Genomic DNA, 54368 nt, shown 5'->3' on the forward strand with positions numbered 1-54368 from the left:
AGCCAGTCACCGAAGCTGCGGACGCGTGCGTTCCTTTAAGTGCACCAAGCTTGTCGATGCGCAGCATCGACAAAGCACCCAACAATGATCGTTGTGGTGTGAATGCTAGTGGATTTAAAGGAGCGCACGCGTGGTAGGAGAGCGTTCCGTAAGCCTGTGAAGGTGTCTTGTAAAGGATGCTGGAGGTATCGGAAGTGCGAATGCTGACATGAGTAGCGATAAAGGGGGTGAAAGGCCCCCTCGCCGTAAGCCCAAGGTTTCCTACGCAACGTTCATCGGCGTAGGGTGAGTCGGCCCCTAAGGCGAGGCAGAGATGCGTAGCTGATGGGAAGCAGGTTAATATTCCTGCACCGTCGTATGATGCGATGGGGGGGACGGATCGCGGAAGGTTGTCCGGGTGTTGGAAGTCCCGGTCCCTGCATTGGAGAAGGCGCTTTGGCAAATCCGGGCGCGGAATTCAAGGATGTGGGGCGAGCGGCCTAGTGCTGCGAAGCAATCGGAAGGGGTCCCAAGAAAAGCCTCTAAGCTTCAGTCATACGAGACCGTACCGCAAACCGACACAGGTGGGCGAGATGAGTATTCTAAGGCGCTTGAGAGAACTCGGGAGAAGGAACTCGGCAAATTGGTACCGTAACTTCGGGATAAGGTACGCCCTGGTAGCTTGACTGGCCTGCGCCAGAAGGGTGACGGGGTTGCAATAAAATGGTGGCTGCGACTGTTTAATAAAAACACAGCACTCTGCAAACACGAAAGTGGACGTATAGGGTGTGACGCCTGCCCGGTGCCGGAAGATTAAATGATGGGGTGCAAGCTCTTGATTGAAGTCCCGGTAAACGGCGGCCGTAACTATAACGGTCCTAAGGTAGCGAAATTCCTTGTCGGGTAAGTTCCGACCTGCACGAATGGCGTAACGATGGCCACACTGTCTCCTCCCGAGACTCAGCGAAGTTGAAGTGTTTGTGATGATGCAATCTCCCCGCGGCTAGACGGAAAGACCCCATGAACCTTTACTGCAGCTTTGCATTGGACTTTGAACCGATCTGTGTAGGATAGGTGGGAGGCTTTGAAGCGAGGACGCCAGTTCTCGTGGAGCCGTCCTTGAAATACCACCCTGGTTTGTTTGAGGTTCTAACCTAGGCCCGTGAATCCGGGTCGGGGACAGTGCATGGTAGGCAGTTTGACTGGGGCGGTCTCCTCCCAAAGTGTAACGGAGGAGTTCGAAGGTACGCTTGGTACGGTCGGACATCGTACCTAAAGTGCAATGGCAAAAGCGTGCTTAACTGCGAGACCGACAAGTCGAGCAGGTGCGAAAGCAGGACATAGTGATCCGGTGGTTCTGAATGGAAGGGCCATCGCTCAACGGATAAAAGGTACTCTGGGGATAACAGGCTGATACCGCCCAAGAGTTCATATCGACGGCGGTGTTTGGCACCTCGATGTCGGCTCATCTCATCCTGGGGCTGTAGCCGGTCCCAAGGGTATGGCTGTTCGCCATTTAAAGAGGTACGTGAGCTGGGTTTAAAACGTCGTGAGACAGTTTGGTCCCTATCTGCCGTGGGCGTTGGAATCTTGACGGGGGCTGCTCCTAGTACGAGAGGACCGGAGTGGACGTACCGCTGGTGTACCTGTTGTCTCGCCAGAGGCATCGCAGGGTAGCTATGTACGGAAGAGATAACCGCTGAAAGCATCTAAGCGGGAAACTCGCCTGAAGATGAGGATTCCCTGGAGCCTCGAGCTCCTTGAAGGGTCGTTCAAGACCAGGACGTTGATAGGCTGGGTGTGGAAGCGCAGTAATGCGTTAAGCTAACCAGTACTAATTGCCCGTAAGGCTTGATCCTATAACCAGTGCGTTTAGATCCGCTGGTGTTGCCGCACACGTGCCATACAGCACAACCCGACGCTACATCCCAATACGCCAGATTGGCCCAGCCAGTCCGGCAACCCTTTATGCCTGGTGACCATAGCAAGTCGGAACCACCCCTTCCCATCCCGAACAGGACCGTGAAACGACTTCGCGCCGATGATAGTGCGGACTACCCGTGTGAAAGTAGGTCATCGCCAGGCTCTCCATCCCCAAGACACCCCAGATCTCCCAAGGTCTGGGGTGTTTTGCTTTGTGGCGGCGGGAAAGAAGACGACAATTCGCTCCGCACCGACGTAACACCATAAAAAAAAGCGGCCACACGGGCCGCTTTCCTGCCATCTACCGCCTGATCAAGCGCCGCAGCCATGCTCCGCGGCCTTGGCCAGTTCTTCCGGCGGTACGTCGCGCACGTGCGTGGCCACCGACCAGCGATGCCCGTACGGATCCTCCAGCTGGCCGTAGCGGTCGCCCCAGAACATGTCCTGCACCGGCATCGTGACCTTCGCGCCGGCATCGACCGCGCGCGCCACCGCGGCGTCGACGTCCTCGACGTACAGATGCAGCACCACCGGCGTTCCCTTCAATGCCTTCGGGCCCAGGCTCTGCCATTCGGGCATTTCGTCGGCCATCATCACCGGCGAATTGCCGATGCGGAGCATCGCGTGCATCAGCTGGCCCTGCGGCGTAGTGAGTCGGAATTCCTCGACCGCGCCAAACGCGCGCTTGTAGAACTCGATTGCTTCCAGCGCGTTGCCGCAGACGATATGCGGCGTCAGCGTGGGCATCCCATCGGGAATCGGCTTGACTTGCGTTTGTGCCATCTTGGTTCTCCTGTGTAATCGTACTGTTCGACGTGTTCGAACTGTATTGGACCGTCTGTCTTGCGCGTGATCGCGTCGTTATTGCGATTGCGATTGCGATTGCTGTCGTTGCTGGATCGGTTCCAATTCGCGGAAGCGCTCGATGCCCTCGCTCGGCGGGAAGTCCTCGAGGTCGTACAGCTGCCGCACCTCGATCTCGCAGTGGTTGTCGTCGGTTTGCGGATTCGGAAAGCGCCGGGTCCATTCGAGCGCTTCCTCGCGCGACTTGACCTGGATGATCGTATAACCGGCGATCAGCTCCTTGGTCTCGGCGAACGGTCCGTCGGTGACGGTCCGTTGCTGGCCCTGATAGCGGATGCGCCAGCCCTTGGCGCTCGGTTGCAGGCCGGACGCATCGACCAGTACGCCGGCCTTGACCAGTTCCTCGTGATAGGCGGCCATCTCGCTGATGAGCGCCTCCTCCGGCATCACGCCGCTCTCGGTCTTTTGCGTGGCTCGGACCAGAATCATGAAGCGCATTGCGGTATCTCCTGTCGGTAGATCAGTCTAGGCGTTGCGACGCCGTTCAGGGCTGCAGTTCGAACAGCGCCTTGCCGCTCTCCACGTCGAAGGGCGCCGAGAAATGTTCGTGAGCGATCTTCCATCCGTCGCTGGTATGGCGCAGGCCGACGGTAACGCGCATCCACGAGCTCTTTTCGGTGCCGTTTTCTTCATGCCCGCAGCGCAGCAGATAGTGGCCGTAGCCAAATTGCTGATCGACGAACAGTTGCAACTGGTTCATCTCGAACACCATCGGTCCGGGACACATCTCCATGCAGGCAGCCCAGTGCTTGCCATAGGCGTCGATGCCCTTGAATTGCAGCTGCATCACGGCATCGAAGGCGACGATGTCCGCCGTGTAGTGCGACACGATGCGAGGCACGTCGCGAGCCACAGCGGCGTCTCGCCAGGCCGACAGCATGGCGCGGATCTCGTTTTCGGCGGCGGTCTGGGATTGCGGGGCGTTGCTCATCTTGAGTCTCCTGAAAGGAAAGGGCGGATAGCGGGTTGGAAATGCGAGGTCGTGGCCGAGTCCGGTCGTCACAGCGTGGGCGGCGTACTGCCCACCGCCAGCGACATCACCGGGCGCACTTCGATGCTGCCCAGCCGTGCGGCGGGAATGCCCGCCGCCGCGTGCAGCGCCTCGTGCAGGCCTTCAGCCTCGATCAGATAGAAGCCCGCCAGCTGTTCCTTGGTTTCCGCGAACGGCCCGTCGGTGAACGATACCTTGCCGGCGCGAACCCGCAGCGTGGTGGCCGTCGTCGCGCTTTCCAGCGCTTCGCCGGCCAGGTACATGCCGTCGCGCTCGAGCGTGGCGCGCAAGCGCAGGCACTGTTCCACCAGGCTGCGCCATTCCGGCTCGGGCATCGCTTGCAGGACACGCTCGTCGGTATAGATCAGGCACAGGTATTTCATCGTCGCCGCTCCTCGGAATTCGGTGGCTGTTCGGACTTCCTGTTACCTAGTCGTTCGGCGAGCGCGCCAATCGACAATGCCGCGCAAAAAAATTTACGTCCCGCTTGCGCCGGGCAATTCGCGGATCGGCCGGATCTCCACGCTGCCATGCCGCGCCGGCGGAATCTTCGAGGCGACCTGGATCGCCTCGTTCAGGTCAGCCGCCTCCATCAGATAGAAGCCGGCCAGCTGCTCCTTGGTCTCGGCGAACGGCCCGTCGGTGACGGTCACCTTGCCGTCGCGCACGCGCAGCGTCTTGGCGGTCTCGACCGGCTGCAGCGCCTCGCCGCCGATGTAGTGGCCGCTGCTGCGCACCTTGTCGCCGAAGCGCAGGCATTCGCCGACCAGCGAATCCCATTCGTCGGGCGGCATGCTGTAGACCTGCTTCTCCTGGTAATAGATCAGGCAGAGATATTTCATCTGAGGCTCCTCGGTAGTGGTGGCGTTGGCGGGTCGGAAAGCGACGCGGCAACAAAACGGCAACGAGACGGCACGGAAAATCAGCATAGACGGCGCTGGCGACGTGGCCATGACGCCGGCAGGGCCATGGCCCTGTCATTGGATAGTCGTTCGGGATCGGGCGAAATCGACAAAGGCGATCGGCAAAGGCATCGATAGAAGGATCGGCAGGGGCGATCGACGGCAGACGAGCCCGCCACCGCGGCCTTCGTACCCCGCTATTGCGGCAGCGCAGCAAGGCGGCGTTCGATAAAACGCCGCTCCGGGCCCTGCCGGACCAGTTCGAGCACGGTCCGATACGCGTCACGCGCGTCGGCGTAGCGGCCCAGCCGCCGGCACAGATCCGCCCGGGCGGCATGGGCCAGGTGGTAGTCGCCCAGATCGCCACGGGCCAGGATCGCGTCGACCAGCTGCAGTCCCGCCTCGGCACCGTCCCGCATCGCCACGGCCACCGCGCGGTTCAGTTCGACCACGGGCGAGGGTTGCAGCGCCAGCAACACGTCATAGAGCGCGACGATCTGCGGCCAGTCGGTCGAGGCGGCGCTGTCCGCTTCGGCGTGCACCGCCGAAATCGCGGCCTGCAGCGAATACGGCCCGAAGCGGCGCGACGACAGCGCCCGCTCGACCAGCGCGGTGCCCTCGGCGATCAGCGCGCGATCCCAGCGGCTGCGGTCCTGCTCGTCGAGCAGCACCAGGTCGCCGTCGGGCGAGGTGCGCGCGGCCCGGCGCGACTCGTGCAGCAGCATCAGCGCCAGCAGTCCCATGACCTCGGGCTCGGGCAGCAGCTCGAGCAGCAGCCGCGCCAGCCGGATCGCCTCGCCGGAGAGGTCGTGGCGGGTCAGCTGATCGCCGGAGCTGGCCGAATAGCCCTCGTTGAAGACCAGGTAGACCACGCGCAGCACGCTGTCGAGCCGCTCCGGCAGGTCCTTGCGGTCGGGTACCTGATAGGGAATGCGCGCATCGCGGATCTTGGCCTTGGCGCGCACGATGCGCTGGGCCAGCGTCGACGGCGCGGTCAGGAAGGCGTGGGCGATATCCTCGGTGGTCAGGCCGCAGACCTCGCGCAGCGTCAGCGCGACCTGGGCATCGGGCGCCAGCGCCGGGTGGCAGCAGGTAAAGATCAGGCGCAGCCGGTCGTCTTCCAGACAGGCGTCGTCGAAGAGTTCGTCGAAGGCGCGCGTCGCGCTCTCGTCGACGATCGCTTCCACCTGTTCGGTGACGTCGTCGAGCGGGCGGAAGCGCGCATGGCGGCGGATGCCGTCGATCGCCTTGAAGCGGCCCGCCGAGATCAGCCATGCGCAGGGGTTGGCCGGCACGCCGTCGCGCGGCCATTGCTCGAGGGCGGCTTTGAAGGCGTCGTGCAGGGCCTCCTCAGCCAGGTCGAAGTCGCCCAGCAGGCGGATCAGCGTGGCCAGCACGCGGCGCGATTCGGCGCGATAGATCGCGCCGACGGTGGCCTCCGACGCCGCGGGGGCGTATTTTTCGGACGGTGCGGCGGGAGTGTCGGACGGTGCGGCGATGGGATCTGGCATCGGTCGTTGTCGGCGAAGCCGCCGCGGACCGCGGCTGGCGGGCGTGCGCTGGCGCACGGGCATGCCGATTCTGCGGCGGATGAGTGCCGATGGCAAGGCGAGCGGGGCCGTTGTAACAAAGTGCCAGAGGCAGGGCGGCGCGCCCGGGAAGCACCAGTCGAACAAGGTGTGCCGGTGACCCGGATGGAACGGCAATCCGGCTCCATTCGGACACCTATCGTGTTCAAACCGCGCGGGCATGGCTCGTGCTTGATATGGCGGCCGCGCGCCGAGCCGAGCGCGCGCGAAAACGAGGAGACGCGAAGCCATGGAACGAATCCGGCGCGATTGGCGCGACCATCCTGTCCGGCTGCTGCTCGGCCTGACCATCAACGGCGGCGGCCTGGCGGTGCTGCTGACCCGGCTGATTGCCGATGTCTGAACGGCGGCTCCGGCGCGGCCGGCATGGGAGGCGCCATGCCGCCTGACACGACCCCGCCGCCGGACGCCGGCGCGCAGGCCGCGGCGCCGCTCGGCACCTGGCGCCGCCCGCCGGGCGGCAAGCTGCATTGGCGCCGTCTGCTGGCCTTCCTCGGGCCCGGCTATCTCGTCGCGGTCGGCTATATGGACCCCGGCAACTGGGCCACCGACCTCGCCGCCGGCTCGGGCTACGGCTACGCGCTGCTGTGGATCGTGCTGATGTCCAGCCTGATCGCGATGCTGCTGCAGACGCTGGCGGCGCGGCTCGGCGTGGTGTCCGGCATGGATCTGGCGCAGGCCTGCCGGCAGCATTCGAGCAAGCGCTCGGCGCTGGCGCAATGGCTGCTGTGCGAGCTGGCGATCTGCGCCACCGACCTGGCCGAGGTCATCGGCACCGCGATCGCGCTGAACCTGCTGTTCGGCATTCCGTTGACCTGGGGCGTGGCCGCGACGGTGCTCGACGTGCTGCTGATCCTCGCGCTGCAGCAGCGCGGCTACCGGCAACTGGAGGCGGTGGTCATCGCGCTGCTCGCCGTGGTCTTTCTCTGTTTCGCGATCAACCTGGTACTTGTGCAGCCGCAATGGGGCGAGGTCGCGCGCGGCTTCGTGCCGAGCACGCGGGTGCTGACCGACAACAACATGCTGTACATCGCGATCGGCATCGTTGGCGCGACCGTGATGCCGCATAACCTGTATCTGCATTCGTCGATGGTGGGGCCGCAGCGGATCCGGCGCGGACACGAGAGTATCGGCACCACGCTCGCGTATTACACCGTCGACATCATGCTGGCGCTGGTGATCGCCTTCTTCATCAACGCGGCCATCCTGGTGACCGCCGGCGCGGTGTTCCATACCGGCGGCATGCACGAGGTCAACGATCTGCGCGCCGCCTACCAGCTGCTCGGGCCGCTGACCGGCACCGCGGTCGCCAGCGTGCTGTTCGGCGTCGCGCTGCTCGCGTCGGGACAAAGCTCCGCGGTGACGGCGACGCTCGCCGGGCAGATCGTGATGGAGGGCTTCGTCAAGCTGCGGCTGCCGGCGTGGGCGCGGCGGCTGCTGACGCGCGGCATCGCGGTGGTGCCGGCGATGTTCGTCGCGCTGGCTTACGGCGAAGCGGGCATCGGCCAGTTACTGGTGCTCAGTCAGGTCATCCTGAGCCTGCAATTGCCGTTCGCGGTGGTGCCGCTGATCTGGCTGACCAGCCGCCGCTCCGTGATGGGGGCCTATGTCAACAAGCCCTGGGTCACGGTGCTCGCGGTGATCGCGGTGACGCTGATCATCGGCATGAACGTGACGCTGCTGGCGACGACCGTGTTGCCGTAGCCGGCGGGACAAGACGCGCCGCAGTCGCGCGCGCCGCAGCCTTCATAAAAAGAGGCGGCCATTGCGGCCGCCTCGTCCTTCATCGTTAAGCCTCCCGGCGAACCGGCGCTCAAGCCTTGCCCGGCGGCACCTTGGGCGACCCCGGTGCCGCGCCGCCGCTCGCGCCCGGCGCGCCAGTGTCGGTCGGCAGCTCGGCCTCATCGACGCTGCCCAAATCCGCGCCCGTCACCGGATCGCTGTTGACGTCCGACTCGGTGCGCATCGCTGCCGCTTCCACCGCGCTGGCCTGGGTGGGCTCGAGCTGGACTTCCGGCATGCCGCTGCCGCCGTCCACCGCCGGCGGCGGATTTTCGACGAACTCGAAGGTCGAATCGGCATTCCACGGACCGCGCAGCGCATCGCCCTGCGACATCTTGTAGTAGACGCTGGCGAACTCCGGCATCGGCGGCGCCTTGCCCGGCGGGAAGCTGGGCTGGATCGAATACAGCGCCTTCTCGAACGACTTCTGGTGCGACACCTCGCGGGTCATCAGAAAGCCCAGGGCTTCCTGCACGCCCGGGTCGTCGGTGACGTTGATCAGCCGCTCGTAGATGATCTTGGCGCGCGCCTCGGCCGCGATATTGGAGCGCAGGTCCGCGGTCGGCTCGCCGATCGTGTCGATATAGGCCGCGGTCCAGGGCACGCCGGCGGAATTGGTCAGCGGCGGGCCGCCGCCGTACAGCAGCTGGGTCACGTGGCTGTCGTTGCCGGGGCCGGACAGCGAGCGATAGAGCTCCGCTTCCTGCTCGACGCCCTCGGCAAGCTGGCCCTTGGCTCCCTTGTTGAGCATCGCGACGATCGAGCCGATGACCTCCAGATGGCTCAGTTCTTCGGTCGCGATATCCAGCAGCATGTCCTTGCGGCCCGGATCGTCCTCGGCCAGGGCCTGCGTGAAATAGCGAATTGCGGCCGCCAACTCGCCCTGCGGACCGCCGAACTGCTCCAGCAACAGATTGGCCAGACCGGGATCGGGCCGTGATACGCGTACGGTGTACTGCAATCGTTTGTTGTGCATGAACATGGGGATCCTCCGATCTCGGTCAACGGAACTCAAGCAGGGACTCAAGCGGTACTTCATGCCGCATGGGCGTGGGTTGCGCTGCAATGCCCATGCCCGGCGTAGCGATCGGCGGGGAACCAACGCGCTCGTGGTGTCTGCCGCCGGACGCGCCGGCGCGAAATCGGAGAAGGAGCGGCGCCTATCGTAGTTGGCGTGCGGTGAAATTAGGCAAACGTGTAAAACTTTCGCTCATCGGGCGAAGCCGTCGGAAGGTTGTCGCAAGCGTGCAACGCGCCTCGCGCAGGGCCAACCACGTTCAACGCCAACCCGTTCAGCGCGCGGCCTGCGTCACCGGCAATGCCTTCAGATGGAGATAGAGCGCGGTCAGGTCGGTGTCGCTCATCTTGTTCAGGCTTTCGAACGGCATCACCTTGCTGACCTCGGTGCCGTCCGGCCGCACCCCGCTGCGCATCATCTCGATAAAGCGCTCCGGCGTGCGGTAGCGCAGCATCACGGCGCCCGGGCGCAGGTCGGCAGCCGGGGGCCAGTCCGGCGGCGCGCCGGGAATCTTGCCGCCGGCCAGGTCGGCCCCATGGCAGCCGATGCAGGCATTGGCGACATAGGCGCCATACGCGGCGGTCGGCGCCGGCTGCAGCGGCGGCGACGGCGGGCGGGTGTGGTCGATCTTGGCGGCGGCATCCTGGATCATGCCGAAGCCGTACAGCACGCGTGCCATCAGCGGCAGGCGGATCTCGGTCATCCCGCTGAGCAGCGGCGGCAGGCTGCGCATATAGGCGACCAGCGCTGACAGGTCTTCGTCGCTGAGCTGGTTGTAGTCCTCGCTCGGCATGATCAGCAGCGGCCGGCCCGATGGCGCGACGCCGTGACGGATCGCCAGGACCCAGTCGCGTTCGCGGTAGCGGGCGATATCGGGATTGCCGGCGGTCACGTTGGGCGTGCGCACGAACATGCCGGACGGGTCGTTGATCATCACGCGGCCGCGGCCGTCGGCGCCGTGGCATTCCATGCAGCCGCGCGACTCGTAGAGATACTTGCCGCGCGCCAGCGCTTGCGCGTCATCGCGATAGGCGACGGGGACCGCGGGCACGTGCACCTGCCGTTCGGCCTTGCGTTCACCGAGCAGAATGCCGGCCGCCAGGACCAGGCCCGCGGCGACTATCAGCCCGGCGATCGTCCAACCCGCAATACGGATCACGCGCTTCATCGTCGCCCCTGTCGATGCGGAAAAGGCGATTTTGCAGCGATGCCGATGGTCCCGGTATGTGCGTGAGCGCACCGAGAGCGATGCGGGCGCGATAGGCCGTGCGGCGCGTGACGTGATGCAAAAGCGAAAACCAGTTGGTTTCAGCGGTAGCGGCTTTGCGGTCAGCGGGCAAAGATGGCAACCCCCATGTCCTGAAGGAGTTGCCATGCCGTTTGTTTCATTCATCCCCGCCCAGCGGCCCATCGACATCCAGCCGCCCCTGCCGCAGGCGAAGTCCCCCGACCAGCGCTACTCGATGTCCCCGCAGGATGCCGCCGATGTGCTGCTGATGAACCTGCTGTTCGCCAACCTGAATGCCAACGCGTTCGCGCCGCGGGCAGCCGCACCGCTCCAGATCAATGCGATTGTGCTCGTGGACAATGCCGGCAGGCTGTCGGCGGCCATCGTGGTCCTGTGGCCGGCGCGTGATGCCGAACCCGAACCGCAGCGCCGCGACGACCGGCAAAGCGAGCGCGTGAGGCAGCAGCGTCATCGCCCGGAACCCGCCCACAACGCGCCGCCGCCGCATGGCCCGGAATCCGCGTACAGCGAGCCGCCGCCGCATGGACCGGAATTCACGCACAGCGCGCCGCCGCCGCAGAAGCCCGCCGCTCCCGCCAACCCTTACGCGCCCGACGGATGGAGCTATGACCGTCTGCCGCACGAAATCCTTGGGTTGGCTGCCGGCGAGACCGATCTGGCGAAAATCGGCAAGGCCTTCCGGGCGGCATCGCTGAAGGCGCATCCCGACAAGGGCGGTAGTCAGGAGGCGATGCAGGCCGTCGCCGCGGCGCGGGAGTTCATGCAGGCCCGGGCCGAAGAGGCCGCCGCCGGCTCGGCTGCCCAGTAAAGCTGCCCACCGGGCTGCACAGCAAGCTACCCGATAAGCTGCCCGATAAGCTCCCCACCAAGCGGTAGAGAGCCCAGGCGCCCACCGGCGCCAACAACTGGCCCGTCCGGCGCAATACGCGGACGGGCCAGTTTCCCTTTCAGGTCACCTGCGTTCAATCCACCTGCGTTCAATCCACCTGCGCACCGGATGCCTTGACGATGCGCGCCCACTTGTCGATATCGCCCTTGAGCTGCGTGGCGAACTGCTGCGGCGTGGCCGACAGCGCTTCGGCGCCTTGCGCACCGAGCTTCTCGCGCAGCGCCGGGTCGGCCAGCGCGGCCTGCATGGTCTGGGCAAGCTTCTGCGTGATCTCCTTCGGCGTTCCCTTGACGGCGAACAGGCCGACCCACAGATCGCCGCTATAACCGGGCACCGTCTCGCCGATGGCCGGGATGTCCGGCGCGAACGGAGAGCGCTTGGCCGAGCTGACCCCCAGCGCGCGGACCTTGCCCGCCTTGATGTGCGGCAACACCGAGGGCAGGCTGGCGAACGCCATCGGTACCTGGTTGCCCAGCACATCGTTGAGGGCCGGCGCCACGCCCTTGTAGGGAACATGTTCCAGCTGGATGCCGGCCATGCTGTTCAGCATTTCGCCGAGCAGATGGTTCAGCGTGCCGTTGCCGGCCGACGCAAAACGATACTGGCCGGGCCTGGCCTTCGCCATCGCGAGCAATTCGGGCAGCGTCTTCGCCGGGAAGGCGGGATTGACCACCAGCACGTTCGGCACGGTCGCGACCAGCGCGATCGGCTCGAAGTCCTTGATCGGATCGAATGGAACCTGGCGGTACAGCGACGGGTTGATCGCCTGCGTGCTGCTGATGGTCATCAGCAGCGTGTAGCCGTTCGGCGTCGCGCGGGCCGCGAACTGCGTGCCGATATTGCCGCCGGCGCCGGGCCGGTTCTCGACCACGACCTGCTGGCCGAGCCGTTGCGACAGGTCGGCCGCCACCAGCCGGGCCACGATATCGTTGGTCCCGCCCGGTGCCTGCGGCACGATCATCTGAATCGGCTTGCTGGGCCAGTTGTCGGCCTTGGCCGGCGTCGCGCCGAGCAATGCCACCGCGGATACGACGCAGGCCAGCGCCTGGCGAATGCCTTGCATGAGATCTCCTCCTTGTTGTCGCGCTACTTGTCGCGCTGCTTGTCGCGCTGCTTGTCGCGGTGTTCGCGCGTTGTTGTCACGTAGGCGGGTCGCGGCGGCGAATGCCATCGACCCATTCAATGCGCGAGCGACTTTACCGAAGGAGGGCCCCGGCGGGAAATTCAATCTGCGACTACGGCCATAAGCGCGGCTTATCGCGGCTTATCGCGGCTCATCGCGGCTCATCGCCGCGGATGGTCGGCCTGGCGGCGGACCCTATTTCTCCAGGAAGGGCAACGCACGTTCCAGCAGGGCAACGGGCGCTTCCTCGGCAATGTAGTGCCCGCACGGCAACGGTCCGCCGTCGACATCCTCCGCCACTCGTTGCCATTCCTGCAGCGGCTGGAAGCAGCGATGGACCACGCCCTGTTCGCCCCACAGCACCAGCAGCGGCATCGTCATCCGCTTGCCGGCCTCGCGGTCGGCGCGGTCGTGCTCGAGATCGATGCCGGCCGCGGCGCGATAGTCCTCGCAGACGCCATGCGCGGCGCCGGGCAGGGCCGCGCAGCGCTCGTATTCGCGCAGCGCGCGGGGGATCGAAGGGACTCAGCCCGGCGCTGCGGCCGCCCATCAGGTCGCGGATATAGCGCGACGGATCGGCCTCGATCAGCCTCTCGGGCAGGGGCGCCGGCTGGATCAGGAAGAACCAGTGCCAGTACGCGCGGGCGAAGGCTTCGGTGGTCTGCTCGTACATCGCCAGCGTCGGCGCGATATCGAGCAGCACCATGCGCTCGACCGCGTCGGGATGGTCCATGCCGAGCCGATGGGCCACGCGCGCGCCGCGGTCGTGCGCCAGCACGCGAAAGCGATCGAAGCCCAGCGACCGCATCACGCGCAGGGCGTCGCGCGCCATCGTGCGCTTGCTGTAGTTGCCGTGGTCGCCGGTGCCGGCCGGCTTGGACGAATCGCCGTAGCCGCGCAGGTCGCAGGCCACCACGGTGAAGCGCTGCGCCAGCGTCGGCGCGACCTTGTGCCAGATCGCATGCGTCTGCGGATGGCCATGCAGCAGCAACAGCGGCGGCCCGTCGCCGCCGACGACGGCATGGATCCTGACTTCGCTGTCGGTCTCGACGTCGATGCTGCGGAATTGCGGAAAGAGGGGATGGTCCACGGCGCGATCTCCGAACGGGAATCGCGCCATTCTAGTGCGTCAGCACCGGGGCATGGGCGCCTGCCAGGCAACACAAGGCTAACTGGCAGGAAATAACGGCCGCCCCCCGCCGGCAAAACGGCGCCGCCGTGCCGCGCCCGGCCGCAGCCGAGCCACAGGCTCAGCCTCAGCCTCAGCCTCAGCCTCAGCCTCAGCGTCAGTCGCAGCGTCAGTCGCAGCCACTGCCGAGCCGCAGCTGCAGCCCTAGCCGCAGGAGCAGCCGCTGCCGCGCGCCAGCCGCCGCAGCCGCGCCATCAGGCCGCCAGCACCTCCGAATTGACCAGCCGCAGTGTCTGCGGATGCGTCAGCGGAATCTCCGCCGCGCGCAGCCGCTTCAGGATGTCGAACAGCAGATCGCTCTTGGTGCCGCCGGCAATGCGCGGGCTGGAGACGAAGCCGGTCACCGTCAGCGTGATGCCGTTCGGCGCCAGCTGGCTGAAGGTCACCGACGGGGCGGGATGCTCGAGGATCGCCTGGTTGTCGGCGTAGGCGGCGAGCAGCATGTCGCGCACCTCCTCCGGATCGATGTTCAGCGGGAAGGTCAGCGTCAGCGAGGCCACGCCCAGCGTGCTGTTGTTCATCGTGACATTGCGCACGCTCTGCGAGATCAGCTGCGAGTTGGGCACGATCATCGTCGAGCGGTCGCCCAGCTGGATCTCGGTGGCGCGCACGCTGATGCGCCGGATATCGCCCTCGACGCCGCCGATATTGACCATGTCGCCGACCTTGACCGGCCGCTCGGTCAGCAGGATCAGCCCCGAGATGAAGTTCTTGACGATCTCCTGCAGCCCGAAGCCGATGCCGACCGACAGCGCGCTGACGATCCAGGCCAGGTTGTCCCAGCGCACGCCCAGCAGCGACAGCGTCATCAGCACCAGCAGCACGTAGCCGATATTGCTGAACAGCGTCACCAGCGACGCGCGCATGCCGGGCTCCATGCCGGTCTTGGGCAGCAGGTCCGCGTCGAGCCAGCGGCGCACCGAGCGCAGGATATAGACGCCCACGCCGGTGGCGATCACCGCGTTCAGGATGCGCTCCGGCATGATGTTCATCGCCCGCAGCCGCTCGCCGCCCAGCACCATCAGCAGGCTGTCGAGCAGGTCCTTGGGCGTGGTGCCGAAGCCGCCGGTCAGCAGCGCGATCACCGCCAGCAGCAACAGCAGGCTCGAGCCCAGCCCCGACAGCACGGTCGACACCTGATCGAGATGGCTGTCGCCGAGCCCGAACAGCTGCTTGATGATGCGGCCGCTCGAATAGTTGACCGAGAACAGGCTCTCGCAGGCATCGCGCGTCAGCTTGGTCAGCAGATACAGGCTGCACAGCACGATGTCGAACCAGACGATCTCGTAGGTCAGGAAGCGTGCGAAGGTGATATAGCCGGTCAGCAGGGCCACCAGCGTCACCACGATGGTTGCGGTCAGGCCGGCCAGCACGATGCCGGTCAGCGTCGAGCCGCTGCCGGGCCGCTCCCCGGCGGCGACCAGTGCGGCCCGCACGCGGTTGGCGCGCAGCAGCGCGGCGCCGATCGTCAGCGTGACCACCAGCGAGACCAGGCCGCGTCCGAACAGCGTGACCTGGACGCTGGTATCGATGGTCCGGTTCAGCTGCTCGATGGTGCCGGCCAGCAACAGCAGGCCCGCCAGCACGATGGGGGAAGGGCCGCAGCGCGCGGGCGATGTCGTCGTGCAGCGACGGCAGGCGCCAGGTCGGATGGCGCGTGCACAGCAGGGCCCGGCCCAGGCCGGCGATCAGCGCGCTGGTCATCGTCAGCTTGATCAGCTCGTCGGCCAGGTCGCGCATCGGCTCGGACAGCTCGTAGTCGCGCGTGAAAGCGAACAGCACGATGCGCACCGCCAGCGCCGTCGTCAGCACCGTGGCCAGCGCGGTCGACAGCGCCAGCGCGCTGCGCCGCAGCCGATGCTCCGGCAGCCGGTGCAGGCAAACCCAGGCCATGCCGCGCTCGATCAGCCGGCGGCCCAGCGACCAGATGGCGAAGGCCAGCGCCAGCAGCATCACCGTGCCGGTCCGGTGCTCGGCGTCCCACGCCTGTTTGGCCATCGGCGCGACCAGCGCGCGCAGCGATTCGAAGCGCTGCCGGTCCTGCGGGCTCGGGTTCAGGGCCGGCATCCAGAAGTCGCCGCTCAGGATGCTGTTGGAGCGCAGGGCGACCTGGTCCTTCAGATGGCCGCGCTGCAGCTTGCCGATCTGATCGGCCAGATTGCCGAGGCTTTCCTTGTCTTCTTCGGCCTTCTTCAACTGCTCGTCGAGCGACTTGGCGCGCCCGTTCAGGTCGGCGCGCTGGCGGACGACGGCGGGCGCCTCCGACGCGCTGCCGTCGGCCGGCGGCGGGCCCAGCAGATCGATCTGTGCCTGCACCTTGGCGCGCTCGGCCACCAGCGTGCCGGTCAGCGTGTCGACGTCCGCCAGCAGCCGGTGCACGGCGTCGTCGAGCTCGGTCAGCTGGTTGCCGGTGGTGTCCTTGGAGGCCTGCTGCTTGATGCGGTCCTGCTCGGTCTGCAGCCGTTTCAACTCCGCGCTGGCCGCGGCGGCGGAGAACGGGGCGGCGGGCTTGTCCTCGGCCTGGGACGCTTCGTCCGCGCCAAAGGCCGCGGGCGCCGCGGCGGGTAACAGATGCAAAAGACGATCAGCAGCAGGCTGAACGCCATTCCGGGAAAACGACGCATGAGGGGGAGCACCTTTCGAGCCGGCGCCTGCGGGCGCCGGACGTTGCCGTGGAGTCATCCGATGCGTGCCGGGCGTCGCGCCATGCCGCGTGGAAATGGGCAGGGCCATGACGGGCGTCGCAGCCAACGCGAGTGGACGCCGCCGGCACCGGAAAGCCCGGAATTATACATACGTCGGCGAACGCGATTTCAAAAGTGGCTAATTAGCCGCTATCGTGTCGCGACATCGAGCTTGGCAGCCGTCGCCGAATCCCCGTCACCAATTCGCCGTCGCCGGGGTCGCCGTCGCACTATCTCGGCCGGAAGCGCTCCACGACCTCCAGCAGGCGATCGCAGGGAAGCCGCGACCCGCTTCGGCGGCGCGGTCGCAATGCCGAGCAACAGTCCGGACTTCGCCCGCGCGGCGGACGCATACCAGACCGACAGCGGCGAGGGCGCGATGCCGAAGCTCGCCGTTTCCTTCACGATCGACACGTCGTCGGTGCCGTCCGGCAGCCGCAGCAGCACGGCCAGCCCGGTTGGATCCGCCGCCGCGCCGACGCGCGGACGCAGGCAGGCCAGCAGCCCATCGCGCTGCGACGCATAGAGCCGCTTGGTGCGCCGCAGGTGCCGCAGGTAGTGGCCCTCGTGCATGAACTCCGCGGTGGCCAGCTGGATCGACGGCGCCGGTGCGGGCGCGAGGCACGCCGCCATCTCGGCGATCCGGGGCACCAGCGACGGCGGCGCGACTACGAAGCCCAGGCGCAGTGCCGGGCTGATGGTCTTGCTGAACGAGCCGATATGAATCACGCGTCCGGCGCGGTCCAGCGAGGCGAGGGGCTGGCGCCGCCCGGCCCTCGAGCCGCAGCTCGCTGAGGTAGTCGTCTTCGATGACCCAGGCGCCTTGCGCCGCAGCCCAATCGAGCAGTTGCAGGCGCCGCGGCAGCGACAGCGTGCCGCCGAGCGGAGCCTGTTGCCCGGGCGTCAGCACCACCAGCGCCGCATCGGGGGCGTGCCTCAGGCCGTAGCCGACATCGATGCCGTCGCCGTCCACCGGCATCGGCACCGGCGACAACCCCGCCAGCTCCAGCCCGCGACGCGTGTACGGAAACCCCGGGTCCTCGGTCCACACCCTGCGTCCGTTGAGGCCGAGCCCCCGAAGCGCCAGCCCAAGCCCGCCGGCGAATCCGCCGGTGATCAGGATCTGCGAGGGAGAACACTGGATGCCGCGTGCGATGGCGAGATAGGCGGCGATTTCTCGCCGCAGCGCCGGCTCGCCGCGCGGGTCGGGATAGAGCGAGGCGGCGCCGAGCTCCGCGCGGGCCGCGTAGGCGCGCACCCGCGAGAACAGCCGGGCGGGCAGGCTTTCCTGCGCGGGCACGCCCATCTGGAAGATCGCCGGCCCGGCCATGAATTCCAGATACTTGTCCATGAACGAGCCGGGATCGGGCGGCTCGTCGGCGCCGGCGCGCAGCGCGGGACGTTCGGCGACCCGGGTGCCGTTGGCGCGCGATGCCACGACCAACTGCGCGTCGGCCAGCTTTTCATAGGCCGTCTTGACGGTGCCGCGCGCGACGCCGAGCTGGGTGGCAAGGTCCTGCCAGGACGGCAGCCGCGCGCCGGGTGCCAGCACGCCGTTTTCGATGGCGGTGGTGATGCCGCAGCGGATCTGTTCGGCCAGCGGCGTCCGGGCGGTCCGGTCCAGGGAGAGGTGCAGGGGCTGCGTCATGGCTGGGTCATGGTGTGGTCATCGGGCACGGGCACCGGCACGTTAACGCCGGCCGGCCTGGTACAAAAAAATCGATGATTCTTGGTTCTTTTATTTGTACCAGTGCAAGACCAGAATGGGAACACCCATCTGGAGAGCCTCATGAACATTCGATCCGTGATTGGCGTTGCCTGCGCCGCAACTTATGCCGCCGCCGCCATCGCCTGGGCCATGCCGGCCTTCGGCCACGCAGCCGGGGAAAAGGTCACCCCCAATTTCAATCAACCGATCCCCAACATCCCGGGCAAGTCGCTGGTCGCCCTCGTGGTCGACTACGCGCCTGGCGCCGCTTCGCCCTCGCACGTGCATGCGAAATCCGCGTTCATCTACGGCTACGTCGTCTCGGGCGCCATCGAGTCGCAGGTCAACGACGGACCGAAACGCGTCTACCGTGCCGGCGAGAGCTTCAGCGAGTCGCCCGGCTCGCGCCATCCGGTCAGCCGCAATGCCAGCACGACGAAGCCGGCCAAGCTGCTGGCCGTGTTCGTCGTCGACACCGACGACAAGGAACTGACCACCCCTGTCCATTCCTCCGCGAAGAAGGAGTCCATGCAATGAGAAAACGTCTCGACTACAACCAGATTGCGCCCGCCGGCATGAAGGCCCTGGGCGGCGCCTACGGCTACGTGATGCAGTCCAACCTGTCGCCGGTGCTGGTCGATCTGGTCTACCTGCGCGTGTCGCAGATCAACAATTGCGCCTACTGCCTCGACATGCATACCCGCGACCTGCTGAAGAAGGGCGTGAAGGTCGAAAAGCTCGCACTGGTCCAGGCCTGGGCCGAGGCCGGCGATCTGTTCGACGAGCGCGAGCGTGCCGCGCTGGCGTGGGCCGAATCCGTGACGCGCGTGGCGCAGACCGGCGTGCCGGACGCCGACTACCAGGCGGCCAGGGCGGTCTTCGACGAACGGGAGCTGGTGGACCTGACAATCGCGATCGGCGTGATGAACCTGTACAACCGCATGGCGATCAGCTTCCGCAATACGCCGCAGGCCGCGCTGGCGCAGTAGCGGACGATCCTGTTGCAGGATCCGTAGAAGGAGCCAGGGAGAGCGGGCGGTATCGCGCCCGCTTCGCCCGGCAACGCCGCGTTTATTCCACCTCGCCGTCGTCGGTGTCGCCGACCTTGGCGTCCTGCTCGTGGCGCATCGCCGCGGCGGTCAGCGTCGTCGCCACCGGCGGGGCGGACTCCTTGCGCTCGCTGTAGCGGTCGGTCAGGTAGTCCGAGCGGTCGCGCGTCAGCAGCGTGAACTTGACCAGTTCCTCCATCACGTCGACCACGCGGTCGTAATACGACGACGGCTTCATGCGGCCATTCGCGTCGAATTCCTGATACGCCTTCGGTACCGACGACTGGTTCGGGATCGTGATCATCCGCATCCAGCGGCCGAGCACGCGCAGCGCATTCACGGCGTTGAACGACTGCGACCCGCCGCAGACCTGCATCACCGCCAGCGTGCGGCCCTGCGTCGGCCGAATGCCGCCGCTCTCCAGCGGCAGCCAGTCGATCTGGTTCTTGAAGACGGCAGTGAGCGTGCCGTGCCGCTCCGGGCTGCACCAGACCTGTCCCTCGGACCATTCCGACAATTTGCGCAGCTCGGCCACCTTGGGGTGGTCCGCCGGCACGCTGTCGGCGATCGGCAGTTCGTGCGGATCGAACACACGCGTCTCCGCGCCGAGGCGCTGGAGGATCCGTTCCGCCTCCAGCGTCAGCAGCCGGCTGTACGAAGTCGCCCGCAGCGAGCCGTAGAGCAGCAGGATGCGCGGCGGGTGGGTGCTGGTCTTCGCCGGTTCCAGCTTGTGCAGATCGGGGACGTCGAGCAGCGACGGCACGACGTTGGGCAGGTCGGCGCTCATCGGACCACCCTGCGGCCATCGGCGTCGATGACCAGCTCGCCGTCTTCCTTGGCAAACGGGCCTTGCTGCGGCGAGGGCAGGATGTCGAGCACCACCTCCGACGGCCGGCACAGCCGTACGCCGAGCGCGGTGACGACGAACGGCCGATTGATCAGGATCGGATGCGCCATCATCGCGTCGAGCAGCTGGTCGTCGCTCAGCGACGGGTCGTCCAGGCCCAGATCGGCATAGGGCGTGCCTTTTTCGCGAAGGGCTTCGCGCACGCGCAAGCCGGCCTGCCGGATCATGCCTTCGAGCTCGCCGCGGGTCGGCGGCGTCTTCAGGTACTCGATGACCGTCGGTTCGATGCCGGCGTTGCGAATCATCGCCAGCGTGTTGCGGGACGTGCCGCAGGCGGGGTTGTGGTAGATCGTGACGGTGGACATAACAGTGGGCATGGCAGCGGACATGACGGCGGGTATGACGTGTTTCAGGAGGCTTCGTACCAGCGTTGCGAGCGATTGACCACGCCGACCACCAGCAGCATGATCGGCACCTCGATCAGGACGCCGACCACGGTGGCCAGCGCCGCGCCGGATTCGAAGCCGAACAGGCTGATCGCCGTGGCGACGGCCAGCTCGAAGAAGTTGCTGGCGCCGATCAGCGCGGACGGGCCGGCGACGCAATGCGCCACGCCCAGCTTGCGGTTCAGGAAATAGGCCAGGCCCGAATTCAGCACGACCTGGATCAGGATCGGCACCGCCAGCAGCAGGATGATCAGCGGCTGCTCGACGATTGCGTTGCCCTGGAAGCCGAACAGCAGCACCAGCGTCGCCAGCAGCGCGGCGATCGAATACGGGCCCAGCGCGCCGGTCACGCGCCGGTACGTCGCCTCGCCGCGCGCCAGCAGCAGCTTGCGGACGGCCTGTGCGATCGCCACCGGGATCACGATGTACAGCACCACCGAGACGATCAGCGTGTCCCACGGCACCGTGATCGACGACAGCCCGAGCAGCAGCCCGACCACCGGTGCAAAGGCCACCACCATGATGGCGTCGTTGACGGCCACCTGCGACAGCGTGAAATACGGATCGCCCTTGCACAGTTGCGACCAGACAAAGACCATTGCCGTGCAGGGCGCCGCCGCCAGCAGGATCAGGCCGGCCACGTAGCTGTCGAGCTGCTCGGCCGGCAGCCACGGCGCGAATACATGCCGCACGAAGATCCACGCCAGCAGCGCCATCGAGAACGGCTTGACCAGCCAGTTGACGAACAGCGTCACGCCGATGCCGCGCCAGTGCCCCGCGACCTGGCCCATTGCGCCGAAGTCGATCTTGATCAGCATCGGGATGATCATCACCCAGATCAGCAGCCCGACCGGCAGATTGACCTGCGCGACCTCCATCGCGCCGATCGCCTGGAACACGCCGGGAAACCACTGGCCGAGCAGGATCCCGGCCACGATGCACAGCGCGACCCAGATGGTCAGATAGCGCTCGAAGAAGCCGATGCCGCCGGCCGGCGAAATCGTCGCGTGTGTTGCGCTCGGTTCCGTCGTCCGTTCCGTGGTCCGTTCTGCCGCCGTCATGCCTTCGGCTCCACCGCTTGTTGGCCGATCGCGCGCATTTCTGTCTGGATCGCGTTGCGGTCCAGCACGTGCAGCGGCAGGTTCACGAACTGGCCGACGCGGCCCATGATCTGGCGGAAGACCTTGTCGAACAGCTTGCGTTTCTCCTCGTCCGTCCCTTCGAACGCGGCCGGGTCTTGAAAGCCCCAATGCGCGGTGATCGGCGTGCCCGGCCAGATCGGGCAGACCTCGCCGGCGGCCTGGTCGCATACCGTGATGACGAAGTCCATCTTCGGCGCATCCGCCGCCGCGAACTCGTCCCAGCTTTTGCTGCGCAGCGCGGACACGTCGTAGCCGATCGACTGGCATCGTTCGGCGGCGAACGGATTGACCTTGCCGGACGGATGGCTGCCGGCGCTATAGGCGCGGAAACGGCCCTTGCCTAGCACGTTGAACAGGGCTTCGGCCATCACGCTGCGCGCCGAATTGCCGGTGCACAGCACCAGCACGTTGAAGGTCTTGTCGGACATCGGGAGACTCGAACGGAAGTGAGGAGCCGGGCGGCAATCCAGCCCGGCGCACGGGAAAAAGGAGCGAGGTCAGCAGCAGGACGAACCCGGCGCGCAGCGGGCCGCCTTCGTCGTCGGCTTCGTCGTCGGCTTCGCCGTGGGCTTCGCCGTGGGCTTCGCCGTGGGCTTCGGCGCCGCGGCGATCGCTTCGGCCGCCGGCGCGCAACAGGCGCCCGCTTCGGCGGAGCGGTCGCGCGACTGGCCATACACCGGCACGGTGCCCAGGGTCTGGAACGATTCCCAGGCGAGCCCCTGCGGATCGACCGACCAGTACTTGTCCGACTTCGCATAGCAGCAACTGGTGCCGATCTGCTCCTGCATCGGCAGGTTCGCGCTTGCCAGCCGTGCTTTCATCTCGGCCAGCTCTTGCTCCGAATCGACCTGGATGCCGAGGTGGTCGACGCCGGCCGGCGCGTCGCCGCGTCGCGAGATGGCGAAGTTCACCAGCGGATCGTCGAGCGCCCACTTGGCATAGTCGTCCTTGACGACGGTAGGCTGGGCGGCGAACAGCGCGGAATAGTAGCGAATGCTGTCGGCCAGGTCGGCGACGCTGACGTGGATATGGAAGCGTTTCATCGGGAAGACTCCGATACGGTGGAACAGCCGGACACAGGCGAGCACGGATTGCCGCCGCAGCAGTTCTCCGTCAGATAGCCGAGCAATGCGTTCATGGTCTCGAAGCGGGCCATGTAGATGATCGAGCGGCCGTCCTGGCGGCTGCGCAGCAGGCCGGCGCGATGCAGCTCCTTCAGGTGGAAGGACAGCGAGGAGGCCGGCATGTCCATCAATTCCGCGATCCGCCCCGCCGGCAGGCCCTCGGGGCCGGCCTGGACGAGCATGCGGAAGACGGCCAGCCGAACGGAATGGGCGAGGGCGGACAGCGCTTCGAGGGCGGTATTGGTTTCCATGATTCGAATATAGTAGAAACATGGAATTGTGGCAAGCACCGCGGCGATGCGAGGCAGGGCCGGTCCCTGCCGGGCGCGCGTAGCGCGCGAGAACCCGCGCCAGAGCCCGCGCCAGAACCCGGGCCACAGTCGATACCGGCGCCGGGCCGGCGTCATCCCATACCAATCAATCCAGCTTGATCCCCCGCCCGCACGACGGTGCGCTCGACCCGTTCCCGCTCCTTGTCCAGGTGCGTGGCGAAGGCGGCCGGGCCGGGGGCGGCGAGCCGGCTGCCGCGCCGTTCGATGGTCTCGACGTAACGCGGCGCGCGCGAGCCGCGTTCCACGGCCTTGGCGAGCACCGCGACGAGCTCCTGCGGCAGCCCCGGCGGGCCGACGACGCCGAGCCACGACGAGGCCACCAGGTTCGGATAGGTCTCGGCCAGCGCCGGCAGATTGGGAAATTGCGGCAGCCGGGACGGTGCCGCGGTGGCCAGCACCTTCAGCTGTCCGGCCTGCACCGCCTCCGAGACGGAGCCCAGGCTGTCGATCATGAAATCGACCCGGCCGGCGATCAGGTCGTTGGTCGCCTGCGCGCCGCCGCGATAGGGCACATGCACGGCCTCGATGCTGGCGGCCACCTTCAGCATCTCGCCGGCGATATGCATGGTGGTGCCGATGCCCGGCGAGCCGAAGCTCAGTTCGCGCGGGTGGGCCTTGCCCCAGGCGACCAGCTCCTGGACGGTGCGGAACTTCGAGGTGGCCGGCACCAGGAAGACGAAGGGGCTCTCGTTGACCAGGCTGATCAGTGAGAACTTCGTGTTCGGGTCGAAGCCGAGCGACTTCTGCGTCAACGGATTGACGACCAGCTGGCCGGGCGAGGCCAGCATCAGCGTGTAGCCGTCCGGCTTGGCGCGGCTCAGTTCCGCCGTCGCGATATTGCCGCCGGCACCGGTGCGGTTGTCGACCACCACCGGCTGGCCCAGCAGCTCGCCCATTTCTGTGGCGATCTGCCGTGCGGTGATATCGGTGACACCGCCGGCCGCGAAGCCGACGATCATGCGGATCGGCCGGTTCGGAAAGTCGGTCTGCGTTGCGGGCGGCGCCGCCCACGGACCGGCCGAGGCGAACGCTAGCAACAGGGCGGCGAGGCGTTTCATGGTCTGTCTCCTGGATGTTTTCGTCGTTTGCGCGGCAGGGCGCCGTTATCGCATCGAGAACCGCACGTTCTTGACCTGCGTGTTCTCGAGGATCGCGTCGATGCCGCGCTCCTTGCCAAGCCCCGATTCCTTGTACCCGCCGAAGGGCGCATCGACCGTCGCCTTGATCGGGTTGTTGATCGCCAGGTTGCCGATCTGCAGCGCCTGGCACAGGCGCATGGCGCGGCCGGCGTCGCGCGTATAGACCACGCCCGCCAGGCCGAAGCGGCTGTCGTTGGCAAGGCGCACCGCGTCCTCTTCATCACTGAAGCGGATCAGCGCCTGCGCCGGCCCGAAGATCTCTTCCTGCGCGACGCGCATGCCGTTGTTCGCGGTGGCGAACAGCGTGGGCGTGACGAAGTAGCCGTCGCGCAGTTCGGGACGGTCGCCGATGTCCGCCATCGCGACGGGCGAGGCACCCTCGTCGCGGCCGAGTGACAGATAGCCGTTGACGCGCTCGTACTGCGCGCGGCTGACCAGCGGCCCCATCTCGGTGGCGGGATCGTCGGGCAGGCCGATGCGCACGCGCGCGCAGGCAGCGCGCAGCTTCTCGGCGAAGGCGTCGGCGATGCCGTGCTGGACCAGCAGCCGCGTGCAGGCGATGCAGATCTGCCCGGTGTTGCGCGTGATGTCCTGCAGCGCGACGCCCACCGCCGCGTCGACGTCGGCATCGTCGAACACGATCAGCGGCGACTTGCCGCCCAGTTCCAGCGTCACGCGCTTGATGCGTTCGGCTGCGCTGCGGTAGATCGCCTTGCCGGTCGTCGTGCCGCCGGTGAACGAGATCTTCTCGACCAGCGGATGATCGACCAGCGCCTGTCCGATGGTCGCGCCGGGGCCGTGCACGATGTTGATCACCCCCGGCGGAAAGCCGGCCTCGAGGATGGCCGCGCCCAGCTCCACGGTGGACAGCGGCGTGATCTCCGACGCCTTGATCACCGCCGTGTTACCGGCCGCCAGGACCGGCATCAGCTTGCTGATGGTCAGCGTCAGCGGGTAGTTCCAGGGCAGGATCAGCGCCACCACGCCGAAGGGCTCGCGCAGCGTGAAGTTGATCACCGAAGTATCCGCGACGTTCAGCGTCTGCCCGCCGATGCCTTGCGATACGCCGGCGACGTAGTCGATGCCGTCGAGCATGGTCAGCAGCGACGCGCGCGTCGTGGTGATCGGCCGGCCGACGTTCCACGTTTCCAGCCACGCCAGCTGTTCGCGCCTGGCGTCCAGCGCCTGCGCCAGCTTGCGCAGCAGCCGGCTGCGCTCGCGCGCGGAGGTCTTGCGCCAGTGCATGTCGAAGGCGTGCCGGGCGGCGCGCACCGCGGCATCGACGTCCTCGACGCCGGCCTCGGCGACATGGGCGAGCGTGCTGCCGTTCGACGGATTGCCGACGGCAAAGCTGCGGCCGCTGGCGGCCTGCCGTTCGGCGCCGTCGATCAGTAGGGGGTAGACGCCGCTGCGCAGCATGGAGGTCGGTTGCATGGGAATCTAGATAAAAGAGCGGGGTTCAGGAGAGCGCCACGTAGGGCTCGCGGCGCATCGCGGCATAGAGCGCGACGATGTCGTCGTGCGACAGCGGCCGGCCGTTCAGGCGCGCGGAAGCATTGCTGGCCGCCGCGGCATGGACCGCGCTCATGTCGGCCGGAATGGCGCCGAGCGCATCGAGCCAGCTCGGCAGGCCGGCAAGGTCGCGCAGTTCGCATACCTTGTCGATCAGCGCCACCGCCTGCCGCGCGGTGGACTGGCCCGGCGCCGCCAGGCCGCAGGCTTGCGCCGCCGCGGCGTAGCGATCGGCGATCGCCGCCATGTTGAAGCGCATCAGCGGCTCGCACACCACCGCCAGCACATGCGCATGCGGCGCGTCGACGATCGCCTCGAGCGGCGTGCACAGGCCGTGGATGCCATCGACGCCGCGCAGGCTCATCGCGACGCCGGCGAGATAGCTTGCCAGCAGCATGTCCGCTCGCGCCGCCTCGTCGTCGGGCTGGGCGAGCACGGCGGGCAGGGCGGCGATGGTCCGGCGCAGCGCGTCGAGCGCCAACGCCTCGCCGATCGGATGGCTGGCGCGGTTGGTCGCCGCCCCCAGCGCGTGCATCATCACGTCGAAGCCGGTGCTCGCGGTGACCGCCCGCGGCACGGTGAGTGTCAGCAGCGGATCGAGTGCGACCCATTGCGGGCGGCAGCGATGGCTGCGCATGACATGCTTGCGTCCGGCCTCGTCCTTGATCAGCGCCGCGATGGTGCTCTCGCTGCCGGTGCCCGCGGTGGTCGGCACCGCGGCGAACGGCGGCACGGGCCGGAACAGCGCCGCGTCGCCGTGTTGCAGCACTTCCGCCAGCGGCGCATCGCTGCCCAGCATCGCTGTGAGGACCTTGCCGACATCGATCACGCTGCCGCCACCGAGCGCGATCAGCGCGTCGCAGCGGTTCTCGTGCCAGCGCTGCGCGGCCGCATGGACGTGGCGCACCGTCGGATTGGCATCGACATCGTCATGGCACACCGGCTCGATGCCGGCCTGGCGCAGCGTGTCCGCGACGCGGGCGAGCAGGCCCGTGGCCGCCAGTCCGGCATCGCTGAGCAGCAGCGGCCGGCGTACGTCTTCGCGGCGGGCCCATTCCGGCAGCCTTGCCACGCAGCCCGCGCCGAACACCGCCTCGCCGGGCCAGCGCGTGCCGAAGTGTCCGGGCGTGGTGTCGAAGACGGCCAAGGAGGAGCTGGAAAGGGCGTCGCGCATCAGATCTTCCGTCCGGTGCGTTCCCAGTGCGGCGCGCGCAGCTGGTTCTTGAAGACCTTGCCCATGCTGTCGCGCGGCAAGGCGTCGTGGAACTCGACGTGGCGCGGCACCTTGTAGCCGGCCACGCGTTCGCGCAGCCAGTCGCGCACGTGGGCCGCGTCGATCGCGCTGCCCGGCGCGCGTACGACCGCAGCGGCCACCGCCTCGCCGAACTCGGCATCGGGCACGCCGAACACCGCGCAGTCGGCGACCTGCGGGTTGCCGACCAGCGCGTGCTCGATCTCCGCCGGGTAGATGTTGACCCCGCCGGAGATGATCATGTCGCGCTTGCGGTCGGTGATGAACAGATAGCCGTCGGCATCGAGATAGCCGACATCGCCATTGGTGATGTAGCCATCGCGATCGATCGCGCGCCGCTGCGCCTCGTTGTGGCGATAGGTGAAGGGCAGGGCGTTGTCGCCGGTATCGACATAGATCTCGCCGACCTCGCCCGGCGGCAATTCGCGGCCGTGCTCGTCGAGGATGCGGATCGACGTACCCGGAAAGGGGCGGCCCGCGGTGCCCGGGCGCGCCAGCCAATCGGCGGCGGTGACAAAGGTGATCAGCCCCGCTTCGGTGGAGCCATAGGTTTCGTTGACGATCGGTCCCCACCACGCGATCATCGCGCGCCGCACCTCGGGCGCGCAGGGTGAACCGCCGTGGGTGACGTTCTCCAGCGACGACACATCGTAGGCCGCGCGCACCGGCTCGGGTAGTTTCAGCAGGCGCACCAGCATGATCGGTACCAGCGACAGATGCGTGATGCGATGGCGTTCGATCGTCTGCAGCAGCTGCTCGGCGTCGAAGCGCGGCAGCACCACGATGTCGTGCGCCAGTTCGAGCGCGACCCGCGCGGCGGCATTGGGGCCGGCGTGGTACAGCGGGCCGACCACGGCGCAGCGCATGCCGGGGCGCGCGGCGCTGGCGATCGAGCGCACCCGTAGCGATCCCTGATGCTGGGCCGGCGTGCCGGGCAGGCGCATGACGCCTTTCGGCCGCCCGGTCGTGCCCGACGTGTACAGCATGCTGCCGACCGACGGCACGCGCTCGGCCGTCGACGGCGCGAAGCGGTCGCGCCATTCCGGCCAGCACAGCGCGCCCGCGGGCAGCGCCGGCGGCTCGGGCAGGCGGTAGGCGTCGACGATCTCCGGCGGCGTCGGTACGACCAGCACCGGCATGCCGTCGGGCACGCCGCTGGCGACGCCGGGCAGCAGGTCCGCATGCACCACGAAGGCCTTCGCGCCGCTGTCGCGCAGGATAAAGGCGGCCTCCTCGACCTGGAAGTGCCAGTTGATGGCGACCAGGTGCACGCCGAGACGGTCGAGCGCGACGATCAGCTCCAGGTACGGGATATCGTTGCGCAGCATCACCGCGACGGCGTCGCCGGGCTGCAGCCCGAGCTCGGTGAAGCCGCTCGCGGCGCGCGCCGCGTGGTCCTGCAGCGTTGGCGAATCGATGCGGCGCTCGCCGAAGTGGATGGTCAGATTGGCTTGCATGGGGTCCGGCAATCAGGTTGGGAGGGCGTGGCCTTTGGCGTCGGCCTGGCCGTGGGCAGAGGCAGGGGCATGCTCGGCGCTGTCCGCCGACATGCAAAGCGATTGCAGCCGCCCAGCCGCGCTGCTTGCCTGTGCCATCAGCCGCCCGACGGTTGCGGCCACGGGCTCGATGGCGTTGGCAAAGCCGATCGCCGGCCCCATCGACAGCAGGCCGGTGTCCCAGTCGCCGTCCCGGTAACCGTGGTCGCGGCCAAGGCGGCCGGTGGCCAGCGCGCCGAAGTCTTCGTAGCGGTGCGCGCCGCCCGCTTCGAGCCGCCGCGTCTCGCGCACCGTGGCGTTGTCCAGCACGCGCCATGGATGGCCGGTGCCGCGCAGCGCCAGCGTCGAGGACTGCGCCGGCTGCGCCGCCAGATGGCGCTTGTATCGGTCGTGCGCCCAGACTTCTTCGCAGGTCAGGAAGCGCGTGCCCATCAGCACCGCGTCGGCGCCAAGGGCAAGGGCCGCGGCAATCTGCCGGCCATCGCCGATGCCGCCGCCGATGGCCAGCGGCACGCACAGGCGCTCCAGCGCGAGGGCGCCGAGCACGAAGGCAGGCAGCTCGTTGGTCCCGGGATGTCCGCCGGCCTCGGCACCGACCAGCGCAATGGCATCGGCACCGGCCTGTTCGGCCTTGATCGCGTGCTCGACGAACGCGCATTTATGGATCGCCAGGCCCCCGCCGGCGTGGATGCGTTCGAACAGCGGCCCGGGCGAAGCGCCCACCGTCTCGAAATGCCGCACGCCTTCTTCGAGCGCGATGTCGATCCAGGCAGGCACCAGGCGATTGGCGTCCACGCGCCGCGATTGCGTCAGATTGACGCCGAACGGCATGCCCCGCGTCAGGGACTTGCAGTCGCGCAGCGCGGCGCGATAGGCCGCCAGACCGTCGAACGAGCGCGGCGTCAGGAATGCCATCGCCCCGGCGTTCACGTGCGCTGCGACATAGCGCGCGTCGGACAGCCACATCAGCCCGCCGGCCAGGATTGGATGCCGGATGCCGAGCAGATCCGTGATCCGTGTCCGGAAGGGGGCGGGAGCGTTGGCGCCGGCGCGATGGGATGGCATGATGGCGGCCGGTCAGAGCATCACGAAGCCGCCGCTGACGCCGATGCTCTGGCCCGTGATGTAGGCGGCGCGGTCCGAGGCCAGCAGGCACACCATGCCCGACACGTCCTCGGGACGCGCCAGGCGCTGCAAGCCGCGGCCGATCGGGTAGGCGTTCAGCATCTTGCCCAGGCGCTCGTTGTTCTCGGGCGTCGCATCGGGATGCAAGGCGCCCTCCTTGATGCCCTCGTGCGAGACCGCGCCCAGCGCCACCACGTTGACGTTGATGCAATCGCGCCCGTGCTCCTGCGCAATCGCCTTGGCGAAGCCCAGCATGGCGGCCTTCGCGCCCGAATACACCGCCAGCCGGCCCTCGCCGGCGCGGCCCGCCTCGGACATGATGTTGACGATCTTGCCGTAGCGGCGCGCCTTCATGCCGGGCAGCACGGCGCGGCAGCAATGCATCATGCCGAACACATTGAGCGCGACGATGCGCTCCCACGCATCGGGGGTGGTGTCGATGAAGAGCGGAGCGGCGCCGCCTTTCTCGCGCCGCTCGACCAGCACGCCGGCGTTGTTGACGAGGATGTCGATCGGGCCCAGCGCTTCCTGTGCCGCGGCGATGGCGGCGTTGATGTCGTCTTCGCGCGTGATGTCGGCCACGGCTGCAAAGCCCCGGCCACCCGCGGCCTCGATCTCGGCCACCACCGCCTGCGCGCGTTCGGCGAACAGGTCGTTGACAGCGACGCTGGCCCCCTCGGCCGCCAGATCCAGGCAGATGCGCCTGCCCACGCCCTGGCCGCCCCCGGTGACAAAGGCCACCTTGCTCTTCAGATTCAGATCCATGTCGATGCCTTTCCTCGTTGTCGTTCGATCGATGCGATGCGCCGCCTACTGTCCGCGGAACACCGGCTTGCGTTTCTCGACGAAGGCACGCATGCCTTCCTTGCGGTCCTCGCTGGAGACCACCAGGGCCGCGGCGTAGCGTTCGTATTCCAGGCCGGCGTCGATGCCCACCTGCATGCCGAGGTCGATCGCATGCTTGACGTAGCGCAGCGCCAGCGGCGCGTTGGCCGCCATGCGTCCGGCCATCGCCAGCGCGGTCGGCAGCAGCGCGTCGGGCGGCACCACGTGGTTGACGAGCCCGATCGCCAGCGCGCGCTCGGCGTCGATATGGTCTCCGGTCAGCATCAGCTCCTTGGCGATGCCTACGCCCACCAGGCGCGGCAAACGCTGCGTGCCGCCGGCCGCGGGCAGCACGCCGATGCGCGCTTCGGGCAGGCCCAGCCGCGCGCCCTGCGCGGCGATGCGGACGTCGCAGCAGAGCGCGATCTCGAGGCCGCCGCCGAGCGCGACGCCATTGATCGCCGCGATGACGGGCTTTTCGAACTGTTCGAGCGCGCGGAAGAGTTCGTGCGTGGCTTTCTGCTGCAGGTGATATTCGGCCTGGGGCACGACGCGGTCGGCGCGTTCCTTGATGTCGGCGCCGGCGCAGAAGGCCTTGTCGCCGGCGCCGGTGATCACGACGCAGCGCACCGCGTCGTCGCGGCGCGCGCGCTCGAACAGCGCGTGCGCCAGTTCGGCCTTCATGTTCCCGCCGATCGCGTTCATGCGTTCGGGCCGGTTCAGGTAGATCAGCGCGACGCCGTCGCGCGTGTCGTAGAGCAGGGTGGAATAGTCCATGGTCGATGTGGGCGGGCCTGGGCGGTGGGGAAGCGGTTCAGCCGCGAGACAGCACGTGGGCGACGGCCACCGAGCCGAGCCCGATCATGTGGGCCAGCGCCAGCCGCGCGCTCGGGTGTTGCCGGTCGCCGGCTTCGCCCCGCAGCTGGCGCGTGATTTCGGCGACCTGGCCGATGCCGGTCGGTCCGAGCGGATGGCCCATGCCGATCAGGCCGCCGGATGGATTGACCGCGCATTGGCCGCCGATCTGCGAGCCGCCACGGGCGAGGAACGTCGCGCCTTCGCCGGTCTCGCAAACGCCGATCGCCTCGCTGTACAGCAGCTCCTCGATCGTGAAGGCGTCATGCAGCTCGACGATGTCCAGCTCCCGCGGGCCGATGCCCGCCTGGTCCAGCGCCTGCGCCGAAGACTTGCGCACCAGTTCGACCAGCGCCGGCGCGTCCTGCTGCAGCTCCTCGCTACTGGCAACGGACGACAGCACGCGCACGGCGCGGGAGCGATCCAGGCCCAGTTCGCGCATGGCCGACTCCGACACGACGATCGCGGCGGCCGCCCCTTCGCCGCGCGGGCAGCACTGCATCGCCGTCAGGTCGCCCGCGATTCGCGGCGAGTTCAGGACCTGCTCGATGGTTCGCGGCTTGCGGAACTGCGCATACGGATTGCGCGAGGCGTTGCCGTGGTTCTTCACCGCGACCGCCGCCAGATCCTCGATGCGCAGGCCGCCTTCGCGCATCGCGCGGCGCGCCAGCAGCGCGAACTTGACCAGCGGCACGTTGGCGGTCGGGCTCAATGGCGGCAGGCCGTCCTTGAGCACCGCGCGGCGGCCGTCGCCGAACTTGTCGACGCCCAGCGCGAGCACGACATCGCGTTCGCCCGAGGCGACGTGCAGGCAGGCCAGGCGGAACGCGGTCGACCCCGAGGCCGACGCGTTCTCGACCTGCGCGACCTCGAGCCCAGTCGAACCCAGATGGCGCAGCATCACGCGGCCGGCGGCCATGCCCAGCGCCGCGGTCCCGACGAAGGCGCTCTGCACCTGCGGCCATGCCAGTCCCGCGTCGGCCAGCGCCTCGCGCACCGCGCGCAGGCCCAGCTGCGGGTAGGGCGTCTCGCTAGGAAACTGGTACGGATGCATGCCGATGCCGATCACGTACACCGGCCGTTGCTGCATCAGCGACGTTGGATGGCTCATCGCACGTCCCCCTTCACCGATGCCGCTGCCGTCGTTGCCGCGCGAAAGACCCAGCCGCCGCCGTGCTCGTCGTCGATCCATACCGGCCGCACCGGCGTGCCCGGCGGTACGGCGTGCTCATCCTCGGCATCGATGCGGACTTCTTCGATCAGCCCCGGGCATAGTTCGACCTCGCCGATGATGGCGGGCACGGCAAGGCCCGGGGCGAGCGGCGCGTACACGGTGACCACGTTGCGTAGCGGGACCGCGCCCATGCAATCGATCGTGTCGATCGCCTCGGGCGAGGCGCCGCAATGGCGGCATCCGGGCACGTTGGCGGGATAGCTGTAGCCGTGGCAGTTGCCGCAGCGCGCAGCCTGGAGCGCCAGTGGGCGCCCGTCCGTGGAGGAATTTGCGTTCATTCGATCGACATCCCGGAGTCGCGTACCAGCTGGCGCGCGTTCTTGCGTTCCCCTTCCAGCGCCCTGGCGAATTCCGCCGGCGTGCTGGCCTTGATGCCGGTGCCCAGCTCCGCGAGGCGGGCCTGCACCGACGGTTGCTTCAATGCGCCGGCGAACGCCGCGTGCAGCCGCTGCACGACCGGTGCCGGTGTGCCGGCCGGCGCGACGATGCCGAGCCAGGTGGTCACGTCGAAATCCGGGACGCCGGCCTCCGCGACGGTCGGCACGTCGGGCAGGTCGGGCACACGACGGCTGCCGGTCACGGCCAGCGCACGCAGGCGCCCGTCGCGAATCAGGGGCAGGGTGGTGGAGCGGCTGTCCGCCATGAAGTCGAGCTGGCCGGCCAGCAGGTCGTTCAGCGCGGGACCGCTGCCCTTGTACGGAACGTGGATCAGCGGCGTGTTCAGCCGCACCTGCAGCGTCGCGCCGGCGACATGCATCGAGCTGCCGTTGCCGGCCGAGCCGTAGGTCAGCTTGCCGGGGTTCTGGCGCGCCCTGGCCAGCAGGTCGCCCATCGATTTGAACGGCGAGGCGGCCGGCACCACGACCACCATCGGGCTCTCGGTCAGCTGGGTGACGGGCACGAAGGCCTTGACCGGGTCGATCGGCACCCGCTTGTAGAGGAAGGGGTTGAGCACCAGCGGTCCGGGGTTGCCGAGCAGCAGCGTGTAGCCGTCGGGCTCGGCGCGCGCCACCACTTCATTGGCGATGTTGCCGTTGGCGCCGGGACGGTTCTCGATGACGACCGGCTGGCCGAGGTCCTTCTGCAGATGCGGTTGCAGCAGCCGCGCCACGATGTCCGAGGCCCCGCCCGGCGGAAAGCCGACCACCAGGCGGACCGGCTTGCCGGGGAATTCCGCGGCATGGGCCGGCGGGCACGTGGCGGTCGCGAATATCGCGACAGCGACGGCGGTGCAGGCCTGGATCCAGCGATGTGACATGGGCCTTGTCTCCTGTGCTTTTTGTTGGTGTTGTTGTCGCTGTCACCGTTGTTGTCGTTGTGCGGGCGAGCGACGTCCGACCGCGTTGCGCCTTGCAATCGGCGCGCGGTCAGCGTGAAAACGGGCAGTGGAAAACGCCGGCTACTCGGGCGTGTCGTGCAGCTTGGCGGACGGTTTTTCGGACGGCCTTTCGGCCGGGTTTTGGGGGGATCAGCAGACGGGTGCGCAGGTTGTCCTTCAGCGCCCGGATCGCGACCGCGATATGGCTGGTGGTTGGGTTCAGCATCGACTGCATGCGCAGCCCGCGTACCGTCGCGATCAGCAGCTGCGCCTCGTCGGCGGCCACGATCTCGCGGCGGATCTGGCCGGCGCGCTGCCCGGCCTCGATATGGCGCGTGATCGCGCGGTGCCAGCGCGCGCTGATCGCGGCGAACGTCGGGCGGACCTGCGGGGCCGGGCCGATCGACTCGAGCATCAGCACGAAGAAGGCGCGCGAATTCTCCGACGGATCGTCCATGCCCTCGAGGTAGCAGTCGATCTCGCAGAAGATCGCGTCCAATCCCGTCAGGCCCTGCATGCGTGCCAGCAAGCGTTCGCGGTGCGCGTTGGCAATGTGCTTGACCAGCTCTTCCAGCAGCCGGTCCTTGGTGCCGAAGCGGTGCTGCACCAGGCCGCGGCTGTATCCCGCCTCGATGCCCGTCGCCTCCAGCGTCGTATGCGTGTAGCCGCGCGTCGCAATCAGCCGCGTGGCCGCGGCCATCAGACGGCGGTCGGATTCGGCGACGCGCTCGGCCTGGGTCCGGCGTTGGCGCTTGGCCGGCACCGCCTCGGCTCCATCCGGCGATGTACGGCTTTCCGGTGCGGATGGATCGCGGTCGGGCGCGGGCAGGGTGGCAAGTTTCTTCGGCATGCGAGGCAGTGTATTTACAAGCGGTACGTACCGCAAGTTAACGATGTTAGGCGTTTACCCGCAGATACTTGCTGGCCGTACTGTAAGTTTTCTATCGGCGAAATACTGCCGTCGAAAAGGCGCCGCCCTGAATGACCGCCGCTTCAAGCCCCGCGGCGCTGCGCCATCCGTTGGCCGATGGCCTGCAAGGTCGGCTCGGGCAGGCGGGTCGCGAAGGGAAAGACCTCGCGCTCCTCGCGCTCGACATGCCGAAGGTAGCGCGAGGCGAACTGCGCGAGGGCTTCCGGCGCGGCGCCGGCCGAGCCCTGCTGCACGGCCTCCAGCCACGGCCGGGCCTGCTCCCACAGCGCATCGAGCGTGTCGTGGTCGTCCTCCAGCGCCTGCATCGTGGCTGTCAGGGCGTCGTCGCCGAGCGCGCGCAGGGCGGGGAACAGGTCCGCTTCTTCATCCGCGTGATGCAGGGGCGCGGCAATCGTGAAGTACCGCACGATGCCGGCCGCCGCAGTGCGCGCCTGGTCGTCCGCGCCATGCCGGGCGGTGTGTTCGGCGAGGCGGCCGCACAGCGAGGCAAAACGCCGGACCTTGTCGTGGCAGGCGGTCAGCAGTTCGATCGGCGATTCGAAGGAGGGAATGGTGGGCGTGTTGGGCAGCATGGCCCGTCCATTATCGCGCCGTCCGCTGGCCGTCGGGATCGGGCGCCATTTTTTAGGGTTGCCGGCAATCTTTACCGCCCATTATCGGCCTTTGCCGCCCCTTTGCCGCTCCTTAGCGCCCGATCCGGCTCGCACGGCCGATCTCACGGCATTGCGGCGGTGGCGCAGGGCTTGCTTGGCGTGACTGGATTCCGCTCCATTCGATTGCCTTTGACATCTTCACGGGAGACCACCATGTCCGATGGAAAACTGGGTATCGCCGGCACGACCTTTATCGCTTTTGCCGTGGCCGGATTGGCGTTGGCCGCCTCGATGTACCTGGCGTACCTGGCCGCGCCGCCGAAGGGGCGTGCCTTGATCCGCAACGCGCTGGACCACGATTCGGGGTCGGGTCCGCAAGGCTGATCGAGACGGCGCGGGGTCAGGCTTCGAACTTTGGCGGCGCCTGCAATGTCTATCCCCGGCATTGCGGGCCCGCGCCGCGACACAGTCTCTCTCTCGGACATCGCAGGACGCCGCGCGGCGTTTTTTCGCCCATAGCGCCGCAGCGCATCAGCGCCGGGCCCGCATTCCCCAAGGCTTGCCGTATTGCCGTCCGTTATTGCCGTACGTTCCCGACTCCGATGAAGGCGTTGCGCAACCCAAGGTGCCTGCTGCTGGAAAGCCGCTGGTTTGTTCCGCGGCATTTCGACGGCATCAGTCTCGGCCCGATCGTGCTGCTTCGACCCGGCGTATCGGCCGGGCTGATCGTGCATGAACTGGTTCACGTGCGCCAGTTCTGGCGGCGGCCGTTCACGCACGGGCCGCGCTATCTGCTGTCGAAGGCCTATCGGCTGGCCTGCGAGGTGGAGGCCTACCGGGCGCAACTGCAAGCCGGGCAAAGCACGCCCGCGCGCATTGCCCATCTGGCGCACTACCTGGCGACGAAGTATCGCCTCGACATCGACGAGGAGACGGCCGTGCGGCTGCTTTCCGCCGTTTCCGCCGACGATTCCCCACGCTGATCGGGTGTGGTCGCCGCAGTCTCTCAATGCGAGGACGTGGGCTGCGCAGGCGGCCAAGTGCACGGTCTTTGGATCGACGCTCGCGCCATGCGCGCCGCCGGCGATCCCCGGGATACGCGCCAGCGGGCCGGCGCATCCGATCCGCGACGGCGCTGTCGGCATGACGGTCCGGCTGGCGCCGCGGTCAGCTGCCGAAGTAGTTCAGCCCCAGCGCGCCCTTGACCTCGCTCAGCGTCGCGCCCGCGGCTTCCCGCGCGCGCATCGTTCCTTGCCGCAGGATCTCGAGCACGCCGGCGCGGTCGCGCTCGAACTGCATGCGCCGCTCGCGAATCGGCGCGATCAGCGCCTGCAAACGCTCGTTGAGGCGGCGCTTGACGACGCTGTCGCCGAGGCCGCCACGGCGATAGTGGGCCTTCATCTCGTCCACGGCCGACGTGTCGGGATCGAAGGCATCGAGGAACATGAACACGACATTGCCTTCGACCTGGCCCGGATCGCTGACGCGCAGATGATTCGGATCGGTGTACATGTCATGGACCGCCTTCGAGATTTCGTCCGGCGTGGCGCCCAGCGTGATCGCGTTGCCGAGCGACTTGCTCATCTTCGCCTTGCCATCGATGCCGGGCAGGCGCGGCACGTGCGACAACACCGCCTCGCATTCGACCAGCACCTCGCGTCCGACCGTCAGGTTGAAGCGGCGCACCAGCTCGTTGGTCTGCTCGATCATCGGCTGCTGATCGTCCCCCGACCGGCAACAGCGTCGCCTTGAACGCCGTGATATCGGCGGCCTGGCTCACCGGATAGGTCAGAAAGCCGGCCGGGATGTCGCGTTCGAACCCGCGCAGCCGGATTTCTTCCTTGATGGTCGGATTGCGCTCCAGGCGCGAGACCGTCACCAGGTTCAGCAGGTACTGCGTCAGCTCCGCGAGCTCGGGCACCTGCGACTGGATGAAGATCGTCGACTTGTCCGGGTCGATGCCGACGGCGAGATAGTCGAGCGCGACCTCGACGACGTTCTCGGTGACCTTCTGATGGCGGCCGACGTTGTCGGTCATCGCCTGCGTATCGGCCAGCAGCAGAAACTGCTTCGCATTCTGTTGCAGCTGCACGCGGGAGCGCAGCGAGCCGATGTAGTGGCCGAGATGAAGCGGACCGGTGGTGCGGTCGCCGGTCAGGATGATGGGCTGGGTTGCGTTGGTCATGGATGGTGTTCCGGTTTACCGGTTATCCGGTGATCGTGTTCCGGTTACCGACACCACCAGCCACTGTGCGCACAAACGAAAATGCCGCCAGGAGGCTGGCGGCATCGCGTTTTCGAGGTGCGTGTGGAAACGGGCCGCCTGGTTCAGGCGCGCCACCAATATTGCCGGGTCGGCGAGTTGGGCTTCGTGTCCATGAGGGGCGAGTATAGCGCAGGGGCGAGCAGGGGGGCCGGGGGCATCGCGCCTGCCAACGCTCCGGACCGGGGCGGCTCGCTCCGGACGATACATTCCATCGCGGAATACTTCGCCGAAAAAACTTCACGCCGCGCGCGTTGCGCTCCTCCATACTCGCTTCATCAATGAACCGCAGCGATCGGGAGGAGCACCGTGAGACAGGCATTGGCATGGGTATTGGTGGCGGGCGCGATCGGCATGTCGATGCCGTCGGCACAGGCGGCGTGGCCGGAAAAACCGATCAAGCTGATCGTGCCGACGGCGGCCGGAGGCGCGCCCGACATCGTGGCGCGGCTGTTCGGCGATGCGCTGTCCAAACGGCTGGGCCAGGCCATCGTGGTGGAAAACCGGCCCGGCGCCGGCGGCAATATCGGCATGCAGGCATTGCTGCAGGCTCCCGCCGACGGCTACACCATCGCCTATGGCAACAACGCCACGCTGGCGACCAACCGCTTCCTCTACAGCCGGCTGCCGTACGACCCCGACAAGCTGGTCCCCATCGTCGGGCTGGTGACCACCTTCAATATCCTCGCGGTCAACAACGCGCTGCCGGTCAAATCGGTGCGCGAACTGATCGCCTACGCGCAGGCCAATCCCGGCAAGCTGTCGATGGGCTCGGCCGGCAACGGCACGACCAGCCATCTGGGCGGCGAGCTCTTCAAGACGCTGGCCCATCTCCAGATCGAGCACGTGCCGTACAAGGGCAGTACCCCTTGCGCTGCAGGATCTGGTCGGCAACAACGTGCACCTGATGTTCGACAACGTGCCGTCGATCGGGCCCTACGTCAGCAGCAACAAGGTTCGCGCGCTGGCCGTGACATCGACCCGGCGCTCGCCGCATTTCCCGCAGGTGCCGACCATGGACGAGGCCGGCCTCAAGGGCTACGAACTGACCGCGTGGGCCGGGCTGGTCGGCGCGCCGGGCATTCCGGCCGAGGTGGTGGACCGGCTCAATCGCGAGGTCAACGCGGTGATCCGCGACCCCGGCTTCCGCGCGCAGCTGGACCGGCTTTCCTTCGAGCCGCTGGGCGGATCGCCGCGCGACTTCCAGGCGCTGGTGACATCCGAGACCGTGAAGTTCGGCGAGCTGGTGCGCAAGAGCGGCGCCAAGGTCGATTGAGGGCGCACGGCATGTCATCGCATTTCGATCTGATCATCCGCCACGGCGACGTGATCGACGGCAGCGGCGCGCCGCGGCGCGCCGCGGACGTGGCGGTGCGCGACGGCGTGATCGCCGCCATCGGCATCGGCCCGGACGCCACCGCCGACGAGGTCATCGACGCCACGGGCATGATCGTCGCGCCGGGCTTCATCGACACCCATACGCACGACGACTGGATGGTGTTCCAGTCCCCGCAGATGCTGCCCAAGGTCACGCAAGGAGTGACCACCATCATCGCGGGCAACTGCGGCATCAGCCTGTTCCCGCTCGTCACCGACACCATCCCGCCCGCGCCGCTCGACATCATGCGGGGCGGCTTCGTATTCGAGTCCGTGCGGGCCTACCGCGAGGCATTCGCCGCGAAGCCCGCCACCGTCAACGTATCGGTGCTCATCGGCCAATCGACGCTGCGCGCGCGCCGCGTCGCGGAGCTGGGACGCGCCGCGAGCGACCACGAGATCGACAGCATGCGGCGCGACGTGGAACAGGCCCTGCTGGAAGGCGCCATCGGCGTCTCCACCGGCACCTTCTATCCGCCGTCGGCGGCGGCACCGGAGCAGGAGATCCTGCGCATGTGCGAGCCGATGCAGCGGCTGGGCGGCGTGCTGGTTTCGCATATGCGCGACGAAAGCGACAAGGTCGCCGAGGCGATCGACGAGACCGCGCGCCTGGGCAAGGCGCTCAACGTGCCGACCGTGATCTCGCATCACAAGCTCGTCGGCAAGCGCAATCACGGCCGCAGCCGCGAGACGCTGGCGCAGGTGCGCGAGCTGTCGCGCACCATGCCGCTCTGCCTGGACTGCTATCCGTACGCGGCGTCGTCGACCATGCTGCGTCCCGAACGCGTGGACCAGTGCGACCGCATCCTGATCACGTGGTCGGCCTCGCATCCGGAAGCGGCGGGCCGCTATCTCGAGGACCTGGCGCAGGAGTGGCAGCGTTCGCGGCGCGAGGTGGCCGAGGCCTTGCTGCCGGGCGGCGCGGTGTACTTCATCATGGACGAGAGCGATGTGCGCGACATCCTCGACTACCCGGACACGATGATCGGCTCCGACGGCATTCCGTCCGACGAAACGCCGCATCCTCGCCTGTGGGGCACCTTTCCGCGCGTGCTGGGCCTGTACTCGCGCGACCTGGGCCTGTTTCCGCTCGAGCGCGCCGTCCACAAGATGACGGGCCTGCCCGCGCAACGCTTCGGACTCGAGGGAAGGGGGCTTCTCGCCGTGGGCAAGGTCGCCGATATCACGGTGTTCGACCCGGCGACCATCCGCGATTGCGCCACCTTCGATGCGCCCACGCAGCCCTCGGTCGGCGTGCGCGACGTGTTCGTCGCCGGGCAGGCCACGCTGCGCGGCGGCACGCCGACCGGCCATCGGCCCGGACGCTTCGTGACGTCGACCCTCGTCAGATCACGCGCGCCGGCGTGAGGCCATGCCGGTCAGCCGGCGTCGGCATTGGCCGTTTGCAGCAGCCAGTCGACGAAGGTCACCAGCGTCGGGTTGGCGCGCTTTTCTTCGAGGCAGACGAAGTAATACGACTTCGGCGACAGGTAGCTCGTGTCGGACAGTCGTACCAGCCTGCCGGCCCGAAGATCGTCGCCGGCCACATAGTCGGGCAGCAGCGCCACGCCCATGCCGCTGATGGCGGCCTGCAGGCCCATGGTCAGCAGGCCGTAGCGGGGCCCGTCGCCGGGCCTGGCCACCTTGGCGCCGATCTGCGCGAGATAGGCCGGCCATGCGTCCAGCGCCGTATGTTGATGGAGCAGGGGCATCTGCCGCAGTGCCTGGGACAGCGACCCGCCGCGCGGCAGCCTGTCCGGCGCGCAGACGGGAAACAGTTCGAGCGGCATGACCTCGACGCCGAAGTGTCCGGGCGGCGGCCCGCCGCAGTACATGATGGCGGCGTCCAGGCCGCTGTGGGGCAGGTCGACCGGGCCCACCTTGGTGGTGATGTTCAGCTGGATCTGCGGATGCTGCTTGGCAAATTGCGGCATGCGTGGCAGCAGCCAGATGTTCCCCAGCGAGACCGGCACCGACAGATCGAGGCGTCCGCCGGACCCACGGCCCGTCAGGACTTCCAGCGTGGCTTCCTCGAGGAGATTCAGCACCTGCCTGACGCGCTTCCAGGTATTCCGTGCCGGTCGCCGTCGCGACCACGCCACCCTTGCGCCGGTCCAGCAGCCGCACGCCGAGAAAGGTCTCCAGTTCCGTCAATTGCTTGCTGACGGCGCTCTGCGTCAGGCACAGTTCCTCGGCCGCTTCGGTCAGGCTTCCCTTGCGCACGGTGGCTTCGAGCGCGACCAGGTTGGCAAGGGCGGGCAGGTTCCGGCTGGTGGTGCTTTTCATCGGGAAGTCCTCGGGCGAGCGGCGGGACGCGGTACGGTGGCCGCGGGCACTGCGTGCGCCATTGTCGTTCATGTATTCCGTGAGGGAAAGCAACGCGATGACTGAACGTACGAACACGCCCGCTGCGGCAGCGCCCGTCGGCGCGGTGGAGGCGGCATCGGATTTGTTCGAACTGCCGATCGCCGAACTGGCGTGCCGCATGGACGCCGGCACGCTGACGGCCGAGGAACTGGTCTCGGGGCATCTTGCGCGTATCGAGGCGTTCGACCGTTCCGGCCCGTCGATCAACGCGGTCAGCCAGTTGCATCCCGACGCGCTGCATGAGGCGATGCGGCTCGACCGCGAACGGCGGCGGCATGGGCCGAGGGGGCCGCTGCACGGCATGCCGATGGTGGTCAAGGACAATATCGACACCGTGGGATTGCCGACCACGGCCGGTTGCGCCGCACTGCGCGACGCGCTGCCCGCCGCCGACGCGCCCGTGGTGGCCCGGTTGCGCGCCGCCGGCGCGATCGTGCTCGGCAAGGCCAATATGTCCGAGCTCGCCGCGTCCAATGGGCGCTTCGGCTACAGCTCGGCGAGCGGCCTGACCTTGAATCCTTACCGGCTCTCGCGCAATGCCAGCGGGTCCAGCAGCGGCACGGGGGCGGCGGTGGCGGCCGGTTTCGCGGTGTTCGGCCTCGGCACCGATTCGTTCGGCTCGGTGCGCGGCCCGGCCTGCGTGCACGCGCTCGTCGGTGTCAGGCCGACCCACGGCTTGCTCGACGCGGCCGGCGTGCTGCCGCTGGCGCAGTCCTTCGATACGGTCGGACCGCTGGCGCGCACGGTGGACGATGCGGCGCTGGTGCTCGCGGCGCTGGCGCCCGAGGCGGGCATCGATGGCACGACGGAACGCCTTGCCGGCCGCCGTCTTGGCATCGTGATGGACTTCAATGGCGGCAATGACGAGATCGACGCGCTGTTTTCGCGGGCGTGCCTGGACCTGGCCGACGCCGGGGCGCAGACCGTGGCGGTCGCGTTGCCGGCCGATGCGCGCCGCCTGTACGAGCGGGTGCTGGGCGATATCGCGCGCAGCGAATGGGCGCTGCAGCTCGATCGCTATCTGGCCGCGATGCCGCCGTCTTGCCCGAGGGATTCCGCGTCGCTGTTGGCGCGCATCGATGCGCAATTTGGCGATGGGGTGGGCGACGGATTGGGCGGTGGGGCGGGCGGTGGATTGGACGATGGATTGGGCGATCGAGCAGGGCGCGCACCGAATCCCCTGACGATCGCGGCGCTGCGCCATGCGGTGGCAACCCGCGGCGAGCCCCCACGCCCGGGCCTGTCCGCGGCCCGCGCGCTCGGCGCCGCGCTTGCCGGCCTGATGCACGCCAACGGCTGCGCCGCGCTGGTCTTTCCCACGCTGGCATGCCCGGCGTCGCCGCGCTTCGATCGGGACGACCCCAGCTACCGCTGCCGCGTTTCCAATCCGCTGGCGCCGATGCACATGGCGAGCGCCGCCGGTTTTCCGGAGGTCAGTGTGCCGATGGGCTGGACCGAGTCCGGCGTGCCCGCGGGGCTGTCCTTGCTGGGCCGCCCCGGCGACGAGCGCCTGCTGCTCGGCATCGCGCGCGACTACGAGGCGGCGACGCGGCATCGTCGAGCACCGGCCCTGGGTGGGGGTGGGTCCGACGCCAACGCCCGACGCCTGAGGCCGTGGGTAGCGCGGACGGCGCGGGTAGTGCGGGTAGTGCGGGCGATCAGGCCGTCGCCGTGGCCGTCGCCAGGGTACCGGAACCGACCACGCGGTTGCGCCCCGAGCGTTTGGCCTGGTAAAGCGCCTCGTCACCGGCGCGCAGGAAGGCGCGCACATCCGGAAAATGCCGGCCACCGTTCCAGTCGGCGCCGTCCGTCACGGTACCGATGCTGACCGTCAGGTTGCCAAGCGGGCTGCCGGCATGGGCGAGGTGCAGCCGCTCCACTGCCTTGCGGATGTTCTCGGCGATCAGCGCAGCGCCCGCTGCATCGGTGCCGGGCAGCAGTACCGCAAATTCCTCTCCGCCATAGCGGCCCGCATAGTCGCCGGGACGGCGGATTTGCTGCTGGATGCAGCTGCCGACAGCGGCCAGCGCATCGTCGCCCGCCATGTGGCCGTACTGGTCGTTGAACTGCTTGAAATGGTCGACATCGAGCATCAGCAGCGACAGTGGCTGCCTTTCGCGGTGGGCACGCCGCCATTCCCGATCGGTAGCGTCGTCGAGCGCCCGCCGGCTGCCCAGGCCGGTCAGTCCATCCGTTCCTACCATGTGGCGCAGATGGTCCTCGATCGCTTGCCGCTGGCGCCATTGACGGGCCAGCATGGCCGCCAGCGCAATAATCAACAGGTCAACCGCGGCAATGATTCCGCCGAATGCCCACACCCGGCGGTACCAGGGTGCGAGCACATCGGTCATGGCGCGCCCGACCACCACGACCAGCGGGAATTCGGGCGTGCGGTGGTAGCTGTAGAGTCGGCGCACGCCGTCGATTGGCGTGGTGCCGACAAACGTGCCGTGGCTGCCGCGCAGAATGGGAGGGAACACGGCGCTCTTCGACATGTCGCGGCCAATGACCGCGTCGTCATACGGGCGCCGCATCACGATGGTGCCGTCCGTACGCACCAGCGTGACGGTGCCGCCGGCCCCAAGGCTTACCCCGTTGAAGAGCTTGCGGAAGTACGACAGCCGCAAGCTGCCGCTGACGACGCCAGCGAAGCTGCCATCGGGCGAAACGAGGCGCCGGCTCAGGGCCAGGAATTTGTCGCTCGGCTGCAGGCGCCCTTGAAACGGCCGGCTGACATACAGTCCGGCCTCCGGGTCCCGATGCTGCGCCTGAAAGTAATCGCGATCGGCGACATTGAGCGACCGCGGCGGCCACTGTTGCGAGTCGAACAGCACGTTGCCCTGCGCATCGCTGGCGAACAGCGATCCCATGTCCTCGGCATTGATGGCGAAGTCGAACAGGGCCCGCTGGCGAAGGTTGGGCGGCAGCGACATGACGGCGGGGTCCCGCACGGAATTCACGACCCCGGAGATGGCGAGGTCATGAACCTGCAGAGTCCGGGAGATGCCGCGCTCGAGCGTCAGCGCGAGGTTCGCCGAGGCTTCCTTCTCGCTGGCCAGGATGTCGCTGCGCATTTGGTAGAGGGCCGCTGCGCCGAGCAGGGAAATCAATAGCGCCAGGGTGACCGCGCCGCCGCCGACCAGTCCGGCCATGTCGAAGCGCCGGCTTCGCCCGAGTAAATGTCTTCTCATTTCCCGCGCCGCACGTGTTGTTCTTGATTGGGCCCGATTGTAGCGTCGGGACCGGCAATCGGTTCAACTCGTGTTATCGACCGTTTGCGCGCCGAAGCCCAGCCCCGGCGAAATCACCGAAGCCTCCTCGCCATGCAGCGTGACAGTGGATACCAGGCCCCGCCGTTGCGCCTGCGTCGCGAAATCGCCGAGCCTGCGCACCTTGGCGGCCGGCACGCCGTGCGTGGCGAGGTGCAATTCCAGTTCGCCCGCGTTCCCCATGCGAAGACGTTCGGCAATGACCGCCTTCAATCCAGCCGGATCGAGCGAGCGCACGAACGACGCCGGCGAATCGGGATTCAGCGGTTCGGCGAAGTAGGCCGGGTCCGCCGCGATGCCGGCCAGTTCCAGCACGTCCAGCAGGCGCACCAGCTGACGGGGCGTGTTGGCGCCGAGCGCGATCCAGCCGTCCTGCGTGGCGAAGAAGTCGGCGGTCGGGCTGCCGGAGTAGCCCTGATTGCCGACCCGTGCCGGCGAGTTGCCGTGGGTCAGCGCCTCGCAAGCAAACGAGTACATCAGCTGCAGCGCGGCACCGGTCATCGACACGTCGAGCTGCACCGCGCAGCCACGCCGCTCGCGCTCGCGCAGCCCCGCGAGGATCGCCAATGCCGCCTGCATGCCGGTCGCTGCGTCGACCACGGGGAAGCCGGTCTTGATCGGCGGGTCGTCCTCGGTGCCGGCCATGAAGGCCATGCCCGTTGCGGCTTGAATGATGTGGTCGTAGGCGGGGCGCCCGGCGACGTCGGCGCTGCCTCGCCCATACCCGGAGATCGTGCAGTAGACGACCTTGGGATTGACCGAGCGCACCGCGTCGAAGCCCAGCCCGAAGCGTTCCAGCACGCCGGGACGCAGATTGTCGACAACCACATCGCAGGTCGCCGCGAGGTCCAGTGCCCGCCGTTGGTCCGCCGGGTCGCGCAGGTCGACCGCATGGCTTTCCTTGCCGGCGTTCAAGGCGACGAAGCCCTGCCGGCCCTTCTCGGTGCGGCGCATGACATCGCCACCGTTGGCGTTTTCCATCTTCAGCACTGTCGCGCCGAGCTGCGACAGATAGAACGTGGCCAGCGGGCCGGCGATGACGTGCGAGAAGTCGAGCACGCGGACACCGGCGAGCGGGGCGAAGGACGATTGCGAGGGATTCATGTTGGGTCGCTGGTTGGCTGGGCTTACTGAAGCGCAATGCGGCTTTGCTCGACGATGCGGCGATATTTCGCGGTCTCGTCCGCGATGAAGCGGGAGAAGGCTTCGGGCGTGGGGGGTGGGATCGACGATCGAGCCGGCCTTTTCGTACAGGTCGCGCACCCCCGGATCGTTGAGCGCTTGCAGGAAGGCCGCATGCAGGCGCGCCACGATCGGCTGCGGTACGCCGGCCGGCGCCCAGATGCCGCTCCACGAGTCCAGCACCAGGTCCTGGCGGCCGAGCGCTTCGTTCAGCGTCGGCACTTGCGGCAGGTTCGCCAGCCTCTGCGCCGACGTCACGGCGAGCGCGCGCACGGTGCCGGTCGTCAACTGCGGAATTGCCGTCGAGGCAACGGGAAATCCGATCGTCGTATCGCCGCGGATCAGCGACGGAACGATCTCGACCGAGCCCTTGTACGGGATGTGCACGAGCTCGACGCGCGCCGCGTTGGCGAACGCCGCGCCGGCCAGATGCGCCGCGCTGCCGATGCCGCCGGATGCGTAGTTGAGCTTGCCGGGCGCGTTCTTCGCAGCCTGCGCAACCTCCGCGACGGTGCGATACGGCGCGCTGGCCTTCACCAGCATGACCTGCGGGCTGAAGCCGGAACGGATGACATGGGTGAAGGTCGTCGCGGGATCGAATTTGACGGAGGGCTGCAGCAGCTTCTGCGTGACGTGCGTCGAGGCGCCGATCATCAGCGTGTAGCCATCGGCCGGCTGCTGCGCGACCACTTCGGCAGCGAGGATGCCGCCGGCGCCGACCTTGTTCTCGACAACCACCGCTTGCCCGAGTTGACGCGACACGACCTCGGCGGTCTTGCGCGCCAGCACGTCGGGACCGCCGCCCGCCGCGTAGGGAACGATCAGCCGGATCGGCCGATTGGGAAAGGGCGCGTCGGCGGCGATGGCCGCGCCGTAGAGCAGGGCGGTCCCCGCCATCGCCAGACCAAGCCTCGTTGCGAGTGTTCCTGTAGTGCGCACTGTGTCGTCTCCCGGTCGTACCGCCATGGGGCCCGATTGTGGGAGCGCCGGACTTCCCTGTAAATTATTGGTTTGCTATTCGGTCATCACGTCTCGTTATGTCCAGGAATTCCGCCAGCCTTGCCGCACGCCTCGATCGCCTGCGCATCCGCCATCTGCGCTTTCTCGAGCTGATCGAGGTCCATGGCTCGCTGTCGGCAGCCGCCGGGCAGCTATCGCTAAGCCAGCCGGCCGCGACCAAGATGCTGCAGGAGATCGAGTCGGTGTTCGGTGCCGCGCTGGTCGAGCGCACCACCCGCGGCGCCGCGCTGACGCCGGCCGGCCGGATCGCGCTCGGACGCCTGCGCATCGCGTTGAACGCGCTGTCCGCCGCGATGGACGCGATCCATGCCACGCCTGCGCCAGTGCCGGTTGTCCATCTCGGCATCCTTCCGTTGGTGGGCGTCGTCGCGATGCCCAGGCTGATGGCGACGGTGGCGGACCGGCCCGGCTTCCCGCATCTCGTCATCCACGAGTCGACGGTCGGCGGCTTGCTGGGCATGCTGGAGCGCGGGGAGATCGACTGCATGGTGGGGCGCATCGGCACCAGCCGGGAAGGGCATGCGACAAGCGGGATGCGCGTGATGCCGCTTTGGGAAGAACGTCTCGCCGTGGCCTGCGCGCTGGACCATCCGCTCGCGCGCAAACGCTCGGTGGCGCTGTCGCACCTGTGCGAGTACGACTGGGTCACCACGCCGCGCGGTGCCAGCACCCGGAGGCTGTTTGAAACCCCGTTCCTGGACGCGGGGCTCGTGCCGCCGCAGCCGAAGGTCGAGTCGTTCTCGTTCCACACCAATCTGTGCATGGTGGCCAGCAGCAGGCTGCTGACGGTCGCTCCGGAAACGGCGGTGCGGCACTACGCACGCCTTGGCATGGTGCGACAGGTTCGCCATGACAGCTGGTTCGCCGGCGGCCGTACGGTGTTCGTGACGCGTGATGACGCAGCGGATGCGCCGGGCGTTGTGACGGTGGGCGAGGCGCTGGCTGGGTTGATGGGGGACACCATATCGTCCACCGGACCGATCTAGGCGATGAGCCGAAACACCGGTTGGTGCCTGACGCTGTCGCGCTCGAGCATGCGCTGGTACCAGGCGACAAGGGTCGCGCATTCCGCCGGCACCGGCAACTTGACCAGCGACGCAAAGATCAATCCGCCGATGACCGTGATATCGGCCATCGAAAACGATTCGCCGGCGACATACGGTTGTTGCTGCAGAGCGGCATCGAAGTACCGCATGCCTCGCAGTGCCTTGTCGCGTTGCCGCGCTCCCCCACTCAGGGTTCTGATAGATCTCGACCTTGGGACCCAATCCCGGCGTGCCGTGGTGGAAATAGACACTGATGGGATCGAGCAGCTCCAGCTCGGCGCGCTTGCTCATCATGTGGATCACGCCTTTTCTCGCGCGGTGCGGCCGGTGAGGATCGGCGCGCCGTCCAGCGCGTCGAGATACTCGGTAATGGCCGTGCATTCCGCGATGCAGGTGCCATCATCGAGCTCGAGCACCGGCAGCGTGCCCGAATAGTTCTTGTTGGCGAGAAATTCGGGGCCCTTGTGCTCGCCCTTGTAGAGATCGACCGTGACGAATCGCACGCGCGATTCCAGCTTCTTTTCGGCCAGCGCGATGCGGACGCGGGTTGGATAGGGCCCCGTCGGAAAGTCATGGATCGTCATGGTGGCGGGCTGGATTGCCTGAACACTGCCGGCATTAGCGTTCATTTTTCGCGTAGCTCCTCGGTCGGTGGAAGTGGAACGGAGTCAGGGCGATCGTCATGTACGTTCATCTGATTCGCTCGCCTACCTAACGTTCGTTAGGGTAAACGTACAAGGTACAATACGGGGTGTCAACATCCATTCCGGCCCCAGAGGTGGAAGCCATGACCAGTGACGCGAGACAGAACTCCAGGGAGAAGATCCTTGCGGCCGCCACCACCATTGCGCAGGCCCATGGCTATGGCGGGCTGAATTTTCGCGATCTGGCCGAGGCGGTCGGCATCCGGGCCGCCAGCATCTACCACCATTTCGACAGCAAGGCCGATCTCGGCGCGGCGGTAGCCCGGCGCTATTGGGAAACCGCGGCGGCGCACCTGGACGCCTCGCTGGCCAAATCGAAGAGCCCGCTGGACAGCCTGCATCGTTATCCCGACATGTTCCGCAAGGCGCTACAGAGCAGCAATCGCATCTGCCTGTGCAGCTTCATGGCCGCGGAAACCGACGATCTTCCTGAAGTGGTAAGGGAGGAGGTCCGGACCTTTGTCGACATCAATATTGCCTGGCTGACCAAGGTCCTGGCCGCGGCAGGCGTGGCCTCGGGCAAGGAAGGGAAAGCGCGTGCTCGCGCGATCTTTGCCGCGATCGCCGGCGCCCAGCTCATTGCCAGGAGCCAGTCCGACATCTCGGTCTACGACTCGCTGATCGAAAGCTATCGGAAGACCGGTCTTTTGCCCGCCTAGCAAGCCGCCAAGTCGGACGAACCCCGATGCGCTGCAGACACTGGCCAGGGCTGCATTACGTGGAAGGCGGAACGGAGGCAAAGGGCGATCCGATCCTTCTCATTCCGGGATGGCGACAGAGTTGGTACGCCTGACAATGCCCGACGCTGCTCACTTCGTTGAGGCGCCGCGACAGGCGCGCGAGGCACCGACCGGCCAGGCGGTCACTGCCGGATCCGCTGGTACCTGGCCATCAGCGGCGTAGCGGTCGATCCGTGCAGCACGATGGACACGACGACGGTGCACAAGGTGATCTGAAGCAGCAGGTCGGCATGGGCCATATCGGGCGCATGCGCGAGCGAATAGGCCAGGTAGTACAGGGAGCCGATGCCGCGAATGCCGAACCATGCGGTGAGCCGGCGTTGCGCCGGCCGCAAGCGCATGGCGATCGTGGACAAATAGACGGAGAGCGGGCGGATCAGCAGGATGAGCAGCAGGGCAGTGCCCAAGGCCGGAACGCTGAACGTTGCCTGCGTCAGCATGGTGCCGATCAGCAGCGTGACGCACAGTTCGGCCAGCCGCTCCACATCGAAGGAGAACTCGGAAACGGTCTGCGTCAGATACGCGGCAGCCTTGTTCTCGTGCGTGGCGATCTGTTCGAGTCCCTTTGCGGGAAGGGCGCCGAGCACGTCTTCCGGCGACCTGTTCGGGTTCTCCTCGCGTTCGACCTGGCGCATTGCCACGCCCGCCGCGAACACCGCCAGGAAGCCATAGGTGCTCGCCAACAAGGCGGCGCCATAGGCCACACCGATCAGGCCCAGCGTGAAATGGCTCTCCAGCCCGACAGCCTCATGGAAACGCATGCGCAAGGCGAGGATGGTCTTGCTGGCCAGCAAGCCAAGCGCGGCGCCGATACCAAGCCCGCCCAGCGTTGCCCAGATGAGGTCGACGGCAATCCACCGCGTCAGCCCGGGACCCAGTTCGTGATAGCCGAGCAGGCCCAGGCCAAGCATCGCAAAGGGGAACGCCGTGCCATCGTTGAGGCCTCCTTCGCCGGTCAGGCCAAAACGAACGATGTCCCGGTCTTCGGTGTTCGCCATCTGCACGTCGGACGCCAGCACGGGGTCGGTTGGCGCAAGAATGGCGCCGGCAAGTATCGCGGCACCGAGCGGCAGACCCAGCCAACCGACCCCGACCGCGCATACCCCCCGCGATGGTGAGCACCATCGCCACGCTGGCAAGCTGGATCGGCAACCGCCATATCGACAGCGCCATGCGGACACGCAAACGCAGGCCAACGCCGAACAGGGAGATCAGCACGGCCACTTCGGTGACGATCTCCAGCAGCCGGACATGGCCAGGGTCGTGGAGATCCAGCGTGATCATTCCTGCGCCAATGGGGCCGAGCGCCACGCCAAACAGCAGGTATAGCGCGGAGGGCGAGATCGGCAGGCGTTTCACTACCGAGCCGATCAGCCCCATCGTCACCATCAGGCCGCCGATCACCAACGCCCAGATCGCGAGCACAGTCATCTCCCCATCAAGGCGGTTTGCCAGGCGGATGGATCCGGGCGGCACCGATCCCGCACGGGGCGGATGTGGGCCAGCTTCTGCTTACCGGTAATCCGCGCGCTGCACTGTCCGGCCCCAAGCCGCCAAGCTGGCGACCGCTTCCGGCTAGCGATTTGCCGCGGAGACAAAGCCCGCCAGATCGCGGTTGAATCGCTGCGGCTCCTCGAGAAAGGGCGCATGGCCTGAATTATCGTACAGGCTCACTCGAACGCGCGGGTTGAGCGCCCGGGCATGTGCAATCGCCGTCGGAGCGTTGCGCCGGATGGCACGCTCCGACAGGATACGGCCGAGCATTACGGCTTCAGGGGTGTCGTCAGTACGACGTCGTCGGTATCCACCACGAACACGGCCAGCAGTTTTGCCGGTTCCGTCTTGCTGGCGTTGGCGCTGACATCGTGGCGATCGCCTGGCATCTCGGTGAAATTCTGCCCCTTGGTGAAGGTGCGCAGCGGGCCGCCATTAAGCTGGTTCAGTACGGCGCCCTCCAGCACGGTGGCGTAGATGAGCGCGGACTTCGCGTGCGTATGCGCCGCGTTGACGCCGCCCGGCTCATATTCGACGAGCACCCCCTTGATACTCTTGCCCGGCAGGTTCGGAATGGCTTGCTGATAGACCGGCGTGACCCTGACGCCGGTGCTCTGTGCAGCGAAAGCGCTCGGGGCGACCGAGGTCTGGTGCGCCGAGTGGTCCTGCGCAAGGGATGCTTGCAGCGGCAGGATGGCGAACAGCAGCGAGATGGCAAGTTTGGACATGGTGAATCTCCGGTGAATGGTGTGGATGGGGGACATCGATAGACTCATCGCGCCGCCTGTGGGCCTTGCAACCAGGTACCGCGCGTAGTCTTTCCCAGTCGTGCATCGCCAAGCGGGACCAGCGAACGTTCGGTAACGGCGCCACCGAAGTAAGTGGCCGTGGGATCGCGCTCGACCACGCGCGCGTCGCCAGTCAGTGCCAGATGGCTGCGGATGATCTCGTCAAAGGCCGCACGCTCCGGCCCTGCAACCTCCACGACACCGTTGGCGGGCGCACCGATGGCAATCTCCGCGAGAAATTGCGCCACATCGTCGGCAGCGATCGGCTGGAAGAGGCCGGCGGGAAGGCGGACCTTGTCTTGCACGACGCTGCTGTCGGCGATGCCCGTGAGGAATTCGAAGAATTGCGTGGCCCGTACGATCGTCCAAGGCGTGGGCGCGGCGGTGATTACCGCTTCCTGTGCCACCTTGCCCTCGAAGTAACCATTGCCCGGCATGCGGTCCACCCCGACGATCGACAGGGCCACGTGATGCCGGACGCCGGCTGCCGCTTCCGCGGCGGCGATGTTTCGGCTCGAGGTCTCGAAGAAGGACTTGACCGCGGCCGGGTCGTAAGACGGTGCATTGCTGACGTCAATTACGACGTCGGCGCCGGCCAGGGCACCGGCGAGACCCTCGCCGCTGACGCTATTGACGCCCGTCGACGGCGCCGCAACGACGACCTCGTGGCCGGCGGTGCGCAACAGTGCCGCAACCTTGCTGCCAATCAGTCCGGTACCGCCCACGATCACGATTTTCTGGCTTGCTTGCATGACGACTCTCCTGTTTTTCGATAAGCCTGCGTTGCTGCAGGGATGGACGAATGGTAGGGCGGGGCGGGGCAGCTTGCCGTTCCGGCCTTGCGCCGAATGTTCCGATCTTGCGGTGGCAACGGTAAGCCCGCTGACCACAAGTCTGGAACAGTGAGCGCCATCGACGGAAAGCTGGATGACGGGCGTCGGCCTACAAGGAGTGCTCGGTTATCGGGTGCGTGCCGAAATGATGCGCCGCCTCGAGGTCGGGGGCACGCTGGATGGCGCGCTATCGCAGGCGCCGCAGCGATGACGGCGTGACGCCGGTGACCTTGCGGAATGCGGAGGCAAAGGACGACGGCGTCTGGTAGCCCACTGCCATGCCGATGCCAGTAACCGGCAAATCGGTCGTCATCAGCAAATGGCGTGCTTGGCCGATGCGCATGGCGGTCAGCCATTCATGGGGCGTCTGCCCCGTGGCGAGCCGAAATGCCGTACAGAAGTGAAAGCGGCTCATCTGCAGCAGGCCGGCCAGGTCGTCGAGCCGGATCTCGCGGTCCAGAGCTTCCTTCATGTAGTCGGTAACGCGGCGCACCTGCCAGTCGAGCAGGCCTTTGCGGACAGCTTGCGCGGGAATGGCCGATTGCGCCGAATGGCCGCGGATCAACTGCAGGCACAGCAGGTCCAGCGCATGGTCGGCAAACAGAGAGGAACTGGTGTCGCCGGTAGCGGCTTCATGGCCGAGTATCTCGAGAATGCGCGATGCAACCGGGTCGTCAAAACAGATCCGGCCGATGAGCTCGATATCAGCGGGGCCCTTTCCCAGTGAGCTGGCAGCCTCCTGCAGGCGTTCGCCGCCAAGGTAGACATGAGAAACTTCGATCGGCCCGTCGACGTCCCATCGTCCTTCTTGACCCTGGGGAATGATGGTCACAGTGCCCGGTCGGGTCGGTGCACTCATGCGTTTGCCATCCACGTGGCAGCTGGATTTTGCGCTGCACCGTAATAGGTCATGATGACGTGCGCGGCCATGGGCGGCAGCGAGGCATGAAATTCGCCGTGACGCCAGCGGCGGGTCAGGCGCGTGCCACCGCGCAAGACGTTGGCAAGCGTAGGAGGCTGGTCGAGGATGTCGCCAATGGCCACTGCCGCATCGGAGCCAGTCAACGTTCTCATGCGAGTCATCCCGGATAGACCAGGCGCACTTTACCTGCGCAGCAAGGTGACGACAACTTCCATTGCGAAGTCAACATCGCCCATTCAGATGGCGATCACGCTCGTCGGAGCAGGTCTTCTATCTGGCATCGATCGCCTGTGCGCGTTGCCGTTTCGCCGCCCATACGCGGCCGGTCCGTGGGGCGTTGGCACAGGCCGAGAGCGTCAACTCAACGGAGATGAGTAAGGCGATAACGGCAGGCAGTGCACGGGCAGGAACCAATATTCTTTATTTAACATAACAAACATCGTGACGGTGGGACTACCTGCTAGGTTACGCCGCGCAAAGGGCGGGGCGCTGTCCCATCATGCCTAGCAGGCCTTCAAAACCCGAGGAAATGCGCTGCTGCACCGAGGCCCACAGGGCCTTTGCTCGGTCCGACTTCGCGCGCTCATAGCTCGCGGCGGCGATGATCTCGAACGCGTCGATGTGCAAGATATCCGCGATAGCGATAGCGAGTTCTTCACCGATCCCCGCGCGGCCAAGGCGGATTGCGCTGATGGCGCCCTTCGTCACACCAAGGTGTTTTGCCAGCGCGTAATCCGATTCGATGTCGAGCGCGGCCTTTGCCGCGTCTAGGTACTCAAGTGGCTTCATGGTCACTACCCCTATGGTTTCTACCCGGCCTGAACAGTAGTACATAGTCTATTGACGTGCAACGGTCTAATCCTTCTTGACGGTATAGAGTCTCAAGACTATATTCCGTGCCAGACGCGCCGCCGCCTGGAACCCTACCCGCCGGGGCCGGCCTGATCCGCTGGCAGGCGGCGCGACTACCCCGCGAAGGGGTCTCCGCAACAGGGTAGGGAGCAAGAGGGGTGGTCACATGTCGTTACAAAATTCCCGCCGCGCCGGCATTCATCGCACCGCCTTGGGCGGCTTCACCATCGACGGCCCGTACTTCCGCCGTCAGACCCGCGCCAGCGTCCTGCTGGGCCGTTTTTTCCATTGGCTGGGGGGCCTGACCATGGCGCACGGCTATCGACCGGGCAGCAAGCGCGAGCCGGCGCACGGTTCGCACCAGCCGGCGGCGGTGCCGCCCACCGGCCAGCGCAGTCCGC

At 67.2% G+C, this 54368-nt stretch carries 49 protein-coding genes, 2 rRNA genes and 10 pseudogenes (2 of these 61 only partly in view); 15 read left to right on the forward strand and 46 right to left on the reverse strand.

Features of this window, described 5'->3' with window-relative positions; genetic code table 11:
• Together OJJOAM_RS00865 and rrf are read left to right on the forward strand one after the other, a co-directional pair.
• Positions 1-1838 (forward strand): 23S ribosomal RNA (locus OJJOAM_RS00865); it begins 1139 nt to the left of the window's first position.
• Between the two features lie 112 nt (positions 1839-1950).
• A 5S ribosomal RNA gene (gene rrf / locus OJJOAM_RS00870) occupies positions 1951-2064 on the forward strand.
• A 150-nt stretch (positions 2065-2214) separates the two neighbouring features.
• Here the strand turns inward: rrf and OJJOAM_RS00875 are convergent.
• The 6 genes from OJJOAM_RS00875 to OJJOAM_RS00900 form a co-directional block, all read right to left on the reverse strand.
• On the reverse strand, positions 2215-2685 hold the full coding sequence (locus OJJOAM_RS00875; RefSeq protein WP_422648580.1) for a VOC family protein: 471 nt from the start codon (positions 2683-2685) through the stop codon (positions 2215-2217).
• A gap of 78 nt (positions 2686-2763) precedes the next feature.
• A complete protein-coding gene (locus tag OJJOAM_RS00880) occupies positions 2764-3204 on the reverse strand; it encodes a YciI family protein (RefSeq protein WP_422648581.1) in 441 nt (146 codons plus the stop codon).
• 46 nt (positions 3205-3250) lie between these two features.
• Positions 3251-3769 carry a YybH family protein gene (locus tag OJJOAM_RS00885; protein ID WP_422648582.1) on the reverse strand — a complete coding sequence of 173 codons (519 nt, stop codon included), beginning with the start codon at positions 3767-3769 and terminating at the stop codon, positions 3251-3253.
• The gene (locus OJJOAM_RS00890) at positions 3766-4140 is read right to left on the reverse strand and encodes a YciI family protein (protein ID WP_422648583.1); all 375 of its coding nucleotides are present in this window, start codon (positions 4138-4140) and stop codon (positions 3766-3768) included. The genes OJJOAM_RS00885 and OJJOAM_RS00890 overlap by 4 nt, the downstream gene beginning before the upstream one ends.
• A 93-nt stretch (positions 4141-4233) precedes the next feature.
• Positions 4234-4599 carry a YciI family protein gene (locus OJJOAM_RS00895; RefSeq protein WP_149320218.1) on the reverse strand — a complete coding sequence of 122 codons (366 nt, stop codon included), beginning with the start codon at positions 4597-4599 and terminating at the stop codon, positions 4234-4236.
• 257 nt (positions 4600-4856) lie between these two features.
• Positions 4857-6170, reverse strand: coding sequence for an RNA polymerase sigma factor (locus OJJOAM_RS00900; protein WP_422648584.1), 1314 nt, complete (start codon positions 6168-6170; stop codon positions 4857-4859).
• A 456-nt stretch (positions 6171-6626) separates the two neighbouring features.
• Between OJJOAM_RS00900 and OJJOAM_RS00905 the strand changes: the two genes are divergently transcribed.
• Positions 6627-7952 carry an Nramp family divalent metal transporter gene (locus tag OJJOAM_RS00905; protein ID WP_422648585.1) on the forward strand — a complete coding sequence of 442 codons (1326 nt, stop codon included), beginning with the start codon at positions 6627-6629 and terminating at the stop codon, positions 7950-7952.
• A gap of 109 nt (positions 7953-8061) precedes the next feature.
• Here the strand turns inward: OJJOAM_RS00905 and OJJOAM_RS00910 are convergent, their stop codons facing one another.
• Entirely contained in the window at positions 8062-9012 is a 951-nt protein-coding gene (locus tag OJJOAM_RS00910) for a manganese catalase family protein (protein WP_422648586.1), read from the reverse strand.
• A gap of 310 nt (positions 9013-9322) precedes the next feature.
• The gene (locus tag OJJOAM_RS00915) at positions 9323-10216 is read right to left on the reverse strand and encodes a c-type cytochrome (protein WP_422648587.1); all 894 of its coding nucleotides are present in this window, start codon (positions 10214-10216) and stop codon (positions 9323-9325) included.
• A gap of 205 nt (positions 10217-10421) precedes the next feature.
• Here OJJOAM_RS00915 and OJJOAM_RS00920 point away from each other — a divergent pair, with 205 nt between their 5' ends.
• Positions 10422-11105: a hypothetical protein gene (locus tag OJJOAM_RS00920; RefSeq protein WP_422648588.1), complete on the forward strand. Its 684-nt coding sequence runs from the start codon at positions 10422-10424 to the stop codon at positions 11103-11105.
• 169 nt (positions 11106-11274) lie between these two features.
• Here the strand turns inward: OJJOAM_RS00920 and OJJOAM_RS00925 are convergent, their stop codons facing one another.
• The 4 genes and pseudogenes from OJJOAM_RS00925 to OJJOAM_RS00940 form a co-directional block, all read right to left on the reverse strand.
• A complete protein-coding gene (locus tag OJJOAM_RS00925) occupies positions 11275-12249 on the reverse strand; it encodes a Bug family tripartite tricarboxylate transporter substrate binding protein (protein WP_422648589.1) in 975 nt (324 codons plus the stop codon).
• Between the two features lie 255 nt (positions 12250-12504).
• A pseudogene (locus OJJOAM_RS00930) lies at positions 12505-13429 on the reverse strand (alpha/beta fold hydrolase).
• A 263-nt stretch (positions 13430-13692) separates the two neighbouring features.
• Positions 13693-16180, reverse strand: a pseudogene (locus OJJOAM_RS00935) (DUF3772 domain-containing protein).
• Positions 16181-16412: 232 nt separating this feature from the next.
• Positions 16413-17830: pseudogene (locus tag OJJOAM_RS00940) on the reverse strand (PLP-dependent aminotransferase family protein).
• A 141-nt stretch (positions 17831-17971) separates the two neighbouring features.
• On the opposite strand from OJJOAM_RS00940, the gene OJJOAM_RS00945 reads away from it, so the two are divergent.
• On the forward strand, positions 17972-18427 hold the full coding sequence (locus OJJOAM_RS00945) for a cupin domain-containing protein (protein ID WP_422649449.1): 456 nt from the start codon (positions 17972-17974) through the stop codon (positions 18425-18427).
• Positions 18424-18879 carry a carboxymuconolactone decarboxylase family protein gene (locus OJJOAM_RS00950; RefSeq protein WP_422648590.1) on the forward strand — a complete coding sequence of 152 codons (456 nt, stop codon included), beginning with the start codon at positions 18424-18426 and terminating at the stop codon, positions 18877-18879. The genes OJJOAM_RS00945 and OJJOAM_RS00950 overlap by 4 nt, the downstream gene beginning before the upstream one ends.
• A gap of 82 nt (positions 18880-18961) precedes the next feature.
• Here the strand turns inward: OJJOAM_RS00950 and arsH are convergent, their stop codons facing one another.
• The 18 genes from arsH to OJJOAM_RS01040 form a co-directional block, all read right to left on the reverse strand.
• Positions 18962-19726 (reverse strand): arsenical resistance protein ArsH, encoded by a 765-nt coding sequence (arsH, locus tag OJJOAM_RS00955; RefSeq protein ID WP_422648591.1) that lies wholly within the window; start codon positions 19724-19726, stop codon positions 18962-18964.
• On the reverse strand, positions 19723-20151 hold the full coding sequence (gene arsC / locus OJJOAM_RS00960; RefSeq protein ID WP_422649450.1) for an arsenate reductase (glutaredoxin): 429 nt from the start codon (positions 20149-20151) through the stop codon (positions 19723-19725). Before arsC ends, arsH begins: the two co-directional genes overlap by 4 nt.
• Before the next feature lie 44 nt (positions 20152-20195).
• A complete protein-coding gene (gene arsB / locus OJJOAM_RS00965; RefSeq protein ID WP_422648592.1) occupies positions 20196-21293 on the reverse strand; it encodes an ACR3 family arsenite efflux transporter in 1098 nt (365 codons plus the stop codon).
• Complete coding sequence (locus tag OJJOAM_RS00970) at positions 21290-21802, reverse strand: arsenate reductase ArsC (RefSeq protein ID WP_422648593.1); 513 nt, start codon at positions 21800-21802, stop codon at positions 21290-21292. Before OJJOAM_RS00970 ends, arsB begins: the two co-directional genes overlap by 4 nt.
• Positions 21803-21871: 69 nt before the next feature.
• A complete protein-coding gene (locus OJJOAM_RS00975) occupies positions 21872-22417 on the reverse strand; it encodes an ArsI/CadI family heavy metal resistance metalloenzyme (RefSeq protein WP_422649451.1) in 546 nt (181 codons plus the stop codon).
• Positions 22414-22749 carry an ArsR/SmtB family transcription factor gene (locus OJJOAM_RS00980; RefSeq protein ID WP_422648594.1) on the reverse strand — a complete coding sequence of 112 codons (336 nt, stop codon included), beginning with the start codon at positions 22747-22749 and terminating at the stop codon, positions 22414-22416. The genes OJJOAM_RS00975 and OJJOAM_RS00980 overlap by 4 nt, the downstream gene beginning before the upstream one ends.
• 152 nt (positions 22750-22901) lie before the next feature.
• Positions 22902-23888 carry a Bug family tripartite tricarboxylate transporter substrate binding protein gene (locus OJJOAM_RS00985; protein ID WP_422648595.1) on the reverse strand — a complete coding sequence of 329 codons (987 nt, stop codon included), beginning with the start codon at positions 23886-23888 and terminating at the stop codon, positions 22902-22904.
• A gap of 45 nt (positions 23889-23933) precedes the next feature.
• Entirely contained in the window at positions 23934-25403 is a 1470-nt protein-coding gene (locus tag OJJOAM_RS00990) for an aldehyde dehydrogenase family protein (RefSeq protein WP_422648596.1), read from the reverse strand.
• Positions 25404-25428: 25 nt separating this feature from the next.
• Positions 25429-26655, reverse strand: a complete 1227-nt coding sequence (locus OJJOAM_RS00995; protein ID WP_422648597.1) for an iron-containing alcohol dehydrogenase — start codon at positions 26653-26655, stop codon at positions 25429-25431.
• Positions 26655-28190: an AMP-binding protein gene (locus OJJOAM_RS01000; protein WP_422648598.1), complete on the reverse strand. Its 1536-nt coding sequence runs from the start codon at positions 28188-28190 to the stop codon at positions 26655-26657. Before OJJOAM_RS01000 ends, OJJOAM_RS00995 begins: the two co-directional genes overlap by 1 nt.
• A gap of 12 nt (positions 28191-28202) precedes the next feature.
• On the reverse strand, positions 28203-29294 hold the full coding sequence (locus OJJOAM_RS01005; RefSeq protein ID WP_422648599.1) for an NAD(P)H-dependent flavin oxidoreductase: 1092 nt from the start codon (positions 29292-29294) through the stop codon (positions 28203-28205).
• A gap of 12 nt (positions 29295-29306) precedes the next feature.
• Positions 29307-30119 (reverse strand): SDR family NAD(P)-dependent oxidoreductase, encoded by an 813-nt coding sequence (locus OJJOAM_RS01010; protein ID WP_422648600.1) that lies wholly within the window; start codon positions 30117-30119, stop codon positions 29307-29309.
• 45 nt (positions 30120-30164) lie between these two features.
• Positions 30165-30956, reverse strand: coding sequence for an enoyl-CoA hydratase/isomerase family protein (locus OJJOAM_RS01015; protein ID WP_422648601.1), 792 nt, complete (start codon positions 30954-30956; stop codon positions 30165-30167).
• A gap of 37 nt (positions 30957-30993) precedes the next feature.
• Entirely contained in the window at positions 30994-32145 is a 1152-nt protein-coding gene (locus OJJOAM_RS01020; RefSeq protein WP_422648602.1) for a thiolase family protein, read from the reverse strand.
• Positions 32142-32456, reverse strand: a complete 315-nt coding sequence (locus OJJOAM_RS01025; RefSeq protein WP_422648603.1) for a hypothetical protein — start codon at positions 32454-32456, stop codon at positions 32142-32144. The genes OJJOAM_RS01020 and OJJOAM_RS01025 overlap by 4 nt, the downstream gene beginning before the upstream one ends.
• A gap of 86 nt (positions 32457-32542) precedes the next feature.
• On the reverse strand, positions 32543-33526 hold the full coding sequence (locus OJJOAM_RS01030; RefSeq protein WP_422648604.1) for a Bug family tripartite tricarboxylate transporter substrate binding protein: 984 nt from the start codon (positions 33524-33526) through the stop codon (positions 32543-32545).
• A 109-nt stretch (positions 33527-33635) separates the two neighbouring features.
• Positions 33636-34436: a TetR/AcrR family transcriptional regulator gene (locus tag OJJOAM_RS01035; RefSeq protein WP_422648605.1), complete on the reverse strand. Its 801-nt coding sequence runs from the start codon at positions 34434-34436 to the stop codon at positions 33636-33638.
• A 143-nt stretch (positions 34437-34579) separates the two neighbouring features.
• Positions 34580-35089: a hemerythrin domain-containing protein gene (locus OJJOAM_RS01040; protein WP_422648606.1), complete on the reverse strand. Its 510-nt coding sequence runs from the start codon at positions 35087-35089 to the stop codon at positions 34580-34582.
• Between the two features lie 234 nt (positions 35090-35323).
• On the opposite strand from OJJOAM_RS01040, the gene OJJOAM_RS01045 reads away from it, so the two are divergent.
• Entirely contained in the window at positions 35324-35494 is a 171-nt protein-coding gene (locus OJJOAM_RS01045; protein WP_422648607.1) for a hypothetical protein, read from the forward strand.
• A gap of 218 nt (positions 35495-35712) precedes the next feature.
• Positions 35713-36093, forward strand: coding sequence for a hypothetical protein (locus tag OJJOAM_RS01050; protein WP_422648608.1), 381 nt, complete (start codon positions 35713-35715; stop codon positions 36091-36093).
• A gap of 184 nt (positions 36094-36277) precedes the next feature.
• Here the strand turns inward: OJJOAM_RS01050 and trpS are convergent.
• Both trpS and OJJOAM_RS01060 read right to left on the reverse strand, forming a co-directional pair.
• Positions 36278-37295 (reverse strand): annotated as a pseudogene (gene trpS / locus OJJOAM_RS01055) (tryptophan--tRNA ligase).
• Between the two features lie 356 nt (positions 37296-37651).
• The gene (locus tag OJJOAM_RS01060; protein WP_422649644.1) at positions 37652-37906 is read right to left on the reverse strand and encodes a hypothetical protein; all 255 of its coding nucleotides are present in this window, start codon (positions 37904-37906) and stop codon (positions 37652-37654) included.
• Between OJJOAM_RS01060 and OJJOAM_RS01065 the strand changes: the two are divergent.
• The 3 genes and pseudogenes from OJJOAM_RS01065 to OJJOAM_RS01075 all read left to right on the forward strand — a co-directional run.
• Positions 37869-38183, forward strand: a pseudogene (locus OJJOAM_RS01065) (Bug family tripartite tricarboxylate transporter substrate binding protein); the annotation flags it as partial. The gene OJJOAM_RS01060 and the pseudogene OJJOAM_RS01065 overlap by 38 nt on opposite strands.
• Before the next feature lie 97 nt (positions 38184-38280).
• Positions 38281-38649 carry a Bug family tripartite tricarboxylate transporter substrate binding protein gene (locus OJJOAM_RS01070; RefSeq protein ID WP_422649452.1) on the forward strand — a complete coding sequence of 123 codons (369 nt, stop codon included), beginning with the start codon at positions 38281-38283 and terminating at the stop codon, positions 38647-38649.
• 11 nt (positions 38650-38660) lie between these two features.
• Positions 38661-40118 carry an N-acyl-D-amino-acid deacylase family protein gene (locus OJJOAM_RS01075; RefSeq protein WP_422649453.1) on the forward strand — a complete coding sequence of 486 codons (1458 nt, stop codon included), beginning with the start codon at positions 38661-38663 and terminating at the stop codon, positions 40116-40118.
• An 11-nt stretch (positions 40119-40129) separates the two neighbouring features.
• Here the strand turns inward: OJJOAM_RS01075 and OJJOAM_RS01080 are convergent, their stop codons facing one another.
• Together OJJOAM_RS01080 and OJJOAM_RS01085 are read right to left on the reverse strand one after the other, a co-directional pair.
• The gene (locus tag OJJOAM_RS01080) at positions 40130-40798 is read right to left on the reverse strand and encodes a LysR substrate-binding domain-containing protein (protein ID WP_422648609.1); all 669 of its coding nucleotides are present in this window, start codon (positions 40796-40798) and stop codon (positions 40130-40132) included.
• A gap of 88 nt (positions 40799-40886) precedes the next feature.
• Positions 40887-41237 (reverse strand): annotated as a pseudogene (locus OJJOAM_RS01085) (helix-turn-helix domain-containing protein); the annotation flags it as partial.
• Between OJJOAM_RS01085 and OJJOAM_RS01090 the strand changes: the two are divergent.
• Positions 41236-42576 (forward strand): annotated as a pseudogene (locus tag OJJOAM_RS01090) (amidase family protein); the annotation flags it as partial. The pseudogenes OJJOAM_RS01085 and OJJOAM_RS01090 overlap by 2 nt on opposite strands.
• A 199-nt stretch (positions 42577-42775) precedes the next feature.
• On the opposite strand, the gene OJJOAM_RS01095 reads toward OJJOAM_RS01090, so the two are convergent.
• The 3 genes and pseudogenes from OJJOAM_RS01095 to OJJOAM_RS01105 form a co-directional block, all read right to left on the reverse strand.
• Positions 42776-44269, reverse strand: a complete 1494-nt coding sequence (locus OJJOAM_RS01095; RefSeq protein ID WP_422648610.1) for a sensor domain-containing diguanylate cyclase — start codon at positions 44267-44269, stop codon at positions 42776-42778.
• Between the two features lie 102 nt (positions 44270-44371).
• Entirely contained in the window at positions 44372-45490 is a 1119-nt protein-coding gene (locus tag OJJOAM_RS01100; RefSeq protein WP_422648611.1) for a CaiB/BaiF CoA transferase family protein, read from the reverse strand.
• Between the two features lie 23 nt (positions 45491-45513).
• Positions 45514-46465: pseudogene (locus tag OJJOAM_RS01105) on the reverse strand (Bug family tripartite tricarboxylate transporter substrate binding protein).
• 197 nt (positions 46466-46662) lie between these two features.
• Between OJJOAM_RS01105 and OJJOAM_RS01110 the strand changes: the two are divergent.
• Positions 46663-47574, forward strand: a complete 912-nt coding sequence (locus OJJOAM_RS01110; protein WP_422649454.1) for a LysR family transcriptional regulator — start codon at positions 46663-46665, stop codon at positions 47572-47574.
• Here the strand turns inward: OJJOAM_RS01110 and OJJOAM_RS01115 are convergent.
• Positions 47571-48218, reverse strand: a pseudogene (locus tag OJJOAM_RS01115) (glutathione S-transferase). The gene OJJOAM_RS01110 and the pseudogene OJJOAM_RS01115 sit on opposite strands and share 4 nt — an antisense overlap.
• A 203-nt stretch (positions 48219-48421) precedes the next feature.
• On the opposite strand from OJJOAM_RS01115, the gene OJJOAM_RS01120 reads away from it, so the two are divergent.
• Complete coding sequence (locus tag OJJOAM_RS01120; RefSeq protein ID WP_422649455.1) at positions 48422-48997, forward strand: TetR/AcrR family transcriptional regulator; 576 nt, start codon at positions 48422-48424, stop codon at positions 48995-48997.
• Positions 48998-49200: 203 nt separating this feature from the next.
• Here the strand turns inward: OJJOAM_RS01120 and OJJOAM_RS01125 are convergent, their stop codons facing one another.
• From OJJOAM_RS01125 to OJJOAM_RS01160, 8 genes and pseudogenes are all read right to left on the reverse strand, one after another.
• Positions 49201-50259 carry a cation:proton antiporter gene (locus OJJOAM_RS01125; protein WP_422648612.1) on the reverse strand — a complete coding sequence of 353 codons (1059 nt, stop codon included), beginning with the start codon at positions 50257-50259 and terminating at the stop codon, positions 49201-49203.
• Positions 50240-50509, reverse strand: a pseudogene (locus tag OJJOAM_RS01130) (hypothetical protein); the annotation flags it as partial. The gene OJJOAM_RS01125 and the pseudogene OJJOAM_RS01130, both read right to left, overlap by 20 nt.
• Before the next feature lie 144 nt (positions 50510-50653).
• Positions 50654-50842: an alpha/beta fold hydrolase gene (locus OJJOAM_RS01135; protein ID WP_422648613.1), complete on the reverse strand. Its 189-nt coding sequence runs from the start codon at positions 50840-50842 to the stop codon at positions 50654-50656.
• Positions 50842-51300, reverse strand: a complete 459-nt coding sequence (locus OJJOAM_RS01140; RefSeq protein WP_422648614.1) for a cupin domain-containing protein — start codon at positions 51298-51300, stop codon at positions 50842-50844. The genes OJJOAM_RS01135 and OJJOAM_RS01140 overlap by 1 nt, the downstream gene beginning before the upstream one ends.
• A 44-nt stretch (positions 51301-51344) precedes the next feature.
• Positions 51345-52112 carry an SDR family oxidoreductase gene (locus tag OJJOAM_RS01145; RefSeq protein WP_422648615.1) on the reverse strand — a complete coding sequence of 256 codons (768 nt, stop codon included), beginning with the start codon at positions 52110-52112 and terminating at the stop codon, positions 51345-51347.
• 268 nt (positions 52113-52380) lie between these two features.
• Positions 52381-53025 (reverse strand): helix-turn-helix domain-containing protein, encoded by a 645-nt coding sequence (locus OJJOAM_RS01150; RefSeq protein WP_422648616.1) that lies wholly within the window; start codon positions 53023-53025, stop codon positions 52381-52383.
• Between the two features lie 23 nt (positions 53026-53048).
• On the reverse strand, positions 53049-53267 hold the full coding sequence (locus OJJOAM_RS01155; protein WP_422648617.1) for a hypothetical protein: 219 nt from the start codon (positions 53265-53267) through the stop codon (positions 53049-53051).
• Between the two features lie 313 nt (positions 53268-53580).
• Positions 53581-53904: a hypothetical protein gene (locus OJJOAM_RS01160; RefSeq protein ID WP_422648618.1), complete on the reverse strand. Its 324-nt coding sequence runs from the start codon at positions 53902-53904 to the stop codon at positions 53581-53583.
• Positions 53905-54133: 229 nt separating this feature from the next.
• Between OJJOAM_RS01160 and OJJOAM_RS01165 the strand changes: the two genes are divergently transcribed.
• Positions 54134-54368, forward strand: the 5' portion of a protein-coding gene (locus OJJOAM_RS01165) for a hypothetical protein (protein ID WP_422648619.1). Its footprint extends 92 nt past the window's final position; the window shows 235 of its 327 coding nt (coding positions 1-235); the start codon lies at positions 54134-54136; its stop codon lies beyond the right edge, outside the window.

Source organism: Cupriavidus sp. H18C1 (assembly GCF_049311595.1).
GTDB classification, from domain to species: domain Bacteria; phylum Pseudomonadota; class Gammaproteobacteria; order Burkholderiales; family Burkholderiaceae; genus Cupriavidus; species Cupriavidus cauae.

What these genes read in the sequence shown, in the direction of transcription:
- OJJOAM_RS00900 (WP_422648584.1), bottom strand. Translation starts at nt 6,170, where the DNA reads ATGCCAGATCCCATCGCCGCACCGTCCGACACTCCCGCCGCACCGTCC.
- OJJOAM_RS00910 (WP_422648586.1), bottom strand. Translation starts at nt 9,012, where the DNA reads ATGTTCATGCACAACAAACGATTGCAGTACACCGTACGCGTATCACGG.
- OJJOAM_RS00890 (WP_422648583.1), bottom strand. Translation starts at nt 4,140, where the DNA reads ATGAAATACCTGTGCCTGATCTATACCGACGAGCGTGTCCTGCAAGCG.
- OJJOAM_RS01095 (WP_422648610.1), bottom strand. Translation starts at nt 44,269, where the DNA reads ATGGCCGGACTGGTCGGCGGCGGCGCGGTCACCCTGGCGCTATTGATT.
- OJJOAM_RS01155 (WP_422648617.1), bottom strand. Translation starts at nt 53,267, where the DNA reads ATGAGAACGTTGACTGGCTCCGATGCGGCAGTGGCCATTGGCGACATC.
- OJJOAM_RS00950 (WP_422648590.1), top strand. Translation starts at nt 18,424, where the DNA reads ATGAGAAAACGTCTCGACTACAACCAGATTGCGCCCGCCGGCATGAAG.
- OJJOAM_RS01160 (WP_422648618.1), bottom strand. Translation starts at nt 53,904, where the DNA reads ATGAAGCCACTTGAGTACCTAGACGCGGCAAAGGCCGCGCTCGACATC.
- OJJOAM_RS01120 (WP_422649455.1), top strand. Translation starts at nt 48,422, where the DNA reads ATGACCAGTGACGCGAGACAGAACTCCAGGGAGAAGATCCTTGCGGCC.
- OJJOAM_RS01145 (WP_422648615.1), bottom strand. Translation starts at nt 52,112, where the DNA reads ATGCAAGCAAGCCAGAAAATCGTGATCGTGGGCGGTACCGGACTGATT.
- OJJOAM_RS00875 (WP_422648580.1), bottom strand. Translation starts at nt 2,685, where the DNA reads ATGGCACAAACGCAAGTCAAGCCGATTCCCGATGGGATGCCCACGCTG.
- arsH (WP_422648591.1), bottom strand. Translation starts at nt 19,726, where the DNA reads ATGAGCGCCGACCTGCCCAACGTCGTGCCGTCGCTGCTCGACGTCCCC.
- OJJOAM_RS00970 (WP_422648593.1), bottom strand. Translation starts at nt 21,802, where the DNA reads ATGTCCGACAAGACCTTCAACGTGCTGGTGCTGTGCACCGGCAATTCG.
- OJJOAM_RS00880 (WP_422648581.1), bottom strand. Translation starts at nt 3,204, where the DNA reads ATGCGCTTCATGATTCTGGTCCGAGCCACGCAAAAGACCGAGAGCGGC.
- OJJOAM_RS01005 (WP_422648599.1), bottom strand. Translation starts at nt 29,294, where the DNA reads ATGCCATCCCATCGCGCCGGCGCCAACGCTCCCGCCCCCTTCCGGACA.
- OJJOAM_RS01135 (WP_422648613.1), bottom strand. Translation starts at nt 50,842, where the DNA reads ATGCTCGGCCGTATCCTGTCGGAGCGTGCCATCCGGCGCAACGCTCCG.
- OJJOAM_RS00980 (WP_422648594.1), bottom strand. Translation starts at nt 22,749, where the DNA reads ATGGAAACCAATACCGCCCTCGAAGCGCTGTCCGCCCTCGCCCATTCC.
- OJJOAM_RS01040 (WP_422648606.1), bottom strand. Translation starts at nt 35,089, where the DNA reads ATGCTGCCCAACACGCCCACCATTCCCTCCTTCGAATCGCCGATCGAA.
- OJJOAM_RS01050 (WP_422648608.1), top strand. Translation starts at nt 35,713, where the DNA reads ATGAAGGCGTTGCGCAACCCAAGGTGCCTGCTGCTGGAAAGCCGCTGG.
- OJJOAM_RS01070 (WP_422649452.1), top strand. Translation starts at nt 38,281, where the DNA reads ATGTTCGACAACGTGCCGTCGATCGGGCCCTACGTCAGCAGCAACAAG.
- OJJOAM_RS01000 (WP_422648598.1), bottom strand. Translation starts at nt 28,190, where the DNA reads ATGCAAGCCAATCTGACCATCCACTTCGGCGAGCGCCGCATCGATTCG.
- OJJOAM_RS01015 (WP_422648601.1), bottom strand. Translation starts at nt 30,956, where the DNA reads ATGGACTATTCCACCCTGCTCTACGACACGCGCGACGGCGTCGCGCTG.
- OJJOAM_RS01030 (WP_422648604.1), bottom strand. Translation starts at nt 33,526, where the DNA reads ATGTCACATCGCTGGATCCAGGCCTGCACCGCCGTCGCTGTCGCGATA.
- OJJOAM_RS00995 (WP_422648597.1), bottom strand. Translation starts at nt 26,655, where the DNA reads ATGCGCGACGCCCTTTCCAGCTCCTCCTTGGCCGTCTTCGACACCACG.
- OJJOAM_RS01045 (WP_422648607.1), top strand. Translation starts at nt 35,324, where the DNA reads ATGTCCGATGGAAAACTGGGTATCGCCGGCACGACCTTTATCGCTTTT.
- OJJOAM_RS00925 (WP_422648589.1), bottom strand. Translation starts at nt 12,249, where the DNA reads ATGCAAGGCATTCGCCAGGCGCTGGCCTGCGTCGTATCCGCGGTGGCA.
- OJJOAM_RS00920 (WP_422648588.1), top strand. Translation starts at nt 10,422, where the DNA reads ATGCCGTTTGTTTCATTCATCCCCGCCCAGCGGCCCATCGACATCCAG.
- arsC (WP_422649450.1), bottom strand. Translation starts at nt 20,151, where the DNA reads ATGTCCACCGTCACGATCTACCACAACCCCGCCTGCGGCACGTCCCGC.
- OJJOAM_RS00975 (WP_422649451.1), bottom strand. Translation starts at nt 22,417, where the DNA reads ATGAAACGCTTCCATATCCACGTCAGCGTCGCCGACCTGGCCGACAGC.
- arsB (WP_422648592.1), bottom strand. Translation starts at nt 21,293, where the DNA reads ATGACGGCGGCAGAACGGACCACGGAACGGACGACGGAACCGAGCGCA.
- OJJOAM_RS00905 (WP_422648585.1), top strand. Translation starts at nt 6,627, where the DNA reads ATGCCGCCTGACACGACCCCGCCGCCGGACGCCGGCGCGCAGGCCGCG.
- OJJOAM_RS01140 (WP_422648614.1), bottom strand. Translation starts at nt 51,300, where the DNA reads ATGTCCAAACTTGCCATCTCGCTGCTGTTCGCCATCCTGCCGCTGCAA.
- OJJOAM_RS01060 (WP_422649644.1), bottom strand. Translation starts at nt 37,906, where the DNA reads ATGCCGATATTGCCGCCGGCGCCGGGCCGGTTTTCCACCACGATGGCC.
- OJJOAM_RS01035 (WP_422648605.1), bottom strand. Translation starts at nt 34,436, where the DNA reads ATGCCGAAGAAACTTGCCACCCTGCCCGCGCCCGACCGCGATCCATCC.
- OJJOAM_RS01020 (WP_422648602.1), bottom strand. Translation starts at nt 32,145, where the DNA reads ATGAGCCATCCAACGTCGCTGATGCAGCAACGGCCGGTGTACGTGATC.
- OJJOAM_RS00985 (WP_422648595.1), bottom strand. Translation starts at nt 23,888, where the DNA reads ATGAAACGCCTCGCCGCCCTGTTGCTAGCGTTCGCCTCGGCCGGTCCG.
- OJJOAM_RS00915 (WP_422648587.1), bottom strand. Translation starts at nt 10,216, where the DNA reads ATGAAGCGCGTGATCCGTATTGCGGGTTGGACGATCGCCGGGCTGATA.
- OJJOAM_RS01075 (WP_422649453.1), top strand. Translation starts at nt 38,661, where the DNA reads ATGTCATCGCATTTCGATCTGATCATCCGCCACGGCGACGTGATCGAC.
- OJJOAM_RS00895 (WP_149320218.1), bottom strand. Translation starts at nt 4,599, where the DNA reads ATGAAATATCTCTGCCTGATCTATTACCAGGAGAAGCAGGTCTACAGC.
- OJJOAM_RS01100 (WP_422648611.1), bottom strand. Translation starts at nt 45,490, where the DNA reads ATGAATCCCTCGCAATCGTCCTTCGCCCCGCTCGCCGGTGTCCGCGTG.
- OJJOAM_RS00945 (WP_422649449.1), top strand. Translation starts at nt 17,972, where the DNA reads ATGAACATTCGATCCGTGATTGGCGTTGCCTGCGCCGCAACTTATGCC.
- OJJOAM_RS00990 (WP_422648596.1), bottom strand. Translation starts at nt 25,403, where the DNA reads ATGCAACCGACCTCCATGCTGCGCAGCGGCGTCTACCCCCTACTGATC.
- OJJOAM_RS01010 (WP_422648600.1), bottom strand. Translation starts at nt 30,119, where the DNA reads ATGGATCTGAATCTGAAGAGCAAGGTGGCCTTTGTCACCGGGGGCGGC.